General features: G+C 41.9%; 61 protein-coding genes and 2 pseudogenes. 50 read left to right on the top strand and 13 right to left on the bottom strand.

Going from position 1 to position 52,705, the window contains the following annotated elements:
* Nucleotides 1-250 precede the first annotated feature (250 nt).
* Nucleotides 251-802, bottom strand: a complete 552-nt coding sequence (locus K8O68_RS02300; RefSeq protein ID WP_230895323.1) for a YsnF/AvaK domain-containing protein — start codon at nucleotides 800-802, stop codon at nucleotides 251-253.
* Nucleotides 803-890: 88 nt separating this feature from the next.
* Nucleotides 891-1,397: a YsnF/AvaK domain-containing protein gene (locus tag K8O68_RS02295; RefSeq protein WP_230895322.1), complete on the bottom strand. Its 507-nt coding sequence runs from the start codon at nucleotides 1,395-1,397 to the stop codon at nucleotides 891-893.
* Between the two features lie 511 nt (nucleotides 1,398-1,908).
* Here K8O68_RS02295 and K8O68_RS02290 point away from each other — a divergent pair.
* The 4 genes from K8O68_RS02290 (at nucleotide 1,909) to K8O68_RS02275 (ending at nucleotide 3,845) form a co-directional block, all read left to right on the top strand.
* Entirely contained in the window at nucleotides 1,909-2,694 is a 786-nt protein-coding gene (locus K8O68_RS02290) for an MBL fold metallo-hydrolase (protein ID WP_230895326.1), read from the top strand.
* 35 nt (nucleotides 2,695-2,729) lie between these two features.
* Nucleotides 2,730-3,029 carry a TIGR04104 family putative zinc finger protein gene (locus K8O68_RS02285; RefSeq protein ID WP_230895321.1) on the top strand — a complete coding sequence of 100 codons (300 nt, stop codon included), beginning with the start codon at nucleotides 2,730-2,732 and terminating at the stop codon, nucleotides 3,027-3,029.
* Nucleotides 3,030-3,086: 57 nt separating this feature from the next.
* Nucleotides 3,087-3,296, top strand: a complete 210-nt coding sequence (locus tag K8O68_RS02280; protein WP_230895320.1) for a 2-hydroxymuconate tautomerase family protein — start codon at nucleotides 3,087-3,089, stop codon at nucleotides 3,294-3,296.
* A gap of 114 nt (nucleotides 3,297-3,410) precedes the next feature.
* A complete protein-coding gene (locus K8O68_RS02275; RefSeq protein ID WP_230895319.1) occupies nucleotides 3,411-3,845 on the top strand; it encodes a GNAT family N-acetyltransferase in 435 nt (144 codons plus the stop codon).
* Nucleotides 3,846-3,894: 49 nt separating this feature from the next.
* On the opposite strand, the gene K8O68_RS02270 is transcribed toward K8O68_RS02275, so the two are convergent.
* Nucleotides 3,895-4,167 (bottom strand): DUF3243 domain-containing protein, encoded by a 273-nt coding sequence (locus tag K8O68_RS02270; protein ID WP_230895325.1) that lies wholly within the window; start codon nucleotides 4,165-4,167, stop codon nucleotides 3,895-3,897.
* 486 nt (nucleotides 4,168-4,653) lie between these two features.
* On the opposite strand from K8O68_RS02270, the gene K8O68_RS02265 reads away from it, so the two are divergent.
* From K8O68_RS02265 to K8O68_RS02255, 3 genes are all read left to right on the top strand, one after another.
* Nucleotides 4,654-5,478 (top strand): DUF368 domain-containing protein, encoded by an 825-nt coding sequence (locus tag K8O68_RS02265; protein ID WP_230895318.1) that lies wholly within the window; start codon nucleotides 4,654-4,656, stop codon nucleotides 5,476-5,478.
* A gap of 414 nt (nucleotides 5,479-5,892) precedes the next feature.
* Nucleotides 5,893-6,273, top strand: coding sequence for a nuclear transport factor 2 family protein (locus K8O68_RS02260; RefSeq protein ID WP_230895317.1), 381 nt, complete (start codon nucleotides 5,893-5,895; stop codon nucleotides 6,271-6,273).
* Nucleotides 6,274-6,482: 209 nt separating this feature from the next.
* Nucleotides 6,483-8,327, top strand: coding sequence for a Xaa-Pro dipeptidyl-peptidase (locus K8O68_RS02255; RefSeq protein ID WP_230895316.1), 1,845 nt, complete (start codon nucleotides 6,483-6,485; stop codon nucleotides 8,325-8,327).
* A 69-nt stretch (nucleotides 8,328-8,396) separates the two neighbouring features.
* Here the strand turns inward: K8O68_RS02255 and K8O68_RS02250 are convergent, their stop codons facing one another.
* Together K8O68_RS02250 and K8O68_RS02245 are read right to left on the bottom strand one after the other, a co-directional pair.
* Nucleotides 8,397-8,954, bottom strand: a complete 558-nt coding sequence (locus K8O68_RS02250; protein ID WP_230895315.1) for a methyltransferase domain-containing protein — start codon at nucleotides 8,952-8,954, stop codon at nucleotides 8,397-8,399.
* Between the two features lie 147 nt (nucleotides 8,955-9,101).
* Nucleotides 9,102-9,260 carry a hypothetical protein gene (locus K8O68_RS02245; protein ID WP_230895314.1) on the bottom strand — a complete coding sequence of 53 codons (159 nt, stop codon included), beginning with the start codon at nucleotides 9,258-9,260 and terminating at the stop codon, nucleotides 9,102-9,104.
* A gap of 278 nt (nucleotides 9,261-9,538) precedes the next feature.
* On the opposite strand from K8O68_RS02245, the gene K8O68_RS02240 reads away from it, so the two are divergent.
* The 3 genes from K8O68_RS02240 (at nucleotide 9,539) to trpB (ending at nucleotide 12,393) form a co-directional block, all read left to right on the top strand.
* Nucleotides 9,539-10,327: a class I SAM-dependent methyltransferase gene (locus K8O68_RS02240; RefSeq protein WP_230895313.1), complete on the top strand. Its 789-nt coding sequence runs from the start codon at nucleotides 9,539-9,541 to the stop codon at nucleotides 10,325-10,327.
* A gap of 20 nt (nucleotides 10,328-10,347) precedes the next feature.
* A complete protein-coding gene (locus K8O68_RS02235) occupies nucleotides 10,348-11,019 on the top strand; it encodes a uracil-DNA glycosylase (RefSeq protein WP_230895312.1) in 672 nt (223 codons plus the stop codon).
* A 204-nt stretch (nucleotides 11,020-11,223) separates the two neighbouring features.
* Nucleotides 11,224-12,393 carry a tryptophan synthase subunit beta gene (trpB, locus tag K8O68_RS02230; protein ID WP_230895311.1) on the top strand — a complete coding sequence of 390 codons (1,170 nt, stop codon included), beginning with the start codon at nucleotides 11,224-11,226 and terminating at the stop codon, nucleotides 12,391-12,393.
* 120 nt (nucleotides 12,394-12,513) lie between these two features.
* Here trpB and K8O68_RS02225 read toward each other — a convergent pair whose 3' ends face one another.
* Entirely contained in the window at nucleotides 12,514-12,909 is a 396-nt protein-coding gene (locus K8O68_RS02225) for a hypothetical protein (RefSeq protein ID WP_230895310.1), read from the bottom strand.
* Between the two features lie 582 nt (nucleotides 12,910-13,491).
* On the opposite strand from K8O68_RS02225, the gene K8O68_RS02220 reads away from it, so the two are divergent.
* The 5 genes from K8O68_RS02220 (at nucleotide 13,492) to K8O68_RS02200 (ending at nucleotide 17,242) form a co-directional block, all read left to right on the top strand.
* Nucleotides 13,492-13,815, top strand: a complete 324-nt coding sequence (locus tag K8O68_RS02220; protein ID WP_230895309.1) for a P-II family nitrogen regulator — start codon at nucleotides 13,492-13,494, stop codon at nucleotides 13,813-13,815.
* Between the two features lie 196 nt (nucleotides 13,816-14,011).
* Nucleotides 14,012-15,499, top strand: coding sequence for a potassium/proton antiporter (locus K8O68_RS02215; protein ID WP_230895308.1), 1,488 nt, complete (start codon nucleotides 14,012-14,014; stop codon nucleotides 15,497-15,499).
* A 113-nt stretch (nucleotides 15,500-15,612) separates the two neighbouring features.
* Nucleotides 15,613-16,020, top strand: a complete 408-nt coding sequence (locus K8O68_RS02210) for an NUDIX hydrolase (protein WP_230895307.1) — start codon at nucleotides 15,613-15,615, stop codon at nucleotides 16,018-16,020.
* A gap of 40 nt (nucleotides 16,021-16,060) precedes the next feature.
* Nucleotides 16,061-16,678 (top strand): NUDIX hydrolase, encoded by a 618-nt coding sequence (locus K8O68_RS02205; RefSeq protein ID WP_230895306.1) that lies wholly within the window; start codon nucleotides 16,061-16,063, stop codon nucleotides 16,676-16,678.
* A 21-nt stretch (nucleotides 16,679-16,699) separates the two neighbouring features.
* Complete coding sequence (locus tag K8O68_RS02200) at nucleotides 16,700-17,242, top strand: GNAT family N-acetyltransferase (protein ID WP_230895305.1); 543 nt, start codon at nucleotides 16,700-16,702, stop codon at nucleotides 17,240-17,242.
* A 513-nt stretch (nucleotides 17,243-17,755) separates the two neighbouring features.
* Here K8O68_RS02200 and selD read toward each other — a convergent pair.
* Nucleotides 17,756-18,778, bottom strand: coding sequence for a selenide, water dikinase SelD (gene selD, locus K8O68_RS02195; RefSeq protein WP_370640468.1), 1,023 nt, complete (start codon nucleotides 18,776-18,778; stop codon nucleotides 17,756-17,758).
* 219 nt (nucleotides 18,779-18,997) lie between these two features.
* On the opposite strand from selD, the pseudogene K8O68_RS02190 reads away from it, so the two are divergent.
* The 3 genes and pseudogenes from K8O68_RS02190 to selA all read left to right on the top strand — a co-directional run.
* Nucleotides 18,998-19,195 (top strand): annotated as a pseudogene (locus K8O68_RS02190) (SelT/SelW/SelH family protein); the annotation flags it as partial.
* A 211-nt stretch (nucleotides 19,196-19,406) separates the two neighbouring features.
* The gene (locus tag K8O68_RS02185) at nucleotides 19,407-19,544 is read left to right on the top strand and encodes a hypothetical protein (protein ID WP_177174397.1); all 138 of its coding nucleotides are present in this window, start codon (nucleotides 19,407-19,409) and stop codon (nucleotides 19,542-19,544) included.
* A 321-nt stretch (nucleotides 19,545-19,865) separates the two neighbouring features.
* A complete protein-coding gene (gene selA / locus K8O68_RS02180) occupies nucleotides 19,866-21,296 on the top strand; it encodes an L-seryl-tRNA(Sec) selenium transferase (protein ID WP_230895302.1) in 1,431 nt (476 codons plus the stop codon).
* 1 nt (nucleotide 21,297) lies between these two features.
* Here the strand turns inward: selA and K8O68_RS02175 are convergent, their stop codons facing one another.
* Entirely contained in the window at nucleotides 21,298-21,438 is a 141-nt protein-coding gene (locus tag K8O68_RS02175) for a small acid-soluble spore protein P (RefSeq protein ID WP_230895301.1), read from the bottom strand.
* Nucleotides 21,439-21,551: 113 nt separating this feature from the next.
* On the opposite strand from K8O68_RS02175, the gene K8O68_RS02170 reads away from it, so the two are divergent.
* The 7 genes from K8O68_RS02170 (at nucleotide 21,552) to K8O68_RS02140 (ending at nucleotide 28,029) form a co-directional block, all read left to right on the top strand.
* Nucleotides 21,552-21,806, top strand: a complete 255-nt coding sequence (locus K8O68_RS02170) for a hypothetical protein (RefSeq protein WP_230895300.1) — start codon at nucleotides 21,552-21,554, stop codon at nucleotides 21,804-21,806.
* Nucleotides 21,807-22,105: 299 nt separating this feature from the next.
* The gene (gene acnA, locus K8O68_RS02165; RefSeq protein ID WP_230895299.1) at nucleotides 22,106-24,826 is read left to right on the top strand and encodes an aconitate hydratase AcnA; all 2,721 of its coding nucleotides are present in this window, start codon (nucleotides 22,106-22,108) and stop codon (nucleotides 24,824-24,826) included.
* A 597-nt stretch (nucleotides 24,827-25,423) separates the two neighbouring features.
* Complete coding sequence (locus K8O68_RS02160; protein ID WP_230895298.1) at nucleotides 25,424-26,110, top strand: C40 family peptidase; 687 nt, start codon at nucleotides 25,424-25,426, stop codon at nucleotides 26,108-26,110.
* Between the two features lie 125 nt (nucleotides 26,111-26,235).
* Nucleotides 26,236-26,955, top strand: a complete 720-nt coding sequence (locus K8O68_RS02155; protein WP_230895297.1) for a DUF421 domain-containing protein — start codon at nucleotides 26,236-26,238, stop codon at nucleotides 26,953-26,955.
* A 59-nt stretch (nucleotides 26,956-27,014) separates the two neighbouring features.
* The gene (locus K8O68_RS02150) at nucleotides 27,015-27,149 is read left to right on the top strand and encodes an FbpB family small basic protein (protein WP_230895296.1); all 135 of its coding nucleotides are present in this window, start codon (nucleotides 27,015-27,017) and stop codon (nucleotides 27,147-27,149) included.
* A gap of 23 nt (nucleotides 27,150-27,172) precedes the next feature.
* Nucleotides 27,173-27,316, top strand: a complete 144-nt coding sequence (locus tag K8O68_RS02145; protein WP_230895295.1) for an acid-soluble spore protein N — start codon at nucleotides 27,173-27,175, stop codon at nucleotides 27,314-27,316.
* Between the two features lie 221 nt (nucleotides 27,317-27,537).
* Nucleotides 27,538-28,029: a VanZ family protein gene (locus K8O68_RS02140; protein WP_230895294.1), complete on the top strand. Its 492-nt coding sequence runs from the start codon at nucleotides 27,538-27,540 to the stop codon at nucleotides 28,027-28,029.
* Nucleotides 28,030-28,091: 62 nt separating this feature from the next.
* Here the strand turns inward: K8O68_RS02140 and K8O68_RS02135 are convergent, their stop codons facing one another.
* On the bottom strand, nucleotides 28,092-28,733 hold the full coding sequence (locus tag K8O68_RS02135) for a TVP38/TMEM64 family protein (RefSeq protein ID WP_230895293.1): 642 nt from the start codon (nucleotides 28,731-28,733) through the stop codon (nucleotides 28,092-28,094).
* A 139-nt stretch (nucleotides 28,734-28,872) separates the two neighbouring features.
* On the opposite strand from K8O68_RS02135, the gene K8O68_RS02130 reads away from it, so the two are divergent.
* The 14 genes from K8O68_RS02130 (at nucleotide 28,873) to K8O68_RS02065 (ending at nucleotide 41,381) form a co-directional block, all read left to right on the top strand.
* Nucleotides 28,873-29,844, top strand: coding sequence for a DMT family transporter (locus K8O68_RS02130; RefSeq protein WP_230895292.1), 972 nt, complete (start codon nucleotides 28,873-28,875; stop codon nucleotides 29,842-29,844).
* A gap of 5 nt (nucleotides 29,845-29,849) precedes the next feature.
* The gene (locus tag K8O68_RS02125) at nucleotides 29,850-32,159 is read left to right on the top strand and encodes an AAA family ATPase (protein WP_230895291.1); all 2,310 of its coding nucleotides are present in this window, start codon (nucleotides 29,850-29,852) and stop codon (nucleotides 32,157-32,159) included.
* Between the two features lie 17 nt (nucleotides 32,160-32,176).
* Nucleotides 32,177-32,593 carry an acyl-CoA thioesterase gene (locus K8O68_RS02120; RefSeq protein WP_230895290.1) on the top strand — a complete coding sequence of 139 codons (417 nt, stop codon included), beginning with the start codon at nucleotides 32,177-32,179 and terminating at the stop codon, nucleotides 32,591-32,593.
* Nucleotides 32,594-32,684: 91 nt separating this feature from the next.
* A complete protein-coding gene (gene tlp, locus K8O68_RS02115) occupies nucleotides 32,685-32,915 on the top strand; it encodes a small acid-soluble spore protein Tlp (protein ID WP_230895289.1) in 231 nt (76 codons plus the stop codon).
* A 181-nt stretch (nucleotides 32,916-33,096) separates the two neighbouring features.
* Nucleotides 33,097-33,432 (top strand): hypothetical protein, encoded by a 336-nt coding sequence (locus K8O68_RS02110; protein ID WP_230895288.1) that lies wholly within the window; start codon nucleotides 33,097-33,099, stop codon nucleotides 33,430-33,432.
* Between the two features lie 34 nt (nucleotides 33,433-33,466).
* Complete coding sequence (gene nadE / locus K8O68_RS02105; RefSeq protein WP_230895287.1) at nucleotides 33,467-34,297, top strand: ammonia-dependent NAD(+) synthetase; 831 nt, start codon at nucleotides 33,467-33,469, stop codon at nucleotides 34,295-34,297.
* A complete protein-coding gene (locus K8O68_RS02100; RefSeq protein WP_230895286.1) occupies nucleotides 34,297-35,160 on the top strand; it encodes a PHP domain-containing protein in 864 nt (287 codons plus the stop codon). Before nadE ends, K8O68_RS02100 begins: the two co-directional genes overlap by 1 nt.
* 168 nt (nucleotides 35,161-35,328) lie before the next feature.
* Nucleotides 35,329-35,469, top strand: coding sequence for a hypothetical protein (locus K8O68_RS02095; protein WP_230895285.1), 141 nt, complete (start codon nucleotides 35,329-35,331; stop codon nucleotides 35,467-35,469).
* A gap of 69 nt (nucleotides 35,470-35,538) precedes the next feature.
* Nucleotides 35,539-36,753 (top strand): EAL-associated domain-containing protein, encoded by a 1,215-nt coding sequence (locus K8O68_RS02090; protein WP_230895284.1) that lies wholly within the window; start codon nucleotides 35,539-35,541, stop codon nucleotides 36,751-36,753.
* Nucleotides 36,754-36,792: 39 nt separating this feature from the next.
* On the top strand, nucleotides 36,793-37,962 hold the full coding sequence (locus K8O68_RS02085) for an MFS transporter (protein WP_230895283.1): 1,170 nt from the start codon (nucleotides 36,793-36,795) through the stop codon (nucleotides 37,960-37,962).
* 78 nt (nucleotides 37,963-38,040) lie between these two features.
* The gene (locus K8O68_RS02080) at nucleotides 38,041-38,592 is read left to right on the top strand and encodes a LemA family protein (protein ID WP_230895282.1); all 552 of its coding nucleotides are present in this window, start codon (nucleotides 38,041-38,043) and stop codon (nucleotides 38,590-38,592) included.
* Nucleotides 38,593-38,611: 19 nt separating this feature from the next.
* Nucleotides 38,612-39,487 (top strand): zinc metalloprotease HtpX, encoded by an 876-nt coding sequence (gene htpX / locus K8O68_RS02075; RefSeq protein ID WP_230895324.1) that lies wholly within the window; start codon nucleotides 38,612-38,614, stop codon nucleotides 39,485-39,487.
* A 152-nt stretch (nucleotides 39,488-39,639) separates the two neighbouring features.
* Entirely contained in the window at nucleotides 39,640-40,305 is a 666-nt protein-coding gene (locus tag K8O68_RS21305; protein ID WP_230895281.1) for a TVP38/TMEM64 family protein, read from the top strand.
* A 35-nt stretch (nucleotides 40,306-40,340) separates the two neighbouring features.
* Nucleotides 40,341-41,381 carry a DUF2207 family protein gene (locus tag K8O68_RS02065; RefSeq protein WP_230895280.1) on the top strand — a complete coding sequence of 347 codons (1,041 nt, stop codon included), beginning with the start codon at nucleotides 40,341-40,343 and terminating at the stop codon, nucleotides 41,379-41,381.
* On the opposite strand, the gene K8O68_RS02060 is transcribed toward K8O68_RS02065, so the two are convergent.
* Nucleotides 41,382-42,197, bottom strand: coding sequence for a hypothetical protein (locus K8O68_RS02060; protein WP_230895279.1), 816 nt, complete (start codon nucleotides 42,195-42,197; stop codon nucleotides 41,382-41,384).
* Nucleotides 42,198-42,313: 116 nt separating this feature from the next.
* Here K8O68_RS02060 and K8O68_RS02055 point away from each other — a divergent pair, with 116 nt between their 5' ends.
* The 3 genes from K8O68_RS02055 (at nucleotide 42,314) to K8O68_RS02045 (ending at nucleotide 44,540) form a co-directional block, all read left to right on the top strand.
* Nucleotides 42,314-42,949, top strand: a complete 636-nt coding sequence (locus K8O68_RS02055; protein ID WP_230895278.1) for a hypothetical protein — start codon at nucleotides 42,314-42,316, stop codon at nucleotides 42,947-42,949.
* A 150-nt stretch (nucleotides 42,950-43,099) separates the two neighbouring features.
* Nucleotides 43,100-43,612, top strand: coding sequence for a YwpF-like family protein (locus tag K8O68_RS02050; RefSeq protein WP_230895277.1), 513 nt, complete (start codon nucleotides 43,100-43,102; stop codon nucleotides 43,610-43,612).
* Between the two features lie 73 nt (nucleotides 43,613-43,685).
* The gene (locus K8O68_RS02045; RefSeq protein WP_230895276.1) at nucleotides 43,686-44,540 is read left to right on the top strand and encodes an amidohydrolase family protein; all 855 of its coding nucleotides are present in this window, start codon (nucleotides 43,686-43,688) and stop codon (nucleotides 44,538-44,540) included.
* A gap of 8 nt (nucleotides 44,541-44,548) precedes the next feature.
* Here the strand turns inward: K8O68_RS02045 and K8O68_RS02040 are convergent, their stop codons facing one another.
* Complete coding sequence (locus K8O68_RS02040) at nucleotides 44,549-44,917, bottom strand: YhjD family protein (protein ID WP_230895275.1); 369 nt, start codon at nucleotides 44,915-44,917, stop codon at nucleotides 44,549-44,551.
* Between the two features lie 154 nt (nucleotides 44,918-45,071).
* A complete protein-coding gene (gene ric / locus K8O68_RS02035) occupies nucleotides 45,072-45,797 on the bottom strand; it encodes an iron-sulfur cluster repair di-iron protein (RefSeq protein ID WP_230895274.1) in 726 nt (241 codons plus the stop codon).
* Between the two features lie 147 nt (nucleotides 45,798-45,944).
* Here ric and K8O68_RS02030 point away from each other — a divergent pair, with 147 nt between their 5' ends.
* The 6 genes from K8O68_RS02030 to K8O68_RS02005 all read left to right on the top strand — a co-directional run bounded on the left by K8O68_RS02030 (nucleotide 45,945) and on the right by K8O68_RS02005 (nucleotide 50,757).
* Nucleotides 45,945-46,676: a peptidylprolyl isomerase gene (locus K8O68_RS02030; RefSeq protein WP_230895273.1), complete on the top strand. Its 732-nt coding sequence runs from the start codon at nucleotides 45,945-45,947 to the stop codon at nucleotides 46,674-46,676.
* A gap of 266 nt (nucleotides 46,677-46,942) precedes the next feature.
* Entirely contained in the window at nucleotides 46,943-47,857 is a 915-nt protein-coding gene (locus K8O68_RS02025) for an ABC transporter ATP-binding protein (RefSeq protein WP_230895272.1), read from the top strand.
* The gene (locus tag K8O68_RS02020) at nucleotides 47,854-48,810 is read left to right on the top strand and encodes an ABC transporter permease (RefSeq protein WP_230895271.1); all 957 of its coding nucleotides are present in this window, start codon (nucleotides 47,854-47,856) and stop codon (nucleotides 48,808-48,810) included. The genes K8O68_RS02025 and K8O68_RS02020 overlap by 4 nt, the downstream gene beginning before the upstream one ends.
* Before the next feature lie 59 nt (nucleotides 48,811-48,869).
* Entirely contained in the window at nucleotides 48,870-49,250 is a 381-nt protein-coding gene (locus K8O68_RS02015) for a GntR family transcriptional regulator (RefSeq protein ID WP_230895270.1), read from the top strand.
* Nucleotides 49,247-49,948 carry an ABC transporter ATP-binding protein gene (locus K8O68_RS02010; RefSeq protein ID WP_230895269.1) on the top strand — a complete coding sequence of 234 codons (702 nt, stop codon included), beginning with the start codon at nucleotides 49,247-49,249 and terminating at the stop codon, nucleotides 49,946-49,948. Before K8O68_RS02015 ends, K8O68_RS02010 begins: the two co-directional genes overlap by 4 nt.
* Nucleotides 49,948-50,757: a hypothetical protein gene (locus tag K8O68_RS02005; protein ID WP_230895268.1), complete on the top strand. Its 810-nt coding sequence runs from the start codon at nucleotides 49,948-49,950 to the stop codon at nucleotides 50,755-50,757. The genes K8O68_RS02010 and K8O68_RS02005 overlap by 1 nt, the downstream gene beginning before the upstream one ends.
* A gap of 47 nt (nucleotides 50,758-50,804) precedes the next feature.
* On the opposite strand, the gene K8O68_RS02000 is transcribed toward K8O68_RS02005, so the two are convergent.
* The gene (locus K8O68_RS02000; RefSeq protein WP_177174400.1) at nucleotides 50,805-50,981 is read right to left on the bottom strand and encodes a hypothetical protein; all 177 of its coding nucleotides are present in this window, start codon (nucleotides 50,979-50,981) and stop codon (nucleotides 50,805-50,807) included.
* A 224-nt stretch (nucleotides 50,982-51,205) separates the two neighbouring features.
* On the opposite strand from K8O68_RS02000, the gene K8O68_RS01995 reads away from it, so the two are divergent.
* Both K8O68_RS01995 and K8O68_RS01990 read left to right on the top strand, forming a co-directional pair.
* Nucleotides 51,206-52,099 carry a chemotaxis protein gene (locus tag K8O68_RS01995; protein ID WP_230895267.1) on the top strand — a complete coding sequence of 298 codons (894 nt, stop codon included), beginning with the start codon at nucleotides 51,206-51,208 and terminating at the stop codon, nucleotides 52,097-52,099.
* Between the two features lie 228 nt (nucleotides 52,100-52,327).
* Nucleotides 52,328-52,705: pseudogene (locus K8O68_RS01990) on the top strand (IS4 family transposase); the annotation flags it as partial.

Here is a 52,705-nt window from a genome sequence, read left to right as displayed (position 1 = left end):
CGAGACTACGTAAGAAAATACTGTGGAGGCAAGTGGTTAGAACCCATGCGGGTTAACCCGCATGGGTTCTAAAGAGAGTAGAATTGGAAAATTCTACACCACAACAATTGACAGAGAACCAGAATTAACGTAAGAGGGCTGGCATTTCCTTATATATATTTCCCAGATGAAATTAATATATTTTTACACCACCTCTGAAACGAAAAAAAGTTCTAAAAACGAGACGGCCCGTTTTAGAACTATAAGTGATTTAAAAAAATCTGTTATCCTGGTCAGGATCTGCATTTCCTTCAATTTCTGTACCAGGGTCTTTATCTCTGAATTCTCCTTCATTTTCCTCCACATCAACGTCGAGTTCTTCCTTTTTTAAGGTTTCTTCAATTTGCTCAACTTCCTGGACTTGGCGCTTCGATACGGAAACCTCATTGAGTTTAACCGGCTGCTTTTCAATTTCTACTTGTTCTTCTTTTAATGGAATTCGTAATTCTTCTTCATCACCTGCTTCCACAACCATTTCCTGGCGTTTGACAGGGATTCTGATGGTTTTTTCTTCTTCTATGACATCGGTTCGTACGTCGACTTCACCAGTCTGCTCCCGTTCCTTATTTATATCTAATTCCTCTTCTCGAAGCTGCATCTCAGTCTCCTGGCCGTCTTCTTCCTGATTGGTTTTTCTATTACCAAACGTATAGCTCATGCCGCCCACAGCCGCGCCCAGTATCAGGCCTCCTTCAACAGGGACATTTAAGACCCACGTAATAAGACTGCCAATAATCGCTCCAGCCACTATATATCTTATCATTAGGCTTCCTCCGTTTATGTGATTTTTAAAAAGAGGGTAACTAAAGGCAAAGCCTTTTAAAGTTACCCCTGAAAAAGTTTAGCAAATGCTATTCTCTTTCAACATCCATATCGCCTTTAGTTTCTACATCTGCCTCGCCGTGTACGTCGACATCAGCCTTTTCTTTATGAAGAACGTCCCGCACCTGTTCATTTCTTTCAACAGGGCGCTTTTGGGCAGAAATTTCACCGATTACCACTGTATGCTTATCAGCATGAACTTCTTCAGCGGTCACAGGAATACGAACTGATTCTTCTTCTGTTATAGGCTCATCAGTTGGTTCGTGGTTAACTTCTCTCTGTTCAATCACGACCTGGTCATGAGAGACAGGGACATTAACTGTCTGTTCTTCTTCTGTAATCTCTTTATGAAGAACGACATCGCCAGTGTCTTTTCTTTGTTTGTCGACATCCAGCTCTTCTTCACGAAGATCCATATGAACCTCATTTGCGAATTCAGTCTCCTGTTCGCGGTCCTCCTGGCGTACTTCCTGCATTCCTTTTCGTCTTTCTTTCTGGTTTTGTTCATTACCATTAAATAAGCCGAAAAAGCCCATTTAGAACCCTCCTAAGAAATAAAATTTTAAAAGCGGTACAGCCATATCGTTCCCGCAGCAGAGTTCGTCTATCCGTGGAAGAAAGTGCATGAATTTACACACGCAGTCCATTTTTTAAATAATTAAACAAGCATAAAATTTAACGGGTACATGAAAAATAACTTTAAATAGCATCAACTTCGTTCACCCATTGATTCTCTTTGTTCTAATGGAATTTTAAATTTAGACTTTGATTTGGTCTAATTTGAAACGACAACCAGTAGAAGCTTACGAAGATATACAGGCGCTGGTCCTGGTAAAAGAACAGATTCTAGAGGAACCTTTCTGACTTTAATGACTGGATCAAAAGAAATTGGTTCTGTACGTTTACGAGAACCAGTTAGAAGCCTTGAGGAAATAAATAACTGATCAAACGGACATGCTGACAGGCGTGTCTTTATTTTTTTGAATTTTTAAAGGATACAATGAAATAATGCAGAAAGAAGTATAATAAACTAAATCTTGGGAGGGAATAAAAATAAAAGACGCATGGTTTACTATTCAAAAGATCGATCCTCTAACTTTTGCAATAAGTGAATACGGCCATTGGGAGAAAGTCCATTCTTTTTTGCTGCTCGGCACCCATTCGGCCGCTCTAATCGATACTGGGCTGGGCATCGATAATATTAAAAGGGTCACTGATCAGCTGACAAGTCTGCCAATTAAGGTGCTTACGACTCATGTGCACTGGGATCATATAGGCAGCCATGGTCAATTTACCGACATTTATGTGCACGAAGGAGATTTAAACTGGCTGAAGCACGGTATTAAAGGATTGTCTATCAGCCAAATAAGAAAAGACATAAGCAGAGATATTACTTCGCTTGTACCTGAAACGTTCAATCCCGACACTTATAAGCCTTTTCAAGGAGAACCAGCAGGATTGCTGGAAGACAGAGAAGAAATCGATCTTGGGAACAGACAATTAATGGTCTATCATACACCCGGCCATTCACCCGGCCATATATGTGTGTTTGACAAGACAAACGGCTATTTATTTACTGGAGATCTTCTTTATGACCAGGCGCCAGTTTACGCTTTTTATCCCTCAACTGACCCTGAGGCCTTAACCGCGTCGTTAGAAAAAATAGCTGGTTTACGTGGAGTGAGACAGGTGTTTGGGTCACATCATACGTTAGGGCTTTCTCCGGAAATTTTGGAAGAAGTAAAAAAAGCCTGTACATATTTAAGAGAAAACGACCTCGCAAAATTCGGTACAGGCATTCATCAGTTTAACGGGTTCAGTGTGCAATTCTAGAAAGAACTTGAAAAGTTGAAAAGGAGGCCCTGCATATGCGATTGCCTGATTGTTTATTTTGCGGTCGTTCGTTCAGATATAAAGAACTTCTTTTGTTTATGAGATCAGCAAAGAAGTGCCCACGGTGTGAAAATAGCCAGTATATATCTCCTGACAGCAGACTGAAAGGAGCATTATACAGTTTCTTTTTTGTTGTTTTATTCACACTTGGAGCTTTTTTTATTAACGCCAGCCCGTCTTTATACTTTATTTCAGGCTTGGTTATTTTAATTGGCGCTATTGCTGCAAGTCCTTTATTAATTAGATTTACTCGTAAAGAAGAACCTTTATTTTAGGCGGCTGGGTTTAATTTAACTGCCAGTCAAAATTTTACAGGAAAGAGGGAGAGGTAAATGCCTTACGTTAATATTAAAGTGACAAAAGAAAACGGTGGTCTGACCAAAGAAGAAAAAGAAACGTTGGTGAAAGGTGCGACATCTCTACTGCAGGAAACACTCGGTAAAAATCCGGCTTCCACCGTAGTAATTATTGATGAAGTAGACACCGATAATTACGGTTTAGGAGGGGAACTGATCACTGAACGGAGAAAGCGCGGACAGTAAAATAGTTGAAGTAAAAAACTGCTACCATGCAGTTTTTTCTCATTCATAATAAACTCATTAAAATATGCTACACTTTGGTTACACAATTTTCCAATAAAGTGAGGGAAGATCTCAATGAATGAGAGTACAATTAAAGAACTTAAATCTAAAGAAGAGATTTTGCAAGCTTACCCAGTTATGAGGCAGCTGCGTTCCCATCTTGATGAACAGGAATATCAGCAGTTAGTGGAAGAAGCGCAGAAACACGAAGGATATACTATGTATGCCATATTTGATGAAAAGGAGCTTGCAGGTGTTATTGGGTTCCAGCCGATGATAACGCTGTACTATGGCCGGTTTATTTGGGTTTGTGACCTGGTCACAGATCAAAATAAACGGTCTAAAGGTTTTGGAGAAAGTTTGCTTACATATGTGCATAAATGGGCAAAAGAAAACGGTTATGCCCATGTCGCTTTATCTTCAGGGCTCCAACGGTTTGAAGCCCATAGCTTTTATGAAGAAAAAATGGGTTATGACAAAGCCAGTTATGTATTTAAAAAAAGCTTATAATTGGTGGCATAAAAAAACAGCGTGTTATTAAAACACGCTGAGCTCTGAATTAATTACCTTCTTTTTTAGCAAGTTTCACGAGAGTATGGGCCATTTTATGCTTTTCGTCATCATCACTGACTTTCCACATTTCCTGAAGAAGCTTTTCTTCAGTATTTTTAGGCTCTTCATGGTTTTTAAGGTACTCAGCGACTCGTTCTGCTCCTTTAGCCAGCTGTTCTTCACTTAAACCAAGCTTTTCGCCTTTTTGGATCTTGTCGTTTAGATAATTTTGAAACTCGTCGAAACTATCTAAAATTTCCTGTTTCTTATCTGGAGACATATTCTCCAGTTTTTCTTCAGCTTGTCGTTTTGGATCTGCCACAATAAATCCCTCCTAGTAAGTTATATTTTGGCAGTTCCCCCTATTTAAACTATATAAACCATTATTATGAAACTTGTTTAAGTTTTATATAATAAATATTTAAATAAGTTGTACAACGGGCAGTAAAAAGAGCAGTTTTTCATTTTTTAGACAGGGAAATCGATACATGCTCGGTGAGAGGCATAAAATAAAGGGGATAGCGATAGAGAGAGTTTGCGAACGAGAAGAAAATCAGCCTGTCCTCTAACATTCTATTTCCGGTGAGTATAAATTAAAACATTCGCTGGATCACGGATTTCTGTGCTGTAGTATGTCGTGCAAAACTTCTCTAATTTACTTAAAACAAAGGGATGCTTTAAAAAGATTCGAGTACCGGTTTAATATTACCGCTACACATGCTTCTTTTGTTAAGAAGCAGAAGAAAGGAACGGTGGAATTTCCAAGATGTACAAGAATATATTCAGAGGAGCTGCAATTGGAATTACAGAAACAGTGCCTGGAGTGAGCGGCAGCACAGTTGCTATGATCTTAGGAATATACGGCCAATTAATATATTCCTTAAGCAGTTTAACAACTGATAAGAGGAATGAGCAGTTGCCGTTTTTATTAACCTTCGGAATAGGCATGCTTTTTGGATTTGCAGTCTCTCTTTATCTCATTGATTATTTATTAAGCACCTACCGCACGCCGACATTATTGTTTTTTGCAGGCATTATCACAGGATTTCTGCCTTTTCTATGTAAGGAAGCTGTTAGCAAGTCTCATACTTATTTTCAAAAAACACATTATTTTATTATTATATTTTTTTTCCTACTAGTAGCCGGCGGGCAGTTTTTCGGCGGTGGTATTGAGATGAATACCACTGACTTATCGGTCGGAAATTACTTATTTTTAGTGCTTGCAGGCACGGTGGCAAGCACGGCTCTTGTTCTGCCTGGTATCAGCGGAGCTCTTATCATGACTATTTTGGGTGTTTATGAAGTGGCAACTGCCTCTGTTCTTACCTTGCATCTTCCTGTCATTTTGCCGATATTATCAGGGTTGATCCTCGGTGTTTTATTTACAAGCAGACTAGTCAGGTTTCTTTTGGAGAAGTATACCATGGAAACATACTCCGCTATGATCGGCTTAGTTGCCGGTTCTATAATTGCTGTTTTTCATAATGCTGGCGGGCTTATGGAAGCTCAAGTTTTAATAGTTTCCTTACTAACATTTACGGCAGGACTTCTTTTAGTATCTATATTAAAAAAAGTACAAAATGCCGGTTGAAGAGTTAGGTCTTCGTATTATTTATAATAATATTATGTAAAGTGCTCGGCAACTTTTTATAAGAGTAAAACAGCCGGGTGGTAAAACCTAATCCCAATAAGCTTGTTAATTATAATTATTCAAATAAGCTGATTGAATGGGTAAAATCGCTGATTGAAAAGAATTTTCGCCGATTGAATCTTATTTTCGCTGATAGAAGGTGAAATATCGCTGATAGAAGTGAAGTTCGAACTAATAGAAAGATTATTAGTCCTTATAAATCACATATGTGAGCATACAAACGTGTTCTTTAGCTTACATGACACAAACCATGATATAAAACGGCATGCAGAGAGAAGAAACTCACATCATCACATGCCATTTTAACTGTAAATCGATAAATTACTGGACACGGGGATTAATTAGGAGGTAAAAATGCCGCACGATTTGAAAAGTCAGCTGAAAGAGTTAGAGGAAAGCCATATAAGTCTTGAGGTTCGCAGAAGTTCGGAGAAACTGGCTGCCCTGCTTGCGGATGATTTCTTGGAAATAAGCAGCTCAGGATATAAATACGGGAAGAAAGAATTTCTCGAAACAGGAGTGGTTTTAACAGAAATGACGCTGTATAATTATGAAATTTATCCTCTCGCATCGAATATTGTATTATCAACTTATTTTATTCGTGATAAAACGAGGGACAAAAATACAATGCGCAGTTCCATATGGAAACTTACTAATGGAGAGTGGCAGTTATCTTTTCATCAAGGAACAGTGACTCCCCTTGAGTCTAAGGACTTTATAGGAAATGGTAATTAATGAAAAGGAACAGCGGGTGCTTCGGCAGTCGTTGTTTTTTTATTGTATAGGTCTAATTATTACAGTTTAACGGGCGCCCATTATTCTACAAAATATTCTGAAAACAAATGGTAAGTTTTAATAGAGAACGCTTTGTTAAGTTCTTAACCGTTATAAAAGGAGGGTAGGCAGGTACTTATATTTTTTCAACTAAAAAGGAGGCCAACCATTTGAAAAAAACATCGTTACTTAGCGGACTTAGCAGTCTGGTAATTCTCTTGTCATTAGTTTCACCTTCAACTACTTCTGCAGAGCCAGGTGACTTGCCTTTAAACGGATTGATTCCTGAAACAGCTGATGAAACTACTTTTATAGAGCTTGAGGAAGGGAAAACGTCTCCTGTCTATTCTACCTCTGATGCCATAGTGGAGAACCTGTTAGTAGAAACGACAATAGATAGTGATAATACAGGTGAACGTGATCTGGTTTCAATTAAAGTGATGAGGCCGAACACAGAACCAGGAGTTAAAGTACCTGTTATTTATGAGATGAGTCCTTATCGAGCCGGTTTAAGGCCGCTCCATTTTTTTGACGTAGATGTGGATCTTCAACCAGTGCCTCATCCGGGGAATGGATACGGCCGTGGAAATACCGGCGGCAAACCTTTCACCTCTGGACAAGTTACCGGCCAACTGGCAAATTATTATGTCCCGCGTGGATATGCAGTCATTTTAGGAGAAGGAATTGGGAGCGGCCGCTCGACAGGCTGTGCAACTTCAGGAGACAAATATGAAACATTAGGAACGGTGGCAGTTATAGAATGGCTAAATGGAAAGGCAAGAGCATTCAATACGGACGGGGAAGAAGTTTTCGCTGACTGGTCAACTGGAAATGTGGGAATGACCGGAGCTTCTTATAATGGAACCCTTGCTACCGCGGCTGCTACGACTGGAGTGGAAGGTTTGAGAACGATCGTGCCGGTTGTGGCTATTAGTAACTGGTATGACTACTTCCGTGCTAACGGAGCTGTTGTTGCACCAGGCGGTTTTCAAGGAGAGGATGCCAGTGTGTTAGCTGACGCAGTGACAACCAGGGCCAATGGGGAAATTTGTGATCCCTTACTTGAAAAAATGGTGGAAGATGAAGACCGTATAACAGGGGATTATAACGATTTTTGGGATGAACGAAATTACTTAAACGATATTAAAAACATAGAAGCAAGTGTGTTCCTTGTGCATGGGCTAAACGACAGAAATGTAAGGACAAAACAATTTTCCCAGCTGTGGGAAGCGATAGGGCAGTACGATATTCCGCGCAAAATGTGGCTGCATCAAGGTGGGCACAGAGGGGCCGGTTCAGCGAACAACTGGCAGGAAACCCAGCATAAATGGTATGATTACTGGCTATACGGATTAGAAAACGACATTATGGAAGAGCCAAAAGTAGATGTTGAAAGAGAAGATCGGTCGTGGCATAAACAGGAACACTGGCCACATGCAGACGTCAAATCGACCAATTTTTATTTCCAGCCGGAAGATGAAGGAACAGGTTCTCTGGAAGTATCACCGGTCCGTCATCTTCCAAAAGTAAAACAGACTTTTACAGATGCGCCCCGGGCAAACCCAATCAGTCTGATTTCCGAGCCGGACGACGTGCAGGAGAATAGGGTGGCGTACACAACAGACCAGTTAGCAGAACCGGTCCACATGAGCGGAGCCCCTGAAATAAAGGTAAGGGCCAGTTTAAACAGTGAAGTCTCAAACTTATCTGCTTTTCTGGTAGATTATAAAAAGGACGGGACACACACTGTGGTGACACGCGGATGGATGGATGCCCAGAACATTCACGGGGAAGAGCGTTCCATCAGCTTAGTTCCTGGCAGGGATTACACCTTTGAATGGGATATGCAGCCGCACGATTATGTCTTTAATGAAGGATCTCGTATTGGTGTGGTAGTAATGGCGAGTGACCGCGACCATACGCTTCGGCCATTGTCAGAAATAGAAGTATCTCTATTACCAACAAAAAGTAACCTGACCCTTCCGATTATTAACGGAAAGGATGCCATTAAGTAAATACAAGAACTAAAAAGAGACTAGGCAAAGCTTAGTCTCTTTTTAGTATGAACTAGGTACAGCTGCCTTCTATACTTTTCTGGCAAGGATCGTCTGGCGGCCTTCATGCTCATTTTCTTCATAAAAAAGAATGTGCCAGTTTTTAAATTCAGACAGCAGTTCTCCCGGCTGTAGCTTATAGTTATCAGAAACTTTGCTGTTGCCAGCAGGGGAGACATAGTACGTCTCTATAAAAATAAAGCCATTCTTTTTAATAATTGATTTTATATAAGGAAAAATCAGACGGTCAAGATAATAAGTAATAACTGCCAAGTCAGCTGAATTTTCCTCCATGTCAGATTGTTTCAAGTTAGTCAGGTCCCTTGTAAAGGCGTCAATTGCCAGATTTTCCTTATCAGCCAGTTCTTTCACATGACTTACTGCCACATCAGAAATATCCACTGCGCTAACCTTATAATTTAACTTGGCAAGGAATACACTGTTTGCCCCTAGCCCGCAAGCAAGGTCGACTGCTGTACCTCCAGTAAAATAAGGGGCCAGTTTTATTAATCGCGGATTAGGTTCTTTCTGTTTTTGCTGCTCTATTCTATCGGCATGCTTACTGTTCCATTTCTTTTTTGAATCCAATGGTCTGTTTTCCTCCAAAAATGTTATGAATTACTTCTCTTTAATTAACTCTATCATAAGTTTTCCAGGGATAAACATAAAGAAGGAGAAAAACAGAGGGAGGCTTTTCTAACTTGGGGAAACAGCAGATTAACTAGGCTAATCTTACTAAACAAGATAAACGGCAGCACTTAAATAGTGAAAAGAAAACGTGAAGGAAGAGTATTTCTGGGAAAAAACAAACCATTTCAGGTATTTGTCAAACAGATAGCCATTACGGTCATAACTTGCCAGAAAAATATAAACTTTGCTGATTAACATATCCATTTGCTCCCACTCCCTTTTACTGGGTAGTGTGCACAAATTTTGGAAATTTATGTGGGGTTTCTAAAATTTTTTTATTGGGGGACTTTAAACGAAAGATTTTGAACTTTATTTTGCTGGGATTTTACCCGTGTACTATAAGACAGGAAGCTCAGCCTCGATAGTACTCGGCCAATATTAATCCGAATGTAAATACCATTCCTGACTAAGCCATAGAGAGATAAAGATGATAAACTGAAAATAATAAACTTTTTAGATAAGTGCGGGGGAGGGACTCTGGAGTGGAAGTGAATTTTGGGAACGTAGCCCATCATTATGCCAAGTACAGAAATGATTTACCTGATGAACTATTTGCCAGTTTTAAAGTCAGAGACATAACTTTTCAAGATAAAAAAGTAGCTGATTTAGGGTCAGGAACAGGCATCTTAAGCCGGGCACTTTTCAAAGAGGGGGCCACGGTAACCGGCATCGAACCCTCGAAAGAGTTAATTCAAAAAGCTGAAGAAATTGATATAAATGAAGAGATGACAATTAAGTATGTGAATACGGGTGCTGAAAATGCAAACCTGGATTCCAATGCATATGATTACGTAACTGTTTTAAGAGCATGGCACTGGTTCGACAGAGAAAAAGCGCTTGAAGTGATAAATCAAATATTAAAACGAAATGGAAAATTAATCGTGATGGATTCAGGGTTCATTTCTCAAGTGTCACTAATAATCGATACACTGGATATGATTAAAGCTTATATGCCTGATGGCAAATTGAAAGCTGCCGGATCAAAGGCAAGTTCAACACAAAGAATAAATGGTTTTCCTGTTGAATGGTTTAAAGAGTGGGAAGATTACGGGCTGGACTTAAATGACACCTATAAATTCAATTATATGGTGTCATTTTCCAACGAGGAATGGACAGGAAGAGTCGGATCTCTTTCATGGCTGTCCCAAATACAGGAAGCTGACCGCCGGAAACTGCTGGAGCAACTATATAATCATCTGAATAAAAAGTTTACCGACACTCAGCATGATATCGAACATGCATGCACCGTTGCCATTTTAACTAAACGGTAGAGCGGACAGGAGGGATAATATTGGGATTGGAAACGCTGAATGACACAATTTTAAAGTGCAACAAATGTCCGAGACTGAGAGAGTGGTGCTTCCAACAGGAAGGATCAAAGAAAAAGTTCGAGAATGAGACTTACTGGAAACTTCCATTACCGGGGTTCGGCGATCGAGACGCCAGGGTCTTAATAACAGGTCTTGCTCCTGCAGCGCACGGAGGAAACAGGACAGGCAGGGTATTTACAGGAGATACGTCTGGTGAGTATTTATTTTCAGCTCTTTACCGGCACGGATTTTCCAATCGTAAAGACTCTTTATACAGGAATGATGGTCTTACCTTAACAGACGTTTATATAACAAACGTGGTCAAGTGCGCTCCGCCCAAAAACAGGCCTGATGCTTCAGAATTTCATACTTGCAGCCCTTTCCTGATAGAAGAAATGAGGCAGTTGAAACAGGTTAAAGTCATTCTTGCTCTCGGTGGACAGGCTTTTGATAAAACAAGACGGGTTTTAAAAGATATGGGGGCGGACGTGGGAGGATCTGCATTCGGCCATGGCGTCACATACAATCTGGGGCCGGGCTTTCCCATTCTTGCAGGTTCTTATCATCCTTCTTTATATAATATTAATACCCGGCGTGTAACACCTGCTATGCTGGACGATGTCTTCGAATCTATTAAAAAGTATTTATGCTGAATTTTTAAGCGTATAAACCTGACCCTGTGCGGCTTATCTCGCAGGGTCTTTTTTTATGATGAAAACTCATGTGTTTTGGAAATACAATGATTGACAGATGATGCCGTTCCCTATAAAATACAATGTAATTCTTTATAGTTTTAGTTTAGCAGAGTAGCAGAGTGAGATTAGAAAAAATGAGATTAGCTGAGGAGAGTGAGTATAATGAATGAAGTAAAAGCACAAGCGGGTTATTTTGGTGAATTTGGGGGAAGTTTTGTCCCGCCCGAACTGCAGGAAGTTCTGGATATGCTTGCAGAACAGTTTGAGAAATATAAGAATGATCCGGAGTTTAATGAAGATTTCAAATATTATTTGCGGGAATTCGTTGGAAGAGAAAACCCGTTGACGTTTGCTAAAAATTTAACTGAAGAATTTAACGGAGCAAAAATCTACCTTAAACGGGAAGATTTAAACCATACAGGCGCGCACAAAATTAATAACGTGATTGGCCAGATTCTTCTGGCAAAACGGATGGGGGCGCACCGAATTATTGCTGAAACAGGCGCCGGGCAGCATGGCGTGGCGACTGCTACAGCATGCGCTACGTTTGGAATGGACTGCACGATCTACATGGGTAAACTGGATACCGAAAGGCAGGCATTAAATGTTTTCCGTATGGAGCTGTTAGGTGCTAAAGTAGTGGCTGTTGATAAAGGCCAGGGAAGACTGAAAGATGCCGTGGATGCAGCACTCCAGGATTTAGTGGAAAATTATGAATCGACGTTTTACCTGCTTGGTTCAGCCGTCGGACCTCACCCGTTCCCATCGATGGTTAAACACTTCCAGTCAGTTATCAGTGAAGAATCAAAGCGCCAGATTCTTGAAAAGGAAGGCAAGCTGCCAGGCGCGGTAATTGCTGTGACCGGTGGTGGCAGCAATGCGATTGGAGCGTTTGCCCATTACATTGACGAACCATCTGTCAGGCTCGTCGGTGTGGAGCCTGAAGAGGCGGCCACGTTGTCAAAAGGGACACCGGCAGTCCTCCATGGATTTAAGTGCCTTGTGCTGCAGGATGAAAACGGAAATCCTGAACCGACTTACTCTATCGCTGCCGGGCTGGATTATCCGGGGATCGGCCCCGAACACAGCCACTTGAAAACAAGCGGCAGGGCGGAGTACTATACGGTATCTAAGGAAGAAGTTCTTGAAGCTTTCCAGCTTTTATCAAAAAAGGAAGGAATTATTCCAGCTTTGGAAAGTGCCCACGCTGTAGCGTTAGCTAAGAAACTGGCTCCTGAATTTTCAAAAGACGAAAATATCATTATTAATATCTCAGGCCGCGGCGACAAAGACGTCCAGCAGGCGTATGAGATGTTTAACAAACAGTCATAAAAGTTGGTGCTGCTCATGTGGCACCTACACATGTATAAGGAAGAAACAACGAGTAAAATGCCGCATACGGCAGATTAAAAGACAACAAACAAACCCGCCAGGTCACACTGGCGGGTTTGTTTACTGCTTACCGAACATACGGCTCCAAATATTTCGCTCATATTCCCATAGTTTCAGGTCCTTTTTTTTGTTTAGAAAGTCGATCACTCTGTCACCATGTTTTGGAAATGACAGGTCAGCTTTTTCATCAAGGAGGACACGAACACGCATGATGCCTTTATTAACCATGACGTTCTCACAATCTTCCCATAAGAACTTCTCCATAAGGCTTACATCCCTGTCTTCAATGACTTCCAGAATGAATAAATTCTCTTCACAAAAACCAGCGTAAAAGGACCCGCTTTTTATCTTGCCGATTTTTACGGGCACAATCATTTGCACCTTCGTATCTTCGCTTTGAAACCAATCTCTCACAAGTCGTTCATGATCTGATGTCTGTTTCTTTTGATTATCCATTTTTTCACCACCAGCTGGATTACGTATGATAACATAACGTTAACAAAAATTCCCTGTATTTTAAACTTAATTAACGGCGGGGGGCTTGCACCTTGGTAATTGAGGTTGGAATAATCATTATTGTTTCAGCTGTTTTCTTATCTTGGAATATCAAACGTTTATTACGAAAATATTACCATATTGAAAGGAAAAAATCTTTCTTTATCGAATACGTTAATCTGAGCCACAAAATCGCTATATGAACTATAAAAACCGTATTTTTCATCTTGCAGGCTGTCATTTCTTATATGGTCACTTTTCACTTACTGCTATTTTGTATTATTTTTGTCTCTACTGGGTTCATCCTGCTTACATTCATTGTTCAAAGCTATTTTGAATGACGTATTTTTCCCAGCCGCAAACGTCACTTCTTAACTTGACTGACTTTTAATTTTTCTGAGATATTATTCTTCCAGTTTGCCAGTTTCTCATTCAATCAGGCACTAGTCAGCTTAAATTCAATAAGCCTCTTTGATAATCTAAAGGTTAAATAATCGTTAATCGTGAAATAGTAGGATAGACAGGACTTAAGGAGGCGGTTGAATGAGTAAAGATTACAAAGCAATCATTTCTATTGTTGATAACAACTTGACTGAAACTATACTTGAAAAGATTGAAGAGGAGCACGGAATAACCAAAAGTACGGTTATTTTGGCCAGGGGAAGAAGTGATAAAGACGGCGAATTTTTCGGTTTAAAAGTTGAACCGGAAAGAGAATGTGTGATGACTCTTGTAAAAGAGGAATCTTCCAAGCAAGTCATTGAGACGATCGAGACTTACGGGAAGTTAAAAGAGCCGGGGCAGGGTATAGTATTTTCACTATCGTTAGAGCATGTAGGCGGTTTACTGCCTGCTCATATGGAATAATAAATAAGAGGGTGCTTTCAAATTTGAAGGCACCTTTTTCAAATCATTGTTTTACATAATAATTTCAAATACAAGTATAGGCACTAATTTATTATCGATAATGTAAGGTGTGTTATAATAGTTGCAGATAATGGAAGGTTGTTCCACATAGTGAAAGTTATTTATAGTCATTTTGAAAGGCGTGGTAGAAAGCAGGATGTTCGGAGACATATTATATACAGATTATTTTGTACTTATAGTTGCACTTTTCCTTATAATAGGGGTATTCACTACGAAGTTCTCTACAAGGCTGGGCGTGCCTGCACTCATTCTGTTTATAATCCTTGGAATGATTGCCGGAAGTGACGGCCTGGGGCTTATTTATTTCGATAACCCTTCTTACGCTCAATTAATAGGAATTTTTGCTTTGGTTGTTATACTTTTTGAAGGGGGACTGTCTACTAAATGGACGACGATTAAACCGGTGGCTGTTCCTGCTATTCTATTAGCTACTGTGGGGGTACTGGTCACCACCAGTATTGTCGCTATCGGTGCGACGTTTATCCTTGGAGTCACCTGGTTAGAAGGACTGTTGTTCGGGGCAATAGTCGGGTCTACAGATGCGGCCGCTGTTTTTGCAGCGTTAAAGGAAAAAAATATTAAAGCCCGTCTTGGAGCTACGCTTGAAGCCGAATCTGGAACAAATGACCCTATGGCAATGTTTTTAACCCTCGCTTTTATAGAGTTAATTCTATCCGATGAGACCGGTATTGGCAACACGATTGGGTCATTTTTTCTTCAAATGGGATTCGGTATAATATTCGGGATGGCCTTAGGCTGGCTCGCTTCTAAAATTATTAACCGTATTAACCTCGATTCCGGCGGCCTTTATCCAATAATCGCCATGGGTTTTGCGCTTCTTACATACAGTGTGACCGCCAGCCTGGGCGGCAGCGGGCTGCTGGCTGTGTATGTCGCTGCTTTGATTATCGGTAACTCAGATTTAACATACAGGCATACTATTTTCAGGTTTAATGAAGGCTTCGCCTGGATGATGCAAATATTAATGTTTATTATTCTGGGGCTTCTTGTGTTTCCAGGACAATTATTTGCTGGCGAAATTATTCTTCACGGGCTGCTTTTATCTTTCATTTTAATGCTCATTGCAAGACCTGTAGCAGTATTGATTTCCACCCTGGGATTTAACTATTCCTGGCAGGAAAAAACGTTGCTCTCCTGGGCTGGTCTCCGGGGGGCTGTACCAATTGTTTTAGCCACTTTCCCAATGATTGCAGGGCTTGAGAATGCTCAGTTGTTTTTTAACGTCGTGTTTTTCGTCGTGCTGACTTCCGCGTTAATACAAGGCGCAACGATTTCTCCTTTTGCCCAAAAATTAGGCTTAACAGGTCCGAAAAAAGTTGTTCCTTTGCATTCGTTAGAGCTCGTATCAATCGGACAGGCCAACGCCGAGATTATCGAGTATACGGTTAATGAAGAAACAAGAATTGTCGGAAAAACACTGGCTGAAATTGAATTTCCTGACGATGTCTTAATCAATGCTATCATCCGTAAGGGTGAATTAGTTACTCCGTATGGTGAGACTGAGATTAAAGATAAGGATATCCTTTATATTCTTGTATCCCGGTCAAGTAAAAAAGATCTCAAAAAAATGCTTGGAGAGCGCAAAAATATCCCCGATGATTAAGAAAATTAAATGTAATCCTGACTGGAGGTTTCTTTATAATTTAGAAACCTCCTTTTTATATCATCAATTTCAAAAAAATGGATTTATATTGAAATTAAGGAAGGAGCATATATATGGAAAGTCCGAAGCATATCGTCTCTGCAGCAGCCGTTGTATTAAATGAGGAAGGGCATCTCTTATTGATTAAAGGGCCTAAAAGAGGCTGGGAAATGCCCGGCGGCCAGGTTGAAGAAGGAGAATCAGCCATGGACGCAGCAGTGAGAGAAACGAAAGAAGAAAGCGGCATCGATATAGAAATTATTAAATTCTGCGGTGTTTTTCAGAACAAAGGAGATAAAATTTGTAATTTACTCTTTCTCGGAAAGCCGCTCGGCGGGGAACTAACCGTTACACCTGAAAGTTTGGAGACAGGTTTTTATCCACTGCCGGAAGCTTTGGAACGGGTCACTTGGACTAATTTCAAAGAAAGAATTAATTTATGTTTAAACGAAGACCGACATCCCTTTTTTGTAGATTTTTAGAAAACCTAAGCATAAACTTTGAAATCGACAGGAGGGCATTATGAGTTATAAATGGCTTGACTGGGCAAAAAGAATCCAATCTGTTTCACAAGCGGGACTTGCTTTTTCTAAAGATAAATATGACATTGAACGCTACAAAGAGCTGCAGACTGTCAGTGCTGAAATTATGGCAGAATATACTGATTTAGAGGCTGAAAAAATCATCGGGCTATTTAATAAGGAGTCAGGTTACCAGACGCCTAAAATAGACGTGCGCGGTGCAGTTTTTAGAAATAATAAGATTCTTTTAGTGCATGAAAAAATGGATAATAAGTGGTCCTTGCCTGGAGGGTTTTGTGAGGTAGGGCTTTCGCCAGCTGAAAATATTATAAAGGAAGTAAAAGAAGAAGCAGGATTCGATGTGAATGCAGCCAGGTTGCTGGCATTACTGGATATGAATAAGCATCCGCATCCCCCTCAGCCTTACCATTATTACAAAATATTTATCCTCTGTGAGCTGGCGGGAGGCAAAGCGGCTGCAGGCCTGGAAACTAAAAATGTTAAATTCTTCAGGGAAGACAAGCTGCCGGACTTATCTCAGGCCAGAAATACGGAAGGGCAAATCAGTATGCTGTTTGATTTTTTGAAAAAACCTGAAAAGCAGACGATTGTCGATTAGAAAATTAGAGGAGGAACCCCGATGGCTTATTTTAAAACAGAAAGATTAGTTTTGAGGCCCCTTCAGCTCAAAGATGCTGAGCGAGTGGAAGAGCTGGCAAAGGATTATGATGTGGCGAAAACAACATTGAATATTCCTCACCCTTATCCTGCAGGGGGAGCTAAAGAATATATCCAACGGGTAACCGAGGCAGAAAAAAATGGAGAAATTGTATGCCTGGCAATTACACAAAAAGAAAACGAAACGTTTCTAGGGATAATCAATATAAAAGAAGATGTGAAACACCATCGTGGAGAACTGGGTTACTGGATCGGAAAACCTTATTGGGGACAGGGTTACTGCACTGAAGCAGTAAAAGCGCTTATTCCGTTCAGTTTTGAGGAATTGAAGTTAAACAAATTATTTGCGACAGCCTTTACAGCTAACCAGGGTTCATGGAAAGTGATGGAGAAAAGTGGTTTAAAGTATGAAGGGACATTAAAACAGCATGTTCACCGATCAGGCCGTTATTTTGATTTAGCTTATTACGGATTAATTAGAGAAGATTACTTAAAAGAACGGTAAGAAAATGGAGCGAGTATGCTTTTAGGGATTCAGTGGAAAGAGAGGGTTGATATGATCCGATCGGATCAGTGTAGCTGCTGGGATATACGGTCCACTCAATGTGTCGGATGATCGAGTGAATGGGTCAAAAAAGGGGTTTGGGGTTCACTCATGACGTGAATGGTCAAGCGAGCGGCTGATATAACAGATATATGGTCCTCTCAACATGCAGATAGTCGAGTGAGCGGACGATAAAACGACTATATAGCCTGCTCATCGAGCCGAAAATTAAATGAGCGGCTCATAATACTTAAATAACTTTTCAAAGGCTGCATCTCCTGGCGAACAGATTATAAAATGCCTGCTCCACCCACCAGATCAGCGTCATCACTGCTCCCGTTCACGTATGAAACGCCGCCGGTGGAACCACTGCCACCTCCGCAAAACCCAATCACCCATCACGAATCCTCTAAAACCATAATAAAGAGCTGGCTTCAAAAGTTTCCCTTTTGAGCCAGCTCTTTCTCACAATCGTTAAGCTTTAACTTGAATTGCTTTCTCCTGCTTATCGTTTACTTCCCCGATCACCGCTGTGGCTGTGTGGCCTTTACTTTTCATCTTCTGAACATAATCATCTGCTTCTTCTGCCGGCAGGCTGACCAGCAGTCCGCCGCTTGTAATTGAATCGCAAAGAATCAGCTGGTCATGCTTTTTAATTTTTTTCTCATAGGAAACGTTCTCAGATAACCAGCTGTGATTATCACGGGCACCGCCTGGGATGACGCCCGCTTTGGCATGTTTTACTGTCCCGTCAATTAAGGGAATAGCTGAATAGTGGAAAGTCAATGTCACATCGCTTCCGCAAGCCATTTCATACCCGTGGCCGAGAAGCCCAAAGCCGGTCACATCAGTCACCGCGTTCGGGTGGTAATCAGCCAGTGTTTCTGCAGCTGTTTTATTCAGTGCAGCCATTGTGCTCGTGGCTTCATCTTCTTCCTGTTCGGAAGCTTTTCCGAATTTAACAGCCGTGGTGAGAATTCCTACACCAAGCGGTTTAGTCAGGACTAATTTATCCCCCGGTTTGGCCCCCACGTTTTTGAACACTTTGTCAGGGTGGACGGTGCCTGTGCAGCTTAAGCCGTACTTAGGCTCCTGGTCGTCTATGGTGTGTCCCCCTGCAATGACGGCACCAGCTTCTTTCACTTTATCGGCGCCGCCTTTTAAAATAGCCGCGAAAACTTCGGCAGGCAGTTTCTTAATTGGAAAGCCCGCAATATTAAGAGCGGTTTTAGGCGTGCCGCCCATGGCATATACATCGCTTAGGGCGTTGGCCGCAGCGATTTGCCCGAACATATAAGGGTCATCTACGATCGGAGTAAAGTAATCCACTGTCTGTACGATAGCAAGATCTTCTGTTAATTGATAGACGCCGCCGTCGTCTGATGTGTCAAGCCCGACGAGCAGCTGTTCGTTATCGTCTGATGAGGGCAGATGGCACAAAACTTGCGCCAGGTCACTAGGACCGATTTTGCATCCTCAACCAGCTTTTTTAGTCATTTGAGTCAGTCGTTTATTTGATTGGAACGGTTTTTTAAACATCCTGTTATCGCACCTCCTTTACTAACGTCCATTATAACTGTTTTCTTTGACCTTGGACAAATGATCTTTTACAATATAATGTAGTTAAAAAAAATTCACATAATATTCACAAAAGGGGTTTTTGAAATGAAGCTAAAAGTAACAGTTGAATTTTGCATGCAGTGAAACTATGCGCCTAAAGCTGCGAGTTTCGCAGAAGATGTTTTTGAAGATATGCGGCACAATGTGGAAGAGATGGCCCTTATTCCAAGCTCTGGCGGTGTATTTGAAATATATGCGAATGGCCAAAAGATTTTTTCTAAGTTTGACACTGATCAGTTCCCGGATCATAAAGAAGTCATTAACCAGCTTGAATCAATGATAAATTACGGATGATTCAGTTCTGTGACACCGCCCATGAGCGGTGTTTTTTGGCTCCGAGCCTGTCTCCGAAGCCTGAAATATTCCTGTTTGCAATGAAGAAGCTGCCGTCCCCTATGTAAGCGCAGCCATATTTATTCATTTTTTGTTTTAATCTATCCGTTGTTTTTGTATAATAATGACGAGGGACCGAAGTTAAGTTTGTACTGAAAGGGGAGAGGGAACTGTGTTGAAATTGTTTATGAAATGGCTTGGAATCGGCATAGGTATCGGAGTAGCTATTTACGCTGCCGGTTTTGCAAAGGATTACAAAGAGCAGCAGGAAATTGCACGTGAAAGAGATCGATTCGGTACAGGTGAATAAAACTGTTTCTACATAAGGCTTCCAGGCCCTGTGGAAAATGGAAAAGGTGGTCTATTCAGACCACCTTTTTATAAAGTGAACGTTCTGGGGCAAAGTAGATGTTTATCTTTTGTAAACACCTCATTTTTACGTTTAATACGAGCCTTGCCGATGCTGTTGCTTTTATAAGTTATACAAGCGAACCACCCCTCAAGACAATCAAACGAATCCCGCTTTCATTCACTTTCGTTGAAAAAGGCCAGTGACCTTCTTCACTAATTAGATTAACCACTGAAGGAAAGGGCTATAACTGGTAATATAATGAACTGAGGAGTTTTAATTATGAATCCATACCAACTGCTTCCGCCGGTCCATGAGGTGCTCGCCTCATCCGAAGCGCAAGAGCTGATAGACATATGGAAAGTTCCGGAAAAACTGTTTAAAGACTGGCTACAGGAGGAGGTCGATTACGAGAGGGAGCTCATTGCTGAAAAAAAGACGTCCAATGATAGCTTAACAAGGCCCCAGCTTACGTCTCAAATTTTAGAAAGACTTACACGGCGGTGCCGTGATTTTTCGCCGTATAACTTAAGGCATGTCGTGAATGCGACTGGAACAGTCCTCCATACGAACTTAGGACGGGCCCGCCTTAGTGAGCGTGCAGCAGCCCAGGTTGTGAAAAGCGCCACCCATTATTCCAATCTGGAATATGACTTGGAATCAGGACGAAGAGGATCACGGCATTCGATTATCCAGGATTTACTGGCTAAAGCCTCGGGGGCTGAAGCAGCCATGGTCGTTAATAACAACGCTGCTGCTGTATATTTTATTTTAAGGGCTTTTGCCGAGGGGGCTGAAGTGATTGTTTCGCGAGGTGAATTAGTCGAAATTGGCGGCTCTTTCAGAGTGTCTACTATAATGGAAGAAAGCGGAGCAAAGCTTGTCGAAGTGGGGACCACCAACAAAACACATCCTTCCGATTATGAAGAGGCCCTTTCAGATAAAACAGCTATGGTCATGAAAGTACATACGAGCAATTTTAAAACAGTCGGGTTTACTGAAGAAGTGCCTGTGAAAGAGCTGAAAGAGATTGTTTCTTCCTCATCATTAGAAGAGGCTCCTATCGTTTATGAAGATCTCGGCAGCGGGTCGCTGTATCCGTTTAAAAATAAAGGAATTGGCGATGAGCCTTTAGTAAAACAGGCCTTGAAAGACGGGGCTGATCTTATTTCATTCAGCGGGGACAAGCTGCTGGGCGGGCCCCAGGCCGGAGTGATCGCAGGGAGGAAGACACTGATCGATAAACTGAAAAAACATCCGCTGGCCCGGGTACTCCGAGTGGATAAAATGACGCTGGCCGCACTTGAAGCCACACTGTTTGATTATGTATACCGTGAAAACGAATTAAACGACAATCCGACAGTGAGAGATATTTTAAAATCCCGGGAACAAATTAGGGAAACGGCCCAATATACTTTCAACGAATTGCAAGGCAGCCTGCGTTCAGTCAGTCTGTCGGTTGAAGAAGAAACGTCTAAAGTAGGCGGGGGAACGATGCCTCTTGAAGAACTGCCGACATGCGGAATCGCCCTGACTAAAGAAGGAATGTCTGCAAATGCGTGTGAGCGCTTTTTCAGAAAAGGAGATATTCCTGTCATTTGCCGTGTGACTGAAGACCGGCTGTTTATTGATTTCCGGACACTGGATGAAGAGGATCTTTTAGTTGTTAAAAATAAAATACTCGCACTGGATAACGTCAATGGAGAAGGCTGACTCAGCCTTCTCCATTTGTTTGTGAGACCTGATTTTTCTTTTTAGTCTTATGGGAGCCTTTTAAAGGTGCAGGCTGTGTCGTATGGTTCTCGGCAGCTTTGGGGTTTGACCGTCTCTGTTTTTTAAATGTATTTTTCTCCATGTCATAGACCTCCTCCGAAAAGATGATAAGGATTGCTTTCTGTTTTTAGCATACTCACCCTCGCTTGAAACATACTATAGCTGAAGGTATTTTAAAAAAGGAGTTGGTTCCGTATGCCTTATGAAAAAAATAAACGGCAGGCTTTTGAAGCGGCTCAGCAGGCTTATGTCCACATGGAAGAATCCTTCAGCCAAATCGACCCCGGTTCCCCTGACTATGGGCACCAGACAAGGCTTGCCGAAGAGGAACTGAATAAAGCTTCCCAGATTATCAGCAAAGCTTATACCACAGCTTCTGAACATCAAAGACAGCAGCTTGACCTTTATTCACAAACACTCGAGCGGCTGAAACAGGATTTAATGCAATAACCGTCATTCATGTTTAATTGGCCTGACCATCTTGAGTCAGGCCTTTTGTTATGGTGCAGAAATGGAATCCTTTGAACCCCATCTGCCATGCTCATTTTTTAATAATTTCCAGCTATAACAATAACTCTGAAAAGAGCTCTGTCAATTTTTTTTAAGGGATATGATTTGACTGGTTAATGGGAAGGGCTTCATACTTATTGCTATAGTGAGAAAATGAAAATATGACAAATTTTCGAAAAAAGGTTTTAGACAATTATGAAAATGTGTTATATGATAGTACGTGAAGGAGGGAAATACATATGTCAAACGAAAATAAAGCATTGTATAATTCAAAGAAAACCTTTGAAGCAAATGGCGAAACGTATCATTATTACGACTTGAAAGCGATTGAAGATGCGGGAGTTGGAACCGTTGCCAATCTTCCATACTCCATTAAGGTGCTTCTTGAGTCCGTCCTGAGACAATATGACGGGCGTGTCATTAAAGAAGAACATGTGGAGAATTTAGCTAAATGGGGTACGGACCAAGTAAAACATGTGGATGTTCCATTTAAGCCTTCCCGGGTAATCTTACAGGACTTTACAGGCGTTCCTGCTGTTGTGGATCTTGCCTCTCTTCGTAAAGCCATGGCTGACATGGGCGGAGACCCTAAAGAAATCAACCCGGCTATTCCTGTAGACCTGGTTGTTGACCACTCTGTGCAGGTTGACGATTTTGGTAAAGCCAACTCGCTTATGCGAAATATGGAGCTTGAATTTAAAAGAAACGAAGAACGATATAAATTCTTAAACTGGGCTCAGAAATCTCTTGATAATTACCGGGCTGTTCCGCCTGCAACAGGGATAGTACACCAGGTAAACCTTGAGTACTTAGCAAATGTCGTACAGGAATCAGAGACTAATGGGGAAAAAATTGCTTTTCCTGATTCTCTTGTCGGTACTGACTCCCATACAACAATGATAAACGGCCTCGGTGTATTAGGCTGGGGTGTCGGCGGTATTGAAGCCGAAGCTGGTATGCTTCAGCAGCCGTCTTATTTTCCTGTGCCTGAAGTTGTCGGGTGTAAGCTTAACGGTGCTATGCCTGAGGGCGCGACTGCGACTGACCTTGCACTAAAAGTGACTCAGGTTTTACGTGAGAAAAAAGTGGTAGGGAAGTTTGTTGAATTCTTCGGCAGCGGCCTCGCTGATATGACGCTTGCTGACCGTGCGACAATTTCCAATATGGCTCCTGAATACGGCGCCACTTGCGGATTTTTCCCTGTCGATGACGAAACACTGAACTATCTCCGTTTTACCGGCAGAAGTGAAGAACTTGTAGAATTAGTAGAAAAATATACGAAAGCAAACGGCATGTTCTATACACCAGGACAGGATGATCCTGAATTTACGACCGTAGTGGAAATCGACCTCGGATCCATTGAGCCGAACTTGTCAGGTCCTAAGCGTCCACAGGATCTTATTCCTTTATCAAAAATGAAAGAGAAGTGGGAAGAAGCGTTAACAGCTCCTGTTGGAAACCAGGGCTTTGGCTTGTCTCCTGAGGAAATTTCCAAAGAAACAACTGTTGTGCATCCAAACGGAAATTCTTCCACTCTTAAAACAGGTGCTGTTGCCATCGCTGCGATTACAAGCTGTACGAATACGTCAAACCCGCACGTTATGCTTGGTGCAGGCCTTCTTGCTAAAAATGCAGTTGAAAAAGGCTTAGACGTGCCTGATTATGTGAAAACAAGTTTAGCTCCCGGTTCTAAGGTTGTAACAGGCTACCTTGAAAACGCCGGATTAATGACATACCTTGATAAATTAGGGTTCAACCTCGTAGGTTACGGCTGTACGACCTGTATCGGTAACAGCGGCCCTCTTCCTGAAGAGATCGAGAAAGGCATTTCAGAAAGTGATCTGACCGTTGCCTCTGTATTGAGCGGTAACAGAAACTTTGAAGGACGTATCCATCCACTAGTTAAAGCAAACTACCTGGCATCACCGCCGTTAGTCGTCGCTTATGCATTAGCAGGAACTGTGGATATCGACCTTCAAAACGAGCCAATCGGCAAAGATGCTGATGGAAATGACGTCTTTTTCTCCGACATCTGGCCGTCTAACGCGGAAATCCAAAAAGCAATGGAAGAAGCGGTGGACCCTAAACTGTTCAAGAAAGAATATGAGCGGGTGTTTGACGACAACGAAGAATGGAACAAACTTCAGACGACAGAAAGTGACTTGTATAACTGGGATCCTGAATCCACTTATATACAAAACCCGCCGTTCTTTGAAGATATGTCAGCTGAACCTGAAGACGTTAAAGAGCTTAACGGCTTAAGAGCGGTTGGTAAGTTTGGCGACTCTGTCACAACTGACCACATTTCACCTGCTGGTGCCATTGCGAAAGACAGCCCGGCCGGTAGATACCTTATTGAAAAAGGCTTATCTCCAGCTGAATTTAACTCTTACGGTTCCCGCCGCGGTAACCACGAGGTAATGATGCGTGGAACGTTTGCCAACATCCGTATCAAAAACCAGCTTGCTCCGGGGACAGAAGGCGGTTATACGACTTACTGGCCGACTGGCGAAGTGATGGCGATTTATGATGCGTGTATGAAATACAAAGAAGAAGACACGGGACTTATTGTCCTTGCCGGTAAAGATTATGGTATGGGAAGTTCCCGTGACTGGGCAGCTAAAGGAACTAATTTATTAGGTATTAAAACAGTCATTGCTGAAAGCTTCGAACGTATCCACCGAAGCAATCTTGTGTTGATGGGTGTGCTTCCGCTTCAGTTTAAAGAAGGGGAAAACGCAGATACTCTCGGGCTTACCGGGAAAGAACACTTTGAAGTGCAAGTGACTAATGAAATCCAGCCGCGTGATCACGTGCAAGTGGTCGCTAAGGATGCTGAATCAGGTAAAGAAACGACTTTTGAAGTTCTTGCCCGATTCGACAGCGAAGTGGAAATCGACTACTACCGTCATGGCGGTATCCTGCCAATGGTTCTTCGTAACACACTTGCTGCAAAATAAAAGATTACAAGATTACAAAAGGTGCCTTTCTTAGGGCACCTTTTTTTGTTTACCAGACATGTCTGTTTAATTTAAATGCCGATCTGTGAAGACAGTGGTAACAGTTGGCTGAAAACATAGTTTTCAGTTCCAAAAGAAATCTAAAGGAAGCTAAAAGTAAACTGGTTTAAGTGTGAAATATCCCGGGACAAATTTAAATTAATTTTATTTTTTCACTTTTAAAACCAATTAATTAAGCCATATGTCTTATTGTGAGCTGATAGAGTCACTTAACTTCACGATTTCCTCACATTTTTTGTTGCTGTGGGCTTAGAAATAGAATGAGGATGGAAATATAGCCAAATTTTGTATTTTTTAAAAGGACTTTAGTTACTATTAAAAGGAAATATAATCCATTTATACCAAACAATATTTCAGTTAAGTTACAGGTTCTTTTAAGTTCGTTGACATTTGGCAAAAAAGGGTTTAATTTGTACATTTTTGGTTGTAGTATTAATCTTGTTGCAAGGGACAAGCACGATGCAGCATAAAACTATTTTCAAAACTTAATAGAACTTATATAAAAAATATCTTAATGAGAAAGTGGGAGAGAAAGAAATGAAAAAATTCATCATGAGCGTAACTTTAGCAGGTGCACTTTTAGCTGTGCCTTCAATATCGGAAGCTTCATTAAATATGGGTGACAGAGGAAACGACGTAAGAGAACTTCAATCAGCATTGAACGATAATGGTAAAAATATAGCAGTCGATGGAATCTTTGGTCCACAGACACTAAATGCAGTCAAGTCACACCAGCGGGCAAACAGCATTTCCAGCCCGGCAGGAAACTTTTATGGCACAGCAGGACCAGCTACCCTTGGATCGTTAGGTCTTTCTAACAGCTCTTCAGGGTCATCAACAGCAACACAAACAGCAACAACAGTAAGTAACAGCAGTTCCAGCGGTATTATTTCAACAGCCAGAAGCTTAGTAGGAACCTCTTATGTATGGGGAGGAACGAGCCCAAGCGGTTTTGACTGCAGCGGATTCATACAGTACACTTTCGCCCAAAACGGTCAAAGTATACCGCGTACGGTCTCACAAATGTGGAGTGCTGGAACTTCAGTATCAAGCCCGCGGACTGGCGATATCGTGTTTTTTGAAACAAGAACTGGCCCTTCCCACGCAGGTATCTACCTTGGAAACAACCAGTTCATCCACGCAGGCTCTTCTACAGGAGTGACGATCTCAAGTATGAATAATTCCTACTGGAGCAACGCATATATGGGAGCTAAAAGATTATAATAGCCTCTGAAATATACGAAGCACTACGGTTTTCCGCCGTAGTGCTTTTATTTTGTATGGTTGAATACAAAACGTTTAGAGAGCCATACTAATTTGGAAATGATGAAATTAAGCAGGTGAAACAGATGGCTGACTTTTGGCAAGGAGCAGAAGATTTACCGATCTACGGTTTTTTAATCCGGGCCTCGATTGTTTATGTGTACGTTTTTGTGCTTATTAAAGTTTTGGGACAGCGTTCAATGACGACAATGCATCCTATCGACTTCCTTTTCGGTGTCATCATCGGGGATGTCGTCGGGGAACCTCTTTCCGATGGTGAACTTGCATTATCAGGACCGTTATCGGCTGCCGCTTTAATTGGAGGAATCCATTTGTTCTTGTCTTATATTGCTTTAAAGATGCCGAGATTCCGAAGAGTAATTGAAGACGAACCGATTATTTTAGTCGAAAAAGGAAAGATTCTTCACGACCAGATGGCTAAAACAAAGGTTACGGTAGAATCACTTTTAATGGATTTAAGGTTGAACAGTGCGAGTGATCTGAATGAAGTAGATTATGCGGTATTGGAATCAAACGGACAAATTAGTGTAATTAAAAAAACGCCTTATGATTCGTTAACGCCTGAGGATATGGGACAGAAACCGCTTGAAAAAGGATACCCGACAGTCCTTGTCCAGGATGGCAGGTATATTAAAGCGAACATCGATAAAGTTGTTACAATGGACTGGGTAAACAGACAAATTGAAAATTACGGTTTCAAAAATGTAAAAGAGGTGTTTCTTATGACAATGGATGAAACAGGAGCCATTTACCTTAGTGAAAAAGGAACAGGCTCTTCATCATAGTATAAAATTGTCAGATAATTCCTATACTGATGGTAATTACGTTAAAGGAGGCCATTAATATGGGCAAAAGATCCAAAGAGAGGTTTGAAGAGCTCTATAAAAAGAACCTGCAATCTATTATGGAAGATGCAAAGCAGCTTGAACTTATCGAGGAACGAATAGACAAGCGCCATGTAAAGCGTCTAGGAAGTTAATCCTGATATAAGGAGGTGGCTCCGTGAGTAAAAAAGGAAATGTAACTGAACAGTTCCGTCCGGACCATTTAGGGACTCAGCCAAGAGAAAGTGATTCAAACAAAGGTAAAAAAATGAATACTAAAGGATCCGAACAGCCGGATTATGTGCCGGATAAGGGGAAATAATGAGGCTGAATGCTCCATTATAAAGAAAAAGGTTTCGATTATCGTGATGCGATATTCGAAACTTTTTTTATTTATTAAATAGAGGGGGGAGCTCCAGTTTATGTTTAAAATACCTGCCTGCTTCAATTTAATTCGCGCTTTCATCAGTTAAATTCCTTGTCAATTTTGGCTGGACATCCCATAATAATATAATGGACAGATTTTGAATAAGGAGGCAGCCGTTGAAAAGCAACCGTAAAAAGAAAGCGATAATCATACCTGCCACCTGGCTGATAGCCGCCGTGTTCATCATCTATCTGGCGGGTGTCTTTTATGTCACCCTGTTCGCCTGGAACTATGGCTCATCTTATGGACCGGTTGGCCCGGGTGGGAGAAACTATAATCTTGAACCTTTTTTAAGCATTTACCGGATAGCTGTTTACAGTCCGGATATGACAGGTCCTTTAAGAATTTTAGCCGGGAATGTTTTATTGTTTGTACCGTTCGGTATTTTGTTTCCTTATCTGGCTAAAAGAATTCTTGGCACCCATAGCATATTAGTCGGGTTACTGACTGTTTTAACAGCGATGCTGCTGTCAGTCACAATAGAGATTCTCCAGTTTATTTTCACGTACCGTGTGGCAAATATAGATGATGTAATTTTAAATACACTCGGCGGACTCGCAGGATATATCATATACAGGTTCAGCCGGCTTATAAAATTGATTTCATAATAAAAAAGCATTCTCTGCTTAACGCAGGGAATGCTTTTATCAAGTTATTCTCAAAGCTGGACTTAATGTACAGCTGATTGCTGTTCAACTTTTCGTAACCACAGTTTATACAGTGTATAGACGATACCGAGGAATACTCCGTAAATCGCAATCATGTATAAGAGTTCAACAGGGTTAGTTACAATTGTATGGCCAAGTAAAGCAAACAGTGCCATAGATGGAATTTTTCCAAGCCCCGAAGCAATAGCGTACAGCAGAAACTTCACTCTGCTTAAAGCCGTATAGGCGTTAATGATGATGGACGGGATGACCGGGATCATTCTAAGAATGGTAATAGACATAAAAGCGTTCCGTTCAAACAGTAAAGTAAGCTTTTTCGTAGCTGTATATTTTAAAAGCAGTTTTGTTCCTAAACGGTGAAAACCGCCGTACCGGACCATTAAAAAAAAGATAATTGAGGCAAGCGTTGAGCCTGTCCAGATAACGAGCGCGCCGGTAACAGGACCGTAAGCCGCACCAATCACTCCGCCTACGAGCGGATAAGGGATGACAGGGAAGAGCGACATAAGTGTAGCAATAACAGTTGTAAGAATGATGTGGTCCTGCTCGTTGCTCCGAATCCAATTTACAAGTGATTCATGATATAACAAAAGACTAATTATAATGACAGCACTAATTAATATAATGAAAAGTTTACGGTACATGTTACGACTCCTTTGGCAGACTGATGGGAACATAGTTATTATACATGAATGCTAATTAAGTTGAAATAAATGCATCCGGTTAGCGTATGATATAATTATTTCGAGTAACTAAACAATTGTTTTTATAAGGAGCTTATGTATGAAGACTGATTTATTGGAGCGTAAACCATGGATCGTGTATATCATGCTTGCATTTGCGACAAGCAGCTGGGGAAGTGCGTTTATTGCCGGAAACTTTGCGACTCAGGATCTGAGCCCGTCCGCAGTAGCCTTCTTTCGTTTTTTCTTTGCAACTCTGCTATTAATTCCTTTAATGTTATGGATGGATAAAGGCGGGAGGCGTCCTAAGGGAAAGGAATGGTTCCTCGTATGCCTTCTGGGTCTCACCGGCATTGCTTTATACAATATTGCATTTTTTATCGCTGCCCGCGATGCCCCAATCGTAAAGAGTTCTTTGTTTATAGCTTCAAACCCTGTTTTGATAGCTGTACTTTCAGGTCTTTTTCTTAAAGAAAAAATCACGGGGAAAAATGTTATTGGCCTCATTCTTGCTTTATCAGGTGCATTTATAATTATAACTGAAGGTAATGTCCGCCAGTTGGCAGAAGCCGGACTGGCGCCAATTGACCTGATTCTTCTCCTTGCCGTCGTGTGCTGGGCGTTGTACAGTGTGTTAGGAAAAGTAGCCCTCCAGAAATACAGCGCGATTACGAGTACCACTTATGCTGTAGGTGTAGGAACCCTCATGCTTTTCCCTTTTGCTTTTATGGACACTTCTCCTGCACAGCTTCAGAACGCCAGCTTGTTAACCTGGGGTTCGATTCTTCACATGAGTGTCATCGTGTCAGTGGCAAGCTTTATTATGTATTATCAGGGTATAAAAATGATAGGTGCTGCTAAAGCATCGATTTTTATCAATTTAATGCCCTTGTCTGCGGTTATATTAGCTATGCTATTATTAGGAGAGCCATTCCTGTATGTACATATGGCCGGGGCTTTGTTAGTTCTGACAGGGGTAACAGTCGGAACGCGAAGAAATAGCCAGGGAAAAAAGGGAAATTCAGCAAAATCGGAAACAACGGACAGCGTGAAAGTGTCCGCTGGGAGGTGAGCGAAATGAGTGAATCTGTCGAATCTCAGCAGGAATTAGCAGAAATAATAGAGAAATGGAAGAAGAAGCCTTATTATCAGTTAAATGAAGGCAACCTGGTTCGTTTGCTGGATCAGTGTTCTGATAAAGAGTGCGGGGAATATACCGGAGAACTTAAAGCCATGGTAGCTGCCGTCCGTTATGAACGTAAAAAAGAATGGGACGTCCGAATCGACCAATGGCTGACAAGTGCGCTGGAAGAAGCGCCATCTTCTCTGTATGCAGCAGAAGTGATTATTGATGTTGCTCTCGATTCAATGAATGAGCCGTGGTTTCAGGAAGAGCTTCCTAAAATTAGAGAAACAGATCACAGCCAAGGGAAAAAGAACAAAATTGACAAACTGCTGATGATGGTTCATCAGGCAAAAGCTTGGTACCAGGAGTTAACAGCCAGGCAGGGCAAGGTCCAGTCCTCTCTTAACCATGCAGTCAATACTCAAAAGAAGGATGAACTTCAGCAAGGCCTTCAATTGCTGAATGAGCTGGGTGCCATTTTTGACGAGCTGCTGGAGACATCAAAAGCATACAGGGAAACGATCAGCGGCATTTATTCCTCAAAAGAGAAAAAGGAAAAGATGGATGCTGCTGTAAACAAGCTGCAAAAAGCGCTTTTAAAATGGGAGTCCTGGAGAGAAGAGGCATCTGCAGCTGAAACGACCCCTCTGGACGAATTGAACAGAATGATTGGGATTGAAGAAGTTAAAAGGAAAGTAGAATCGTATTATTATTATCTTGAATACGAGAAAGAGCGTCAGCGGGAAGGGTATCATTTTGAAAATGAAAGAAATTTAAATATGATTCTTACTGGCAATCCAGGGACAGGAAAAACGTCAATTGCCCGTTTGCTTGCTAAGATATATCACCAGCTGGGAGTCCTGCCGCGTGAAAACGTTGTGGAAGTCGATCGGTCACACCTTGTCGGAGCTTACGTAGGCCAGACAGAAGAAAAAACTATGGGAGTGATACAGGAAGCTGCCGGAGGTGTACTGTTTATTGATGAAGCTTACAGTCTGAAGCGGGATGGCGCAAGTGCAGCCGATTACGGCCAGACGGCAGTGGATACGCTTGTCTCTGCCATGACAAGCGGGGATTACGCCGGCAAATTCGCCGTGATCCTTGCAGGATATCCTGAAGAAATGAGAAATTTTTTATGGAGCAACCCTGGTCTGAGAAGCCGGTTTCCTGAAACGAATCATATCCACCTGCCTGATTTTTCTATGGACGAGCTTATGGAAATCGCTGAGTACGTAGCTCTTGATAACGACTTTTCATTAACTGAATCAGCCTTAAAAGAGCTTGAAAAAAGAATTGATAAAGAAAAAGTAGATGAAAATTTCGGGAATGCCAGAGCAGTCAAAAATATTGTTCTGGATGCTATTTTTCAAAAGGGCGCGGCAGTTGCAAGGGATAAGAACTACACGAAAGAAAGTTTTACTATACTGGACGAAGAAGCCTTTAAACGGAAAAATGAAGAGGCAACGGCAGAAAAGCGGTCAGGAGAGGATAGACTGACTGATCTCGTTGGCCTGAAAAATGTAAAAGAGCAAGTGAAGCAGTTATCATCATTTGTGAAAATTCAAAAAGAACGGGAAGAGAAAGGGCTGCCTTCAGTGCCTGTCCAGCTTCATGCCGTATTTAGCGGGCCGCCGGGCACTGGGAAAACGACTGTTGCACATATCTACAGCCAGATCCTCCATGAATTGGGTTTATTAAAACGCGGCCATGTGGTAATTGCCGGAAGAAGTGATCTTGTCGCGGGGTATGTGGGGCAAACGGCGGCGAAAACAAAGAAAAAGATACGCGAAGCATTGGGCGGCGTACTGTTTATAGATGAAGCATACTCGCTTTTGGCCCATAGCGGACAGGATTTTGGAAGAGAAGCAGTTGATACGCTTGTAGAGGAGATGACGAAACACGGAGAAAACCTGGTTGTTATCCTGGCTGGTTATTCAGGAAAAATGGATCAGCTTTTATCAAGCAACCCTGGTCTGTCTTCGAGATTCAAAAAAACGATCGAATTTTCTTCCTATACACCCGTTGAATTAACCGAGATCCTGCACTTCTATGTCAATAAGTTTGGCTATGACATAGATGAAGACACGAGCCAGGCATTAGAAAATAAAATTAAGGAAAATCCGCCGGAAGGAAACGCCCGTGCGATGAAAGACCAGGCAGAAGAAGCCATCCAGCGTCAGGCATACCGCCTTGTGTATACAGAAGATAATGAAGGCGGCCTTTCAAAATTAATATTAAAGGATTTTCCGCTTATGAACTGAAGGAGGGGACCTTTCAATTGCTGACAAATACGACAAAAGTTACTGTACGCTATGGAGAAACGGATCAAATGGGCGTGGTTTATCACGCCAACTATGTGGTATGGTGTGAAATTGGAAGAACAAAATTAATTGAAGATCTGGGCTTTAAATACGCGGATATGGAAGAACGGGGCGTTGTGTCGCCTGTGACAAATATTAACCTGAACTACCTGTACCCGGCAAAATACGGAGAAGATGTGACTGTGAGCACGTGGATTGAGCAGTATAACGGCTTGCGGGTTACATACGGTTACAGAATTGAGAACAGGGAGGGAGAGCTTTGCGTCGAGGGGACTAGTGAGCATGTTTGCGTGGATGCCAGGACATTCCGCCCTGTTGCCATTAAGAAAAAATTTCCTGACTGGCATGAGGCTTATGAGAAAAATAAAAAGTAAATTAACTGTTAAACCCGGCTGAGCTGGTGAATGTTTTACCGGTAGCCGCACACACTAACCTTGAATCATTATTCAAGGAAGGGTGTATAAAATGGCTAAGCGGGATGATCGGTCTAATAACGTGGAACGTTTACAGTCGATGGTGGAGCACACTGAAGAAAATATAAGAGAGGCAGAGGAAACGCTGGAGAATGATTCTTTAACCCGGGAAGACAGACAGGCAGTCAAAGCCAAAAATAACCGCCGGGGACAGAGTATTGAAGCATTCAAAAATGAAATCGCCGAAGAGAAAGGCGACCGTGAACAAGGCCGTATAGAATAACTTAAGTGACTTAAAGCCTGAAGGCATGGCAGAGTGCCTTTGGGCTGTTTTTTTACAGAATTATACGTGTTAAAAGATTTGAAGAAGGGAAAACAATGTTATATTACTTAACAAAACGGCCGCTGTCTCTTGAATCCGTCTTTATTCTATTATTTAATAGACTTGTGAAAGGAGTTCAGCTATGGCATTTGGAGTGACAAGGCAGGAGCTTGTGAAATGGAAAACCAAGGCGGCAAATGGACAGATTGCTTTTCTGACCCATTTTTGGTACGACCCTCGTTTTCCTCAGTACAAAACCGTCACGAAAGCGGCTTGCACACATAAGGAAACATTAATACAGTGGGGCCGGAAGTATGGTTTGAAAGAGGAATGGATCCACGACCGCCAGACGTTTCCCCATTTTGATCTCATGGGAGAATGGGAGAAAAGAATTTTAAGAGAAGAAGGCCGGGAAAGTAAACTCGTTCAACTTGAACAAAAGCTTTGCTCCGGCAATCAGCAGCGTACTACAAACTAAATTTGCCTAAACTATCATAAAGGGGATGAGTAATATGCTTCATTTTCAGCAGGATGTGATCGCAACTTTAAAAGTAAAGCCCGAAATTGATGTGCAGGAAGAGATTAGAACACGCATAGATTTCATAAAAGCTTATCTTAAAAAATCCGGCATGAAAGGCTACGTTCTCGGAATTTCAGGCGGCCAGGATTCTTCATTGCTTGGTAAATTAATTCAGCTGGCGATGGAAGAGCTAAATAAAGAAGAAAAGACATCAGAATATACATTTATCGGTGTCCGTCTTCCGTACGGCGTTCAGGCGGATGAAGATGATGCCCAGACAGCTCTGAACTTTATTCAGCCTTATAAACGAGTCACTGTTGACATTCAGCCTGGAGTAGACGGGTCAATAGACCAGTTCACTAAAGCCACAAATGAAAACATGTCTGATTTTATTAAAGGCAATACAAAAGCGAGGGAACGGATGAAAGCGCAGTATGACCTTGCAGCCCACTATAGATGTCTGGTAGCCGGTACGGACCATGCGGCTGAAGCGGTAACCGGGTTTTATACAAAGTTCGGAGACGGGGCGTGTGACGTTGCCCCATTGTTCGGGTTAAATAAACGTCAGGGGAAAGCCATCCTTAAAGAATTGGGCGCACCGGAGATATTATATTCGAAAGTTCCAACAGCAGATCTGGAAGATGACCGTCCGCTGCTTTCCGATGAAGAAGCGTTAGGATTGACGTATGATGAAATTGATGATTACCTTGAGGGGAAAGAAGTGTCCGATAAGGTTAAAGAAAATTTGGAGCGCCGGTATAAAACAACTGAGCATAAACGTCAGCTCCCTGTGACGATCCATGATTACTGGTGGCAGTCTTAATGGTTGGAAAAGCAGATCTTCACATGCATTCAACCGCTTCTGACGGAGGCTACGGGGCGGAAACGCTGATGGAAATGTGTGCAGAAGCAGGCTTGAGCCTCATTTCCCTTACGGACCATGACACGACCGCAGGAGTAGAAAAAGCAAGAAAGTCGGCAGAGTCATTAAATATACAGCTGATAAACGGGATCGAACTGTCAACACGGAGTGAAGGCCAAAGTGTAGATATTCTCGGTTACGGTATTGACGTGGAAAGTGCCCATCTTCAGAAAACACTCTCTTTTCACAGGCAAATGAGAGAGGAACGAATGGAACGGATGGTCCGAAAATGCCGGGATTATGGACTTGAGGTGACTGTAGAAGATGTTAAAGCTGAAGTGACCGGCCACACTTATTCCAGACCGCATCTGGCCAAAGCGTTAATTAAAAAAGGGTATGGTGAAAAAGTAAGTGACATCTTTGACCAGTATATTGGTTATGGGAAACCGTGTTACGTTGTTAAAGAAAAAGAAATGACGCCGCCTGAAGCTGTGAAACTGATTCATGAAGCTGGAGGCATCGCTGTTGCCGCTCATCCGATTTACTATGATCTTGATGATCATATTCTCGACTGGTTTATCAATGAGGGTCTTGACGGGATTGAAGTGTACCATCGAGACCATGATGAACAAGCCGTCAATCGTTTTTCAGCCCTTGCTGAAAAAGCTGAAGCGAAGCTCGGGCACCGGGTGTTTAAAACAGGAGGTTCTGATTTCCATCATGAAGCCTACGGAAGAGAAGGGGAAAAACTCGGAATCACAAAGCTTCCTTACGGAGAGGCGGAGTACCTTCTGACCTTTCTCCAGAACAAAGAAAAGCGTTAAGATCTTTTTGATCTTGCCGCTTTTCTTTTGCTAATTTAAGCTGGGGTCATTTCTTCATTGGGGTCATCATTGGGGTCAGACCCCCCATTTACTGGAAATACACTATCCTTTATTGTCCAGTACTATTTTAAAACGGAGGGGCCACACTAGTGGGTGAGGAGGGAGGACATGGATGGATGGCTTATTGTATTAATCATTGTGGTTTTATCCTGGCTGACGGTTAAAAAAGGCTGGCTGTATGATCCGACTCACCCTGAGCGCCCGAAGAAGACGCCTGCAGCAAAATGGTTCCGGAAAAATAAGCCGTGACTGACGGAAGTTGTCTGTACATGATATAATTAAACAAAATGACTATTTAACCAAAAGGGGGAGGCGTCATTGGATCCTCTAGAAGTAATTGAGAATATTTCTTCTGTTGTGCCTCATTACCAGCCAGTTTTAAATTCTGAAGAATATCGTATTATTGGATATGAAGTCCTCGGCCGCATTCATCTTAACGGGGAATGTTTATCATTAGGCCCTTTTTTCCTTGACCGGTCAGTTCCAGCGGAATATAAATGGGAAGTAGATAAAGAGATTCATAAACAAGCAGTTAAATTCGCTTTAAGCCATCCCGGAAAGCCGCGTCTCTTCTTTAATATTGATCCTAATACGCTTGCCCAGCTCCATTGTCTTGAAGAACTGATGGAAAATTTTGAGCAGTTTTACAAAGATGGATTGGAGAAAAACCAGGTTGTATTTGAGTTTCGCGTGAATGATTTTATGGAAGAGATCAATGACCTTAGCCACATGATTTTGTATATGAAAGCCAGCGGTTTTACTGTCACACTGGATGATATTAAAACAAATGATACAAATCTGGAGAACTTTTCAAAACTCGAGCCTAATATTATTAAAATAGACTTGTCAGATTTAAAAGAATCGACAAATCATTTTACATACAGGGACGTGCTAAGCGCCTTGGCCCTCTTCGCGAGAAAAATTGGAGCTGCGCTGCATTTTAAAGGCATACAGAACACCCATCAGCTCCGGACCGCCTGGCAGCATGGCGGAAGATACTTGCAAGGGTTCTATTTACATGAGCCTGGCGAAATTTTTCCCGATGAAAATGCTTTAAAAAAGAAACTGGAAAGCCAGATTCATTCGTTTATTGATTTAGCCCATAAAAAGTTAGAGCGTCAGCTTTCATTTGTCAGCTGGATGGATTCTCTAATGGGCAAGACGGTAAAAGAGAAGAGCAGCTCGGTTGACCAGCTTGTTGAGTTTATTGGAAAAGCTGCTGACGAAGCTTCTTTTCGGGCATACGTGTGTGATAGTTACGGGTACCAGAAAAGTGCCAACTGGGTAAAAACCGGGAAAAACAAATGGGTTTCTGAGGAAAGTGCCCGGGGGAAAAACTGGAGCTGGCGTACTTATTTTCTTTCACAGATTATGCAAATGAAACATCGAAAATCAGGGATGTTATCTGATAAATACCGGGATATTGAAACCAATGAACTGATTCGTACGTATTCATACCCAATAGGGAAAGAACAATACGTTTTTATTGACTTGGACCCTGTTTATTTATTTGAAAATGATTGGCTCTTATAGAAGCTTTTCTTCCCTGTAATTAGAGAGGATATTATAAAAATGAAGTCTGTTTGGAAACTTAAAGGCATGTTGTTCTTTTTTCATTCGTCTATGACGATTTTAATCAGTTATCTGCCTGTTTACTTCCAGTATTTAGGGCTTACAGGCAATGAGATCGGCATTCTTCTTGCTGTAGGCCCTGCCGCCGCCATTATTGCTCAGCCTTTCTGGGGATTTATGAGCGACCGCTGGAAAACAGTGAAACGCGTGCTGCTTTTATGTTTGAGCAGTGCGCTTGCCATCGGTTTTATCGTCTTTCAAATTGCTGAATTCATACTGCTTATTCCCATTGTTTATATCTTTTTCTCCTTTATGTCTCCCGCAGGGGGGCTGGGGGACAGCCTGGCTCAAAAAGTGTCTATCCAGCGCGGAGTGTCTTTTGGAAGCATCCGTATGTGGGGATCACTCGGCTTTGCTTCTGCTTCTCTGACTGGAGGATACATTTTAAGCTCCATCGGTATCGCAAATATCTACTATGTTTTCGCCTCATTTCTGCTTATCGCTCTGGTATTCACTTACATGGCGCCAGACAGCGAACCTTCAAAAAAACCGGTTCAGCTTAGAAAAGCGGTGAAGCTGTTAAAGGATAGACAGCTTCTTATATTTCTTCTGTTAATTTTGTCAATCAGCTTGACCCACCGGATGAATGATTCGTTTATCGGCCTTTATATTATTGAACTTGGCGGGAATGAATCAGTCATCGGCCTGGCCTGGTTCATAGGGGTGGCGACAGAAGCGCTGGTGTTTGCACTGAGTGTTTACTGGTTAAGAGGGTATCATCCTTTAACATATATTATTATTGCTGCGTCTATATATACAGCAAGGTGGCTTTTAATGTCGCTTGTACCAGACGCGACCTACTTGCTGTTTCTCCAGGTCATGCACGGACTGGCTTTCGGGATCTTTTATTTAACAGGCTTTCAGTTTGCCTCAAAACTTGTCCCTGAAGAATTACAGTCAACAGGGCACCTTTTGTTCATTTCTGTTTTCTTCGGGATCTCCGGTGTAATTGGTTCCGTACTTGGCGGCGCAGTCATCGATCAGTTCGATGTAAGGTCCCTTTACACTCTGATGTTCGGTATGGCTCTTATCGGGCTGGTCAGCTCATTCGTTTACAGGCATTTCTACCTGAAGAGGGAAAGGGAGGAGCAAGCCACTTCCGGTTCATAACATAAAGTTTTTTAAGAGGGGTATGATCTGAAGACAACCTTGGACGTACACACCAGTCGAAAAAAGGAGGAATTATTTATGGCACTATGGATTGTTATTGGGGGATTGGCAGTACTCGTATTAATTTGGATCATGGGGTATAACAGGCTGATCAGGTACAGAAACTGGGTGGAAGAAGCGTGGGCGCAAATCGATGTACAATTAAAACGGCGTTACGATCTTGTCCCTAACCTGGTGGAAACAGTGAAAGGGTATGCAAAACATGAAAAAGAAACGTTAGCCCAGGTGGTAGAATTAAGGAACCAGCTTGGTAAAACAAACATGAACCGCCAGGATCAGATGGAAGTTAATGATCAGCTGAGCGGCGCTTTAAAAAACCTGTTTGCTTTAAGAGAAGCCTATCCTGATTTAAAAGCTAACCAGAACTTCAAAATGCTTCAGGAGGAATTAACCCAGACCGAAAATAAAATTGCTTATTCACGCCAGCTATACAACAATACGGTTATGAAATACAATACAAAAATTCAGTCTGTGCCGACCAATATTCTTGCGGGAATCCACGGATTCGGCAAACGGGATATGCTTGAAGCCACCAATGAAGAACGTCAGAACGTTCAAGTGAAGTTTTAAATAAAGGTGGCTTACTATGATTCTTTATGAACAAATACGTAAAAATAAAACGAAAACAATTTTTATTGTTACCTTTTTTGTCGCATTCGTTTTAGTAGTAGGTGCCGCCTTCAGCTATGTGATGTATGGTGATTTAATATCAGGAGTTGTACTGGCGGCTCTGCTTTCGGTGGTGTATGTATCAATTATACTGGCCTCCAGCACCAATGTTGTGATGCGGATGAATCATGCAAGAGAAATTAAATCTGCCGAACAGCACAGGTTCCTGTGGCACACGGTGGAAAATATGGCGATGGTGGCACGTATTCCAATGCCCAGAGTGTTTATAATTAAAGATGCGTCTCCAAATGCTTTTGCGACAGGGATGTCGCCAAAAAGCGGGGCAGTGGCCGTAACGACCGGGCTGATGGATACACTAAACCGTGAAGAACTGGAAGGCGTTATTGCTCATGAGATTGCTCATATTAAAAACTACGATGTCCGCTTATCGACCATTGCACTGGCCCTCGTCTCTGTCATCGCAATTATAAGCGATTTCGGCTCGCGGATGCTTTTTTTCTCAAGAGGAGGCAGGAATCAGAAACAAAGCCCTGTCGTTCTCATAATTGCTTTAGTGTTACTCATTGTCGCTCCTTTAATTGCGATGATGATTAACATGGCTATTTCAAGAAACAGAGAATATCTGGCTGATGCAAGCGGGGCAGAGTTAACACGTAATCCGTGGGCACTCGCTTCTGCCCTGGAAAAAATTACAGGTGTGAGAACTCCGGTTAAAGAAGCTTCAACCTCGTCTGCACCGTTATATTTCAGTGACCCGTTAAAGAAAGGGATGAAGGGGCTGTTTTCCACTCATCCTGATCCACGGGAAAGAATTAAACGTCTGAAGGAAATGTAGAAGCCGCCCTCTAATAGTTGAATAAAAGGTCTGCTGTATCTACAGGGCTGGGGAGCAATGGTTTCCCAGCCCCTTTTCTTTTCAATTAAGTTACAGGTTCGTTATAATGAAACAAAGGAACCGCCTGTCATTATAAAACAGGGGTGATAGAAGTGAAGAAAACGCTCATACTTATAGCAATAGCTGCAGCAGTCATTTTTTTCAGCCTGAATTCTGAATGGATCGCACAATTAAGGAACGAAAATTTGAGCTATTTTACTGATGACTTGTTCTCCGAGATAGGGTACGGGATTCTTTTTATAACGATCCCTCTAATGGTAATTCAAAACATTGTTACGATTTTCCCTATTCTGATTGTTATTATCATCCACTTTATTCTTTTCGGTATGGCCGGCGGCTTTTTATACAGTCTTATAGGTACAACTATTGGAGCTGTTGTTTGTTTTTGGCTGGGCAGAACCGCGAGCAAAAAATGGATGGATAAGTACTGGAGTAAAAATGAAGAAAAGGTGTCTTATATTGTGGATCTGATTTCCTCTTATGGAGTGTTTATGATTGTGGTACTGAGAAGCATTCCTGTTATGCCAAGCAACCTTATTTCAATTGCCGCCTCGGTGAGCCCGATTTCGGACAGGCAGTATATCTGGTCCACTTTATTTGGAAATATCTCCATGGTGTGGATCCTTAGTTTATTATCTTCCCCGCTTTGGATGAGTGAGCCCGTTTATACAGGCTATATAACCGGGTATATTATTTTTGCACTTGCCGTCACCAGCTATTACGGAATACGATTTTACCGCCACAGATTAAATAATTGAGCAGAAATACGACTTTTTAATCAGGAGGTGTGATAATGGAAAACGGCAGCCTATTTAATTTACCGGTCATGACAACGTTTGAAATGAATTTCCTTCTGTTATTTATTTTTCTTGTACTAACTACAGCAGGCATCCTTTTTTACGAACGCTACAAGAGAAAACAGGTCGTAGAAAAAACGGCAGCAAATCATGTTTTAACTGAAAGGGATTTTGAAAAATTTTCACCCCCTCTTGTTGCGCAGTTAATCTTTGGCCGAGGGGCCTATACCCGGCACATTACTGCTGGACTGCTGAATTTAGTCAGGAAGAAAATACTTGTTCTTCAACAGGACAAAGAAGGCCACTATTATTTTACTGTAAAAGGGGCTGCTGAAACGCCAAAGGCAGAAGATGAAAAATTTTTATATGGCTGGATGCTTTATGAGATCGGTAAGGATGGGGTTTTTCATATAGATGATCTATATAATTTTACAGAAGAAAGAGAGAACCGGGAGATATTTCTTCATAAATTATATGAATGGGAGGAGAAAATGAAAAATGAGCTCGTCGGACAAGGGCTGTTTGCTGTATTCTCTCCATTTAAACGTGTTCTGGCCGGCATTTCTCTCGTCATGGTTTTATTGGGCAGCGGATTTATTATTGCCTCGCCTTTTTTAAGTATTTTATACCTGGCCGCCGGCCTTGCAACTTTTATAATTATGCTTTGTTATTCTTCTATGACACACGCCGGCCGGTATGAATACCAAAAGTGGAAACCATTTATTTATGATATCCGAAAAAGTTCAGCTGAAAAGTTTGAAGAATCCGGAAAAATCTCTGCAAGCTACGTCTATGCGATCGCTTTTGACCTGAAAGACACCTATGTGAAAAAATTTCCAGTCAGAGAAGCATCGCAGCTGTCTTTGCGGACTGACCAGTTTCCGTTATATTTTGCGGCTGCTCCCGGTACGACAGCCCTTTCCCTCGAAGGCATCCAGTTAATTGACGAATTGGAATCTTCTCTGGAACAGATTATTTCTCCTATTGCCTACAGTCCTGACGAAACGGACGATTCGGGCGGGGCTTTAACTGAATAATCAGCGGCTGGAGCGTTTTCCGAACGTATTCATTACCCAAGGGTGGATCAGCCCTTGGGTTTTTTTATAAAAAAACCAGGGAAGCGCCGGTTTAAAGTGGGTAAGGGCAGTCCAGACTGTTTGAGTGCTTCCATTACTGCAAGTAATAAACCATAGCCTGCCTTGTGGATCCGTTTCTTTTTTTTCTCCATTTAACAAGCCGCCAGTGATGGCCCATTCACTTATTTCTTTAGAAAGTAACGGGTATTTTCTTTTAAGTATCAGCAGAGGAGACGGGACGCCGGGGACTTTAAACAGCGCTTTTTCTTCTTTACGTTCGACTCTGACCATTCCTTTTGTAAATTTATTGAGCCACTCATAATAAGTATCAGCCCAGTCATCTGCCGCCCCCTTATAACCGGATGTCCAGCATTGGACAGATGTGACCCGGCGGCCCGGCATGGCAGACAGCTTAGGTTGCTGTTTAAATTTTTTCAAGTTCAGCCCCTCTAGCGGCGGGGGTTCTCCCTCGTACAGTAAATGAAGACGGTTATATTTATAAATGTAAAGATTTTTATAATGGTGAGCCGAAATGATTTTCAATAAGCGGGTGAGCATGCTGTTAAAAGTGTCCATATTTCCCTGCACCAGCTCATCTCCAGTCATCACGGGGTAATCAAGTACAATATGCTCGTAAGCCGTTGTTATGGCAGTAAGGTTATTTAAAGAAACAGAATAAGTTCCGCTGTCAGTGGAGGCAAGCAGATCAGCTTGCCCACCTGGTATAACTTCAAATCCTTGCCATAGCCCTGAACCGACTATAATAAGTTTCTCCATTCTTTCACATCCTTTAGGTTCAGTAATAACTATATCACGGAAAAGTCATCCAACGGAGTAAAAGGTGCATGTTTTGCTGCGTAATAAACAACACTAAATTAAAAAGGATGAAAGTGATGAGATGTACACCAGCTGTTTTCTGTCTTTGTTTATCACTGTTAGCTGTTTCAGCCTGTCAGGGTGAGGCAAGAAATGAGACACTTGACGATTCACCCTACCATGCTTTTGACGAGCATGAACATCAAAAAGGAGAAGGGTACGGATTTTTAAACCAGCAGCGATACCGAAATAACCCTATCGCCCGGATGGTTACGAGAGACGACCGTCCCAGCCGGGGCATGAATGGTTATGCTGATGGTTCTCCACTTGAGATGCGTTCCCAGGAGCATACGCACCCTTATTTGAGAAAATCTTTCACGGATGTGCCTGAACGCTATAAACAGCCTGAAGACAGAAGAGAACTGCAAGGATCGCTGCAAACGAAGGTCACACATCTTATAAAAGAAACAGACCCTTATGCAGGAATAGTTATCGTCGAGACAGATACAGATTTATTCATAGGTCTGAGAAGCGGTAAAGGCCAAAAGGATTTAACGTTAATGGAAACATCAATTAAAAATCAAGCAGATAAACAGACTGTCCATTTTATTTATTCCGATAAAGGGCAGGAAAAACTTGCGCACATAAAAAATCAAATGGAAAAGGGCAGACCGGAAGCCATGTTATTAAATGAACTGGAAGCTTTAAAATAATTTTTCCTGCCGCGGCCGGCGGGATTTTTTTGTGAGACAAAAAGTGACGGCTGAAGGAAATAAAAGTTATAATAAATAGAGGAGACGCACGGTCATTTGAAGAAGTTAGTGTGCTCATGCCAGATTATTTATCCGGAGGTGCTTTATAACATGAAAACATTTCGCCTGTGTTCGTTAATGATATTGTTTGACGAAGATTTAAAGAGCAATGAAGAAATAAAAGGAAAAGAAATACCTTTAGTGGAAGGACTTATTATTAATAAAGAAGAAGCTGAAAAAAACTGGCTGCTTGAAGCGGTATTAGACCCGGAGTGGGAGGAGTTTTTCCGGGAATATAAAGACAAAGAACAGTCGTTAATGACAGAAGTTACGATTACTAAACGGACAAATGATCCCGCGACACTTGTATGTGACGTTAAATCTGTGAATCAGCTTGAAAACCATATTAGCGTTCATCTGGAAGGTGTCCTTGTCGTTAAGAAAGAAGATTTATCCGATATGCTTATTAAAAATCTTATTGAGGAAGGATTTGAAGGAAAGGCCCTTTATAATGAATACAGAAAGCGGAAAAAAGACAGAGGCAGGGCTATTCAGGGCATTTTAACAAATGCTTATGAACAAGTTAAAGAAAAAGGGTATTATACGAGCGATACTCAGAAATAACGAAAAAACAAGCGCCATCTTTTCTTGAAAATGGCGTTTTCTCCAGTGCTGTTAGAGAAAGGAGGAGGAAAAAGTGAAAATTATTGATGCCCATATTCATGTTTCTCATATTCAATCCTTCTATCAGACAGCTAAAAAAATGTCCAGGGTTGATTATTCTTTCCGCGGGCTGAAAAAAGAGATGGAACAAAACGGCGTTACCCTCGCAGTTGGAATGGGAGTGCGGGAAATAGAAGGGGGAACCGGTTTCCCTGATAAGGCCCCGCCTACACCTATGGGGCTTGATCTGCTTCCTGAGGGACACAAATCAGTTTACTGCTGCACTGGCGTCAATCCTTACAAACTGGGGCGAAAAGAACTGGCCCGGCTTGAGAAGGACCTTCTCAAACCTCATGTCACCGGTATAAAAATATATTTAGGATACTATCCTTTTTATGCGCACGATCCTGTTTATGACCCTGTTTATTCTCTTGCCGCGCATTATAATGTCCCTGTCGTATTTCATACAGGTGATACTTATTCCGAGCGGGGGATTCTTAAATATGCCCATCCTTTAACAATTGATGAAGTAGCAGTCCAGCACCGCAACGTGACGTTTGTACTGGCTCATTTCGGCGACCCGTGGATGCTGGATGCAGCGGAAGTGGTGTATAAAAATTCGAATGTTTTTGCTGATTTGTCCGGTCTTATTATAGGAGATGAAAAAGAAGTCCGCCGTCTATCCGGGACACCGCATTTTTTTGATCATTTAAAACACGGTTTGGCTTTTTGTGATAATTATGAAAAGCTGATGTTCGGTACAGACTGGCCGCTTGTAAGGATGAAGCCTTATATCGAATTTATCCAGTCCCATATTCCTTCGTCCTATTGGGATGACGTATTTTATAATACAGCGATGCATGTATACCCAAAACTGAGGGGAAGATAAGGCCTGATTTACGGAAGCTTTTTATCTCCATAAGTGAACAGACTTTCGATCCGGCGGCTGACCTGGTTTTTTAAATGCGCGTTTAAATACTTCGCAGTGAGTACATAGCCTCTGAAAAAAATGGTATATTCTGAAAAGGTTTGATCATAATCATTTAATTGGATTTTTAAGCCCAGGTTTTTCATCGACCGTCTTGTCTCGTACATTTCACGGCTAAGACGATGTAAGGTCACTTCCAATAAACGGATATAAGGATCTTTTAATTTTAAAGGTGCCTGATCCAGACGGGCCAGGTCTTTTTCAAGCACTTTGCGAGCCATCTCAAGCAGGATGTAGGATTCCGTCAGACGTTCTTCTTGTGCTGTGAGTTTGGCCATTACGGGTCGCCTCCTTTTTCGTTTTCGTGGTTCCAAACAGAATACGAACGTGTGTTCTTATTTTTATTTTAACCCGTTTTTTTTAATAGTCAAGAGGGAGTCGCTGGCAAAAAAAAAATCACACAATAGAATATTGTGTGACCCAAGCATGTTTTTAGTTGTTTTGAGCAGTCTTTTCTTCCATAAGCCTTGGAAATAAAATGTTATTTTCCAGATGGATATGCTGAAACATATCCTCTTCTAAAGCTTCCAGACGGGTGAATGTCATTTTATAGGTTGTGCAGGCCCCGGGAGGTGGAGTAAAATCATTAGTGATGCTTCGAATCTTCTTTAAAAGATCGCCAGCGGCTTCATGTTCTGATTCAAGTTCGCTGACCCGCTTAACAGCAGCCTCCCAATCGGCGGCAGAACGTGTTGTTCCATACTGGTAAATTGCCGGGAAAACCACTTGTTCTTCTTTTACCATATGCTGTTCCAGTTCAGTTCTTAAGCTGTGGTAAAGCTTATGGAGTTCGGCAAGTTCAGGGTGTGCACCGCCATGAACGCGGAAAATTTTAGTTACATAAAAGCTCAGATCAGGAAGTTCTTTTGTTAAAAAGCCGTGATGATGGTTCACAATATGGTCAAGCAGAGACATGTAAGAAGCACTGCTCCAGTCTGAGCTGCTTTTTTCTTTCCGTTCGTCAGCGTCGTCCGAAAGAATTTGGAGAGCTTCAAGGATCACTTGTTCTTCCAGATTTTTTTCAGCGAGGGCTTCATGAAGCGGCCGGTTGCCGCCGCAGCAGAAATCTATGCGGTACTGTTTAAAAAGCTCATCTGAGCGGGGAATTTGAATTACGAGATCTTTAACTTTCGCGTAACGGTTAACAGTATAATTCATTAGTAACTCCTCCTTTTATTATCATAATTTAAGTTTAAAGGAGAAGAAGAAATTTGTCGGTGACGTGGGTCACCAGCTCTACAAAAAAAGAGACTCGTGTGTAAATAATTTTTAGCAGCGTCATTAAAAAATAAGGGGAAATGCAAAATGAAGAAAGCAAATCTATTAGCAGGTTCAGGACTCTCTCTTATGCTCCTTTTGGCAGGATGCGGGGAAGAAAATAATCAAAATAATGTAAATGAGGGAAATAATAATGGAGACGGCAGCGACGAAGCTGCAGAATATCCACAGTTATCTGAAGAAGTAGCTGAGAATGAAGAGGAGGCCGTCCTCCGCACAAACTACGGAGATATCCACGTGAAGTTATTTCCTGAAGCAGCACCTAAAGCTGTAGAAAACTTTATGACATTAGCTGAAGAAGGCTACTATGAGGGCGTTATTTTCCATCGTGTCATTGAGGATTTTATGATTCAGGGCGGTGATCCTACAGGTACAGGCGGCGGCGGTGAAAGTGCGTTTGGAGAGCCGTTCGAAGACGAATTTGATGAGTCAGTGGCTCATTTCAGAGGGGCCCTGGCGATGGCCAACAGTGGCCCGAATACAAACGGCAGCCAATTTTACATTGTCCACGCTGGTCCTGACCAATTAAGCGAAGAAGCTTTTGAAGCAATGGAACAGCAAGGAATGGATTTTTCAGAGGACCTTAAAGAAAATTATCTGGAACTGGGGGGCACTCCCCATCTGGATGATGGACACACCGTTTTTGGGCATGTAATTGATGGCATGGATGTTGTCGACGATATCGCCATCACAGAAACAGAACACGGTGACCGTCCAGTTGAAGAAGTAGTCATTGAATCAGTGGAAGTTATTGATTAATTGTATAGTAACAAAGAGGCTGCCAACTTGCTGTTGGCAGCCTCTTTGTTTGTTTGTAAGTTTTAACCGTAACTTCGAGCTGCACGGGAGGGCCTGGCAGTAAAGGGACCGCAAACCAGGGGAAAAAGCTATGTTAAAAGACGTTAAGCAGCCGTTAAAAGAGTATAAATACTTTTTTGGCAGAAAATAATAATTGACTATGATAATGTACCGGTGTACTATTTGATTAGTACACTAGAACATGAAGAATTGTGGAGGGGAAGATAATGAAGCCTGCGATTGAATTAAAAAATGTCAGTAAAGAAATAGGCAGGAAAACAATTATTGATAATGTATCTTTAGCAATGTACCCGGGGGAAGTCTACGGCTTGTTGGGGCCTAACGGGGCAGGTAAGACGACGACAATCAGAATGATGGTTGGTCTCATGAGGGCAACAAACGGATCGATCACGATTTCCGGTAAAGATTTACACACAAACTTTGAAGACGCCCTATCGCGGGTGGGGGCAGTTGTTGAAAATCCGGAGATGTATGATTATTTAACCGGCTACGAAAACCTTGTCCATTATCAGCGGATGTCAAAAGGAGTGACAAAAGAAAGAATTAAAGAGGTGGTGGAGCTCGTAGGCCTGTCCCGCCGAATACATGAGAAAACCGGCACGTACTCTTTAGGAATGAGGCAGAGGCTCGGATTGGCCCAGGCTTTATTGCATAAGCCGCAGCTTCTTATCCTTGATGAGCCGACAAATGGGCTGGACCCTGCAGGAATCAGGGAAATCCGTGCCTATTTAAGGAAGTTGGCACATGAAGAAGGCATATGTGTGGTCGTTTCAAGCCATCTGCTTTCCGAGATGGAAAAAATGTGCGACAGAATTGCCGTCATACAGGAAGGGAAGATTATTCAAGTTGCCCAGGTCTCTGACTTTGTAAGACAATCAGAAGATTTATGGTATATAGAGGCTGAACCAAAGGCCGAAGCTGCTGAACTGCTTCACTCTCTTCTTAATGCCAAACCTGAAGAGTATAAGGAAGGGTTTCATATCACTGTTAAAAAAGAAAAGGTACCTGATTTATTAAAAGGGTTAATTAAAGAAAATGTGGCGGTGTATCAAATAAGAGAAGCCGATAAAAATACATTGGAAGAACAATTCCTGACATTAACAGGAGGGGAAAAGAAATGAGCCTGTTTGTAAATCTTGTCCAAAATGAATCGATGAAAATATTTAAAAAGACCGGCACTAAAGTGATGTTTCTTATTCTCATTGCCTTAATTGCGGTGGTTGGTTTAGTGACTCGTTTTTTTATAGGAGCACCGGCCGATGAAGCAGCCGACTGGGAAACGGTACTGCAACAAGAGGTCCAAATGATTGAACAGCAGCTTGAAAGCGGGGAAATTCCTCCGCAAGCTGCAGAGGGACTCCAGGACCAGCATGAACTGTATACGTATCATTTGGAAGAAGAAATTGAACCGTTAAACTCTTCCCACCGCTGGCATTTCATAGTAAATAATCCTCAGTTTGTTAATTTTTTGACAATGTTTACGGTTATAATTGCTGCAGGAATTATTGCAGGTGAGCATTCCAACGGGACGATTAAGCTTCTATTAATCAGACCGGTAAAAAGGTGGAAAATCCTGCTTTCCAAATGGCTGGCTGCTATGGTTTTCTCACTGGTTATGCTCGCGGCTTTAATCATTTCCTCAGTGGCTGCTGGTTTTCTGATTTTCGGGTTCAGCCCGGAGCCTGTAAGAGTAGTGGAAATAGCAGACGGCTCTATTCGTGATATGCATGCGGTTTTATATGGCGCGGTAATGTATGGATTAGCATATATTGAACTAATTATAATGACCACATTTGCCTTTATGATTGGTACAGTATTCAGAAATCAGTCGCTGGCAATCGGCTTATCGCTCGTCCTGTTGTTTACGGGCGGGCAGATCGCGTACCTACTGAGCAATTATGATTGGATGAAGTTTTACTTGTTTGCCAATACGTATATGATTCAGTTCTTTGAAGGGCAGCCCATCATTGAAGGATTAACGCCGCTATTTTCATCAATTGTGCTGATGGTTTATTTTTCCCTGTTTATGCTCATCGCCATGGTGGCCTTTACTAAAAGAGATGTGGCAGATTAAAAGTTTTGGTAGAATAAGAAAGGATGTATAGAAGTAACCTCTTAAGGAGGGGAATGCCATTGGGCCTTACGTTTGATAACAACCGGCCCATCTATTTGCAGCTTATGGAGTATTTGTACGGGCAAATTTGCCGGACCGATCTTAAACCCGGAGAGAAGCTTCCTTCTGTCCGGGAATTAGCTGTTAAGGTGGGCGTTAATCCTAATACTGTATCGAGAACTTATATGGAAATGGAACGAAAGGATATCGTTGTTTCCAAAAGAGGGCAGGGAACATTTGTCACGGAAGACAAAACCGTAATTCAGGAATTAAGACAAAAAATTGCTGATGATAAAATTGGTGATTTTATTCTTATGATGAATCAGATTGGACTCAAAAATGAGGAGATCCTCCAATTAATGGAACAGAAAATGGCGTCCCGCAAGGAGGAAAAAGAATGAACAAGCCTGAAATTTATTTAAAAAATGTCACCAAAAAGTACTTAAGACAACCAGCCGTAGAAAATATATCATTTCAGTTAAAAGGAAATGGAGTTTACGGCGTGCTTGGTGAAAATGGAAGCGGAAAAACAACCTTGCTCAAACTGATTGCCGGCTTGTTAAGGCCGTCCAGCGGAACGGTCAAGGTTATGCACCGTCCTGTTTCAAGATTATCTTCAAAAGATATCGCCTATCTGTCTGATGCGGACTCTCTGTATTCCTTCCAGTCGGCTCACCAGCTGATTCACTTTTGGGAAAAGGTGGCTCCTGACTTTTCAAAAGACAAAGCCTTTAGCATGGTCAGAGAACTTAATCTGGATGTAAATATGAAAATAAAAAACCTTTCAAAAGGAAACAGGGCAAGGCTTAAACTCGTAATAGCGCTGTCACGGCAAGTGCCTGTGCTTGTGATGGACGAGCCTTTATCAGGGCTTGACCCATTAGTAAGAGAGGATATTTTAAAACTTATTGTGATGAATGCAGATGTGGAGCAGCAGCTGCTCGTACTATCCACACATGAAGTGAGTGAAGTGGAAGCGTTTCTCGACCACGTAATTTTTATGAAAGATGGAAAATGCATTCTGGAAGAGAACGCAGAAGTATTAAGAGAACAAAAAGGCCAGTCCCTTGTGGCGACCATGCGGGAGGTGCTGGCCTGATGTGGTGGTCTTTATATAAAAAAGAATGGCAGGAAAGCTTATTCCGTTTTTCCTTAAGCCTCGCTCTTCTGACTGCTGCCTACGTCTTCATCTATATATTTATGGAAAGAGAAACGCCGCTTGTTTTTGCCGTTTCCCTGGCGGTCGTTTTTCTTCATATTTTTTATTTGTTCATTATGCTTTTAGCTTCTTTAATAAAAGAGTGGAAAGAGAACACGAGCCATTTATGGATGAACCTTCCCGTAAAGGGTTACGTTTTATTGTCTGCAAAACTGGCTGCAGCTTTTACCCAGTTTCTCATCTCAATCAGTTATGCCATTGTGGCGGCTGACCTCATTTTGCAGAGAGCGATGCGCATGTTTGAAGACTCAGCGGCTGAGGGGCTCACCGGGATAATTAGTATGCTTGTGCCTTTATACAGGGAGTTAATTCCGTGGGTGCTGCTGGCCGTCACCAATGGCGCTCTTCAATTGGGGATTGCAGCTATGTTTATTTTTATCTTTTCAAAAGTCGTTCGTCCATTCGGCTGGCTCGCAGCTATCGTTCTGACTATATTGGCTAACTATATTTACACATGGATAAAAAATATACCGTTAATCGAGAGGAGTACAGAGTGGCTCCCTTTGCTTAAAGGAGAAGAGATCTACAAAAAAATATATGCTCTTTATCCGGGAGGGGCGGATTTAATGGAAGTGAGCGAAGGGATAATGACTAATGTGTACCTTGGCCAGATCGCTGCAGAATTATTGGTTCTTACCGGGGCGTTTTTCCTCATTTCATGGCTCCTCGACAGAAAAGTTGAATTATAAAGTAAGAAAAAGAAGAGGGCGGCCCTCTTCTTTTTGCTATGTAACTATTAATCTCTGATCGCATAATAAATCATAAGTATGATTGTTGCAAAAGCTACGATGACAAAAGGTCCTTCCAATAACGACGCCCCATTATCGCCGTTTTCCTCCGCGAATACGTGAGTCACAGGAGTAAGGAAGAGTACAAGCGCTAAAAACCCAATAGAGAAAAATTGCTTCAACATAAAAAGATAACCCCCAATCTGTTAAACCAGTCTTACTTTCTATTATAGAAGGATTGGAAACAGGAAGCAATTGAAAAGTGACTAAGAGTCTAAGTGTAACTTTATGCCCATTATAATGAAGTGTATTAAATCATCCTATACAATAATTGTGGCATTAATGATATTATATTCACAGGAATATTTTCTTAATACATAGGTTGATAATGCAAGAGGAGGAAATAATAATGACCGTATCAAATAAAGGGGTTCTTTTGGAAAGCGGGACAAACGAACTTGAAATAATAGTTTTTGAGGCAGGTACTGGGCTATTTGGAATTAATGTGATGAAAGTCCGTGAGATCATCCAGCCGTTAAGTATGACGCTCATGCCTCATTCCCATCCAAACGTGGAAGGGATCATCAGATTAAGAGAAGAAATTATGCCTGTTATAGATCTGGCAAAAGCTATCGGTTTTAAAAAGCCTGAGACTCCTGGCCGGGATAAACTTATCGTGGCTGAGCTGAACCAGGTTAAAGTGGCTTTCCATGTTCATTCGGTGTCAAGAATCCATCGGATCTCGTGGGAACAAATCGAAAAACCCGGGAAATTAGCCCAGGGGCTTGAAGATATGATTACAGGGGTCATCAAGATGGAAGAAGCTATGATTTTGCTGCTTGATTATGAAAAAATCGTTTTTGATCTCATGCCCGGAGCAGGTTTTTCTTCGCGTCAACTGGAAGGAATAGAGGATAAAGACCGAACTCATAAAAACCTGCTTGTAGCTGAAGATTCCCAGATTTTGCGTCAATTACTGAAAGATACCCTAAATGAAGCAGGGTACGACAGCCTGGTTTTTACAGAAAACGGGGAAGAGGCTTTGGAATATTTAGAGGGGCCGCTCGGAAACACAATAGATTTACTGCTTACTGACATTGAAATGCCCGTTATGGACGGACACCATTTAACTAAAAGAGTTAAAGAAAACGGCACAGGTAAGGAGATCCCTGTGGTGATCTTTTCCTCTCTTATCTCAGGAGACCTTTACCATAAAGGAGAACAGGTCGGCGCCGATGCACAAGTCAGTAAACCGGATATAGGAAAACTGGTGGCCCATCTGGACCGTCTTCTAAATATCTGATTATATTCATTCCACTAGACCTGCCCGGGTTCCGGGGAGGTTTTTTTACGTTATCTCTTTGATGAAAGTCGCAAAAGTGCACATAAGAGTCTGCACAAAGGGGTCAGACCCAGTAGCCTTGCACGAATGGAATATATTGTAATTTTAAGTTTACAAACACAAAAAAAGCTCCTATTGTAGAGGAGAGACCAATACTTGTTCCCAATCCTCTACAAAGGAGCCACACGCATGAAAAGTATAGGTCATAAAGCACTTATAAGTCAATGCTTAGATTTACTCCCTTCGAAAGTTTATGGATGCCCGCTTGTTAATTACGGAAATTACAAACTTTCGGCAGAAGCTTTAATGAAAGTATTTATCGCAGCGAACCTTGATAACTGGCAGTCATATCAGCATATGGAATTGATGCTTGACGCTAATCACGCTCTGAAAAAATCGTTAGATCTAGAAACGATGAGTGGCAGTCAAATTAGCCGAAGAATTAACGACTTACCAACTGAGTGGGCGCAGGATCTCTTTCTTAAAGTGGTTAGTAAACTTCAAGAACTTACTCAAAATGAAAAAGGAATCACTAAGAAAATAGGTCAGTTAAGCATCGTGGATTCC

The organism is Salipaludibacillus sp. CUR1 (assembly GCF_021028955.1).
Lineage (GTDB): Bacteria > Bacillota > Bacilli > Bacillales > Salisediminibacteriaceae > Salipaludibacillus.
Note: the sequence above shows the minus strand (reverse complement) of the source record. Positions and strands in the feature narration are given on the sequence as shown.

Bases quoted from the DNA above. Each gene is read 5' to 3' on its own strand.
- tlp (WP_230895289.1), top strand. From the start codon at position 32,685: ATGGCTAAGCGGGATGATCGGTCTAATAACGTGGAACGTTTACAGTCG.
- K8O68_RS02200 (WP_230895305.1), top strand. From the start codon at position 16,700: ATGGCTTATTTTAAAACAGAAAGATTAGTTTTGAGGCCCCTTCAGCTC.
- K8O68_RS02065 (WP_230895280.1), top strand. From the start codon at position 40,341: ATGGAAAACGGCAGCCTATTTAATTTACCGGTCATGACAACGTTTGAA.
- K8O68_RS02030 (WP_230895273.1), top strand. From the start codon at position 45,945: ATGAAGAAAGCAAATCTATTAGCAGGTTCAGGACTCTCTCTTATGCTC.
- ric (WP_230895274.1), bottom strand. From the start codon at position 45,797: ATGAATTATACTGTTAACCGTTACGCGAAAGTTAAAGATCTCGTAATT.
- K8O68_RS02000 (WP_177174400.1), bottom strand. From the start codon at position 50,981: ATGTTGAAGCAATTTTTCTCTATTGGGTTTTTAGCGCTTGTACTCTTC.
- K8O68_RS02160 (WP_230895298.1), top strand. From the start codon at position 25,424: ATGAAAAAATTCATCATGAGCGTAACTTTAGCAGGTGCACTTTTAGCT.
- K8O68_RS02060 (WP_230895279.1), bottom strand. From the start codon at position 42,197: ATGGAGAAACTTATTATAGTCGGTTCAGGGCTATGGCAAGGATTTGAA.
- acnA (WP_230895299.1), top strand. From the start codon at position 22,106: ATGTCAAACGAAAATAAAGCATTGTATAATTCAAAGAAAACCTTTGAA.
- K8O68_RS01995 (WP_230895267.1), top strand. From the start codon at position 51,206: ATGACCGTATCAAATAAAGGGGTTCTTTTGGAAAGCGGGACAAACGAA.
- K8O68_RS02130 (WP_230895292.1), top strand. From the start codon at position 28,873: ATGAAGACTGATTTATTGGAGCGTAAACCATGGATCGTGTATATCATG.
- K8O68_RS02110 (WP_230895288.1), top strand. From the start codon at position 33,097: ATGGCATTTGGAGTGACAAGGCAGGAGCTTGTGAAATGGAAAACCAAG.
- K8O68_RS02225 (WP_230895310.1), bottom strand. From the start codon at position 12,909: ATGGATAATCAAAAGAAACAGACATCAGATCATGAACGACTTGTGAGA.
- K8O68_RS02085 (WP_230895283.1), top strand. From the start codon at position 36,793: ATGAAGTCTGTTTGGAAACTTAAAGGCATGTTGTTCTTTTTTCATTCG.
- K8O68_RS02245 (WP_230895314.1), bottom strand. From the start codon at position 9,260: ATGGATATGTTAATCAGCAAAGTTTATATTTTTCTGGCAAGTTATGAC.
- K8O68_RS02155 (WP_230895297.1), top strand. From the start codon at position 26,236: ATGGCTGACTTTTGGCAAGGAGCAGAAGATTTACCGATCTACGGTTTT.
- K8O68_RS02010 (WP_230895269.1), top strand. From the start codon at position 49,247: ATGAACAAGCCTGAAATTTATTTAAAAAATGTCACCAAAAAGTACTTA.
- K8O68_RS02080 (WP_230895282.1), top strand. From the start codon at position 38,041: ATGGCACTATGGATTGTTATTGGGGGATTGGCAGTACTCGTATTAATT.
- K8O68_RS02265 (WP_230895318.1), top strand. From the start codon at position 4,654: ATGTACAAGAATATATTCAGAGGAGCTGCAATTGGAATTACAGAAACA.
- K8O68_RS02095 (WP_230895285.1), top strand. From the start codon at position 35,329: ATGGATGGATGGCTTATTGTATTAATCATTGTGGTTTTATCCTGGCTG.
- K8O68_RS02215 (WP_230895308.1), top strand. From the start codon at position 14,012: ATGTTCGGAGACATATTATATACAGATTATTTTGTACTTATAGTTGCA.
- K8O68_RS02280 (WP_230895320.1), top strand. From the start codon at position 3,087: ATGCCTTACGTTAATATTAAAGTGACAAAAGAAAACGGTGGTCTGACC.
- K8O68_RS02135 (WP_230895293.1), bottom strand. From the start codon at position 28,733: ATGTACCGTAAACTTTTCATTATATTAATTAGTGCTGTCATTATAATT.
- K8O68_RS02170 (WP_230895300.1), top strand. From the start codon at position 21,552: ATGCCTTATGAAAAAAATAAACGGCAGGCTTTTGAAGCGGCTCAGCAG.
- K8O68_RS02275 (WP_230895319.1), top strand. From the start codon at position 3,411: ATGAATGAGAGTACAATTAAAGAACTTAAATCTAAAGAAGAGATTTTG.
- K8O68_RS02285 (WP_230895321.1), top strand. From the start codon at position 2,730: ATGCGATTGCCTGATTGTTTATTTTGCGGTCGTTCGTTCAGATATAAA.
- K8O68_RS02300 (WP_230895323.1), bottom strand. From the start codon at position 802: ATGATAAGATATATAGTGGCTGGAGCGATTATTGGCAGTCTTATTACG.
- trpB (WP_230895311.1), top strand. From the start codon at position 11,224: ATGAATGAAGTAAAAGCACAAGCGGGTTATTTTGGTGAATTTGGGGGA.
- K8O68_RS02005 (WP_230895268.1), top strand. From the start codon at position 49,948: ATGTGGTGGTCTTTATATAAAAAAGAATGGCAGGAAAGCTTATTCCGT.
- K8O68_RS02220 (WP_230895309.1), top strand. From the start codon at position 13,492: ATGAGTAAAGATTACAAAGCAATCATTTCTATTGTTGATAACAACTTG.
- K8O68_RS02270 (WP_230895325.1), bottom strand. From the start codon at position 4,167: ATGTCTCCAGATAAGAAACAGGAAATTTTAGATAGTTTCGACGAGTTT.
- K8O68_RS02260 (WP_230895317.1), top strand. From the start codon at position 5,893: ATGCCGCACGATTTGAAAAGTCAGCTGAAAGAGTTAGAGGAAAGCCAT.
- K8O68_RS02295 (WP_230895322.1), bottom strand. From the start codon at position 1,397: ATGGGCTTTTTCGGCTTATTTAATGGTAATGAACAAAACCAGAAAGAA.
- K8O68_RS02150 (WP_230895296.1), top strand. From the start codon at position 27,015: ATGGGCAAAAGATCCAAAGAGAGGTTTGAAGAGCTCTATAAAAAGAAC.
- K8O68_RS02210 (WP_230895307.1), top strand. From the start codon at position 15,613: ATGGAAAGTCCGAAGCATATCGTCTCTGCAGCAGCCGTTGTATTAAAT.
- K8O68_RS02100 (WP_230895286.1), top strand. From the start codon at position 34,297: ATGGTTGGAAAAGCAGATCTTCACATGCATTCAACCGCTTCTGACGGA.
- K8O68_RS02055 (WP_230895278.1), top strand. From the start codon at position 42,314: ATGAGATGTACACCAGCTGTTTTCTGTCTTTGTTTATCACTGTTAGCT.
- K8O68_RS02020 (WP_230895271.1), top strand. From the start codon at position 47,854: ATGAGCCTGTTTGTAAATCTTGTCCAAAATGAATCGATGAAAATATTT.
- K8O68_RS02175 (WP_230895301.1), bottom strand. From the start codon at position 21,438: ATGGAGAAAAATACATTTAAAAAACAGAGACGGTCAAACCCCAAAGCT.
- K8O68_RS02125 (WP_230895291.1), top strand. From the start codon at position 29,850: ATGAGTGAATCTGTCGAATCTCAGCAGGAATTAGCAGAAATAATAGAG.
- K8O68_RS02040 (WP_230895275.1), bottom strand. From the start codon at position 44,917: ATGGCCAAACTCACAGCACAAGAAGAACGTCTGACGGAATCCTACATC.
- K8O68_RS02205 (WP_230895306.1), top strand. From the start codon at position 16,061: ATGAGTTATAAATGGCTTGACTGGGCAAAAAGAATCCAATCTGTTTCA.
- K8O68_RS02025 (WP_230895272.1), top strand. From the start codon at position 46,943: ATGAAGCCTGCGATTGAATTAAAAAATGTCAGTAAAGAAATAGGCAGG.
- K8O68_RS02050 (WP_230895277.1), top strand. From the start codon at position 43,100: ATGAAAACATTTCGCCTGTGTTCGTTAATGATATTGTTTGACGAAGAT.
- nadE (WP_230895287.1), top strand. From the start codon at position 33,467: ATGCTTCATTTTCAGCAGGATGTGATCGCAACTTTAAAAGTAAAGCCC.
- selA (WP_230895302.1), top strand. From the start codon at position 19,866: ATGAATCCATACCAACTGCTTCCGCCGGTCCATGAGGTGCTCGCCTCA.